Genomic DNA, 56,166 nt, shown 5'->3' with positions numbered 1-56,166 from the left:
CGGATCCGGACGAGCCGCAGGATTTTGCTGGAGTGCGACACCGGATTCCTCAGCGGGCACTTCGAGGCGCGATCCGAAAAGATCGGTCGTTGGCGGCTGCGATGTAGCGTTCGGTGGGAGGTCGGGGAAAGTTCGTTCGGTTGGCATCGTGGTGCCGCTCGGATGATCGGGAGTGTCATCGGTGTCGGCGTCGCGGCCGATAGTCCAGGCGAACACGGCGATGACTATGGCGATGATGCTGGCGAATAGGATGATCGGCGGGCGGATAGATTTCATCAGCGGTGCTCTCTTCTATCGCTGTGCGAGTGCGACCATTTCGGCGGGCGGGAGGTCGACGGCGGTTACCGAACTGGCCATGGGGTCTTCGGGCACTAGGAGTCGCCAGTCGTCGTCTTGCCAGATCACTCGCGTGCTATTGCGGATGACGGAGTCGTCCGGGTGAATGCTGTAGATCTCGACATCTGCGGCGTCGAGGACGTATCGGGTGATTGTGTAGCCCAGGACCTTTGGTGCGCCGGTCGCGATCGGGGCGGTGATCGAGATCTGGGCACGTGCGGTCGCCCACCTATCGCGGCCTCGCCCGGTGGCCAGCATGCGTTGTCCCACCAGCGGCCATTGGCTGTCGGTGGCGATCGACATTCGTACGGTGCTGTGAATCGCCGCCAAGGCAGCACCGGCCGGACCTCGATCGAATCCGGTCGCAACAACACTGTCGATGCGGCCCGGCCCTTCCTGGGCGACAGGCAGGTCCACACCTTGGAATGACTGCCACCGCAGTGCGGTGGGCGCTACAGCCATGGCAGTAGTCGCGGCGCCTTGCGGTTCGGCAGGGTTGTTGCTACCGCAGGCGAGCAGACTGGCCAGCGCGATCGGCCCGGCGTAGGCGAGTACAGCGACGATGCCGAATCTGTCTGTGCGAGAGGGTTTCACGGGTGAGTTCTCCATGGTGGGTTAGGTCCGGAGGACGGCTACGGCGATCGCGCTCGCGGACCCGGCCAACGCTGCGGCGGCGAGGGACCCGATGAGCCCTTCGATGGCTTCTTCGCGGTACAGGCGGATGGCGAGCTGTCCGCCTGCCCAGATGGCGCGGGCGATGCAGATCAGCAGCACGAACCAGGCAAGGTAGCCCAGCAGTTGGGTCAACGGCGAAAGTACTTCCGCGGGAAGCGGTTTAGCGGTCACGAGGCGACACCGTTCTGGCGGTGGGCCCGGTAGGCCACCTCCAGCGCGGCCAGGATCGATTCGCTGGCAGGGCCGGGGTCAACATGCGGGAGAGAGTGTCCAGCGCCGGGGATGGTGTCGTAGTCCGCCCAGATCTGCTCGGCCAGTCGCTGGGATCTGCTCGGCGTGACGACAGGGTCGCGTTGACCAGCCAGTACCCACGTCGGGATGTCACGCAGCACATCAGCGGCTTCGTTGGTCAACACCGCAGGTGGGTATGCCGACAGTTCCGCGAGCGCCGCCTCCGCAGTCGCGCGCAGACGCTGGACGGCGCTGGGGTCGGCGGAGCGCTTCCGCGCAGGCAACCAGCGTTCGCTGGGAGGTGCCGTATAGAGGAGGCTGCTCAGTTCCTCGATTGCGGAGTACCTTCCGCGCCGCTCTAACAGGCCAGGCAGAATCTCGTGGGAAGTCACTGGTGTGTAAGGGAATTCGGCACAGGCGTTGAACAACACGATCCCGGATAGGGCACGGGCGCGTGCAGGATTACGTCCTGCCCATTCTTGGACCAGCAGCGCCGCGACCGAGTGCGCCGCCAGCACGACAGCTCCATCGACGTGGTCGAGGACCGCGGCCAGGTCCCCTGCCATTACCTCCAGGTTCAATGGCGTTTCCCGAGTGGCACAGTCGGAGCTGCCATGGCCACGTTGGTCGTAGCAGATCTGGGCGATCCCACCCTCGAGGCGGTGATGCAGGTGCTCGACCAAAGGCTTCCAATAGCTGGCGTCGGTGAACATGCCGTGGACATAGACCACACTCGCCGGAGCCGAGGCCGAGCCGATGCGCACCGCCGACAGCCGTGCGCCGTCGGGAGCGACTACGGGAAATGGGCAGGCGTCCTGATGGTCAATCATGTGGGTACCTCGTGAGCATTCGGTGACCGAACGATGGGTTGTGGCATCGTGTTCGGCATGACCGCCGAACGCGGTGATGCGGGGTTGTGGCTGAATCTGTAAGGCGCGCATGGTGTTATCCGCCTCCGGTGATGACGGCATTCATGATCGGTCCAGCGCTGGTGGCGATGATGCCGCCGAACAGCGCGCCGAGGATGATCTTGGGTGATTCGACGGCGCCGCCGTGCCAGCGTTCCCAGCCGAATTTGCCGCCCCCGTAGATCACTGCCGCGATTCCGGCGAGGGACACGAACCACGCCAGGTAGTTGACCAAGTTGACAAACTTGTCCATTTGCGGCGGGTTGACCGGTGTGATCGTGATTTCTTGGGCAAGGACGATGAGCGCCTCGCTGACCGCATACGCGGTACTCATGGCTGGTCCTCCGATTCCTGTTGTGCTGAGGTGTGACTGGCCGCCAGTCGGCTGAGGATGTTTGCTCCGGCCTGGTACACGTCGTGGGGTACCGACTCGGTGAGCCGAGACCTGCGGTGTCGCTGCGGGGTGGGGTCGCGGGGGTTGTATCGAGCGAGCTCGCTGCGTTCGAGCGCGACGAGTTCGTCGTGCCAGCCGATGTCGTAGATGTCGTCGACCAGCTCGGCGACGACGCTGCGATAGCGGCGCACGGCCGAGGGGACTGAGCCGGGGCGCGCGGCGGTCAGTGTCAGTCCGATCACGGTGATCCCGTCTGGGGCGTATCCGCCGTGCCATTCCCGTAAGCGTTCCGCGGCCGCGGTGAGGCCGGTCATGCATAGCCGGGCGGCGATGAGGACACGTTGGGTGGTTCGCGGTGACGCGGGCCAGGCCAAGCCGGTGTCGGCGGCCGGTGCCCACCACTGCGCCAGCGTTGACGCACCCGCGCCGCCGTGTGCACCGAGCACCGCGAACAGCGGTGGATGTGCACCAGTAATCGGCAACGGCGCGTGACGCACCGGTGCCATCCGGTCGGGTGCGGGCCCGACGACCGTGCCCGGATCCAGCCGCCCCTGCGGTGGGTAGTTTCGGTGCAGTTGCAGTGGGGTGCTCATGGTTTCAGCCCCGCTTCTGGATGTTGGTGATCACAGTGCGGTGTTCATCGGTCCGGACGTTGATCACTTGCAGGTAGTCGATCCGCGCACCGTTGGGGTGGCGTTCGACCAGGTGCACCTCGGCAGCGGTGCTGTCGGCGATCGGGTTGATGGCGACGCAGTGGGTAGTGCCGAGTGGGATCGAGGCGATCCCGGCCGCGAGCGCTTCGCCGACTAGTCCGGCTTCCGGGGCGACCAGCGCGAGCGCGGACTCGGCGCTGCGTTGCACGTAGTAGGCGTATTCCCACGCCGCGATCACGCCGACCGTGCTGTGGGTGTCGCCGGCGCTATCGGTGACTATCTCCCCGGACAATCCGGTGCAGGCGCTACCACTTGGCGTGCCCCTGGAGGTCGGTGGTGCGGCGGTTTCGGTGGGCAGCGCTTCGGGTGTGTCCTGGTCTCCGGAGGTGACAAGAATCCCAATGCCGACGATGGTCGTGGTCAGCGCCACGGCGAACCCGGTCCATAGCCACCGGTACCCAGAACGCTTCGGCAATTCGATCGGCATCGGCCGCTGGCTGGTATCGGCGGTGATCCATTGCCATTCCGAGCCAGGGACGTCTTCGCCGTCGGCAACCCCCGGTGAGAGTGGTTGCACGGTCGCGGGTTCTGTTGGGTTCAGCCATCCCCAGCCGTGGTCGAGGGTATTGTCCGGTGGAATTCGGATGTCGGGCATGCTGTTCACCTCCTTTGCTGGCGGGTGTCGGGTGAAGTTGAGGGCCCCTTCGGGCGCGGTGCCGGGGAGAGAATCAGTGGACGGCTGTGTCTAGGTGGGTACGTCGACTGATCCGGTTGCGCCCGAAGGGGTTTAACGACCACCACCGGTCGTGGATGGTGCTGGCGCGGTGGTGGTGCTGGTCGTGAGCGCCGGAGGGGCCGGAGTTGATCTAGTGGGTCCGAGGTCGTGTGCGAGAGCGCTGAACCAGTCGGCTACTGCGGCCAACGGCGAGCGCCCGGTCGTGGTGGCGGGCACGGTTTGGTAGGCGCCGTGACGGCCGGTGGTGTCGCTGTACTGGGCGGAGCTGGCCAGGGTGTAGAGCTCACGTTGGTCGGTGATGGTGCTGGTGATCGCATCGAAGGCTTGGTTGATCCAGCGACTGGCGGTCTGAGGCGGCACGAGTTCGACGACGGCGGTGCCGACTTTGGCGCCGATCGCTGCGACGGCCGCCCACGGGTTGGCCATGCCGACGACCGCTAGTTCGGCGATGGTCTGGGGTGTGAATACTTTTTGCGCGACCGTGATCACCGCGTTCAGGCCGATGGTGCCGATTTTGAACAGCGCTGCCAATGCTTCGTTCGGGCCGGGTGCCGGGGGGTTGGGGGCGGATGCTTCGGCGAGGCGCTGGCCGAGGGGTTTGGCGGGTTCGTAGGACAGTTGATCGAGGCTGGTGCCGTGGAGGTCTTCGTTGACGACATCGACTGCGGTGGTGTAGACCGTCGCCGACATTGCTTGGGCCACGGTGGATATCGCGGCGATCGGATCGCGCAGGTTGGATCTGGACGCGATGTTGGCGACGGTGGTGGCCAGGGGCGCGCCGGTGGGGGTATCGCAGGTGGCGTCGCCTGGCACGCACAGCTCTGCGATGCGCCCGGTCAACGCGCCGTAGCTGGTCGGCGGTGAGGTGGTGATCCCGGCGCCGGACAGGGGCGGGTTGCTCAGCGATATTGTCGCGACGTTCTTTCCCGATGTTCCGGGCGCGGCCTCGGGGCTGCTGGCCTGTGGGCGTCCAGGTATCGCCGGGGTGTTCTCTGCTCGGGTGGGGTTGGCCAGCAACGCGATTCCGGCGACGTGCTCAGGTGTGACCGGGCTGGAACCGTTACCGACGCGTTGGGCGAACGTCGATACCGCTGGTGCGCCGTGGGCATAGCCGGCGGCTGCGAGTTTGGTCACTGGGCATCGCCGGAGGATCTGGGCGGCGGAGTCCTCGAGGCGTTGCGCTGCTGCGGTGACCGCGTCCTGGTAGGGAACCGCTGTGCCGTTGTCGTCATGGCCGAACGGGACGTAGGAGCGTTGCACCAGCTCCCCCGCCTTCGCCGCGAGCGGACCGAACATCTGGCCGAGCGCCCCGGAGTCACTGGTGGGCGGGGCATCCGGGCTCGATTCATCGCCGCCCTGGATTCCCAGTACGTACAAGCTGGGACACCTCGGGCCGATCGGCACGCTGCTGTCAGGTGCGGCGCAGACGATGGGGACGCCAACGGCGGCGAACAGGCTGACGCCTAGTGCTGTCACGGTGAAGCGCACCTGCATTGAATTGGTGAGCGCCGGGGTTTGGTTGCGGTGCACGGTGTTTCACCTCCTTGAATGGTGGTCAGGGGCCTGCCCGCACCCCCAGCGAGGGGTCCGGTTCGGTGCGGGCAGGCGATTCAGGTGGTCGGCGGTGGTGTCGGCTGGGCCGGGGTGGGGCGCCGTTGCAGGTAGCTGACGAGTCGTGAGATTGCTTCGTTGGCACCGTCGGCCGCGGCGCCGAGGTGGCTGGTGTGGTACTCGCGCCAGCTCAGATCGACCCCGAGTGCGCGGTAGGCGGCGAAGAGCTTTCGGCCCATCGCAACCGGCACGAGCGCGTCGGATGTCCCGTGGTAGAGGTGCACCGGGACCTGGGGTGTCGCGCGGGCGCTGTGTTCATTGACCAGGACGTATCGCCACATCGCGTCGTTCCACGGGTCTGCTCGTTCGCACCACTGCGCCAGCGGCTGATGCCGGAACTCTGTCAGCAGTGCTGCGGCGTTCAGAGTTGCCGCATGTTCGACGACCCGGTGGCCTTCCGCGAGTAGGAGGTGGTGGATCGGCAGGTGCCGGTAGGCCCGACCCAGCCCGATCAATCCGGCCAGTGCCAGCCCCGACCACGGGCCGCCGTCGATCTCGGGAATCAGGGCTCCTGGGTCGTCGACCACGGCTCCGGCGGCGACGCCGCGCAGATCCAACTCCGGGGCGTACTCGGGGTGAGTCTCCGCGGCCCAGATCGCGGCCCGGCCGCCATCGGCGAATCCCCATATCGCACAGGGGTGCTCGGCGATGTCCAGCTCGGGCAGCTCGCGCACCGCACGGGCGAGGTCGAGCACCGTGTGTGCTGCTGCACGCCCGGCCAAGAACTGGAACGGCCCGAGTCCGACCATTCCCAGCCCGAGTCCGTCGGGGATCGCAACGGTCCATCCACGCTGGAGAGCCGCGCTGATGAAACCGGCTTCGGGTTCTTGCCCGTTCGCCAACAGCTGTGACGGAGCGCAGCCGCCGAGGCCGTGGAATCGTGGGCAGTACAGCAGGGTTGGGCCGGTGCCGACGACGTCGACGGTGGCCGGGGCGATCACGATTCCTGAGGCCGGGATCGGAGCGCTGAAGCTGGTGCGGGTGGCGTAGACGATCTGCCATGCCCGGCCACCGCCATCCAGGCTCGACAGATCCACCGCTCTGCGGCGCAAGATCGTTCCGGGTTTGTATTCGAATCCGATTCTGCCAACATAGAACTCATCACGAGTGTCCGGTCCGCTCATCATCGGCTCCCGGCAATGTCAACGGCGAGGGCGACCATCCAGGCGATACCTGAGTTCAGTTGGCCGCTGGCGGCGTATCCGGTGTGGCGGGCGACGGTGTCGGCGTAGCGCAGCCAGACTCCCGGATTCACCAGATCTGCGTTGTCGGCAACGAGTTGTCCCCAGGCTGTGGATAGTTGGGCGGCGAGTTTGGGTAGCAACGGGATCGGGTTGGCCGCGACGGTCGCGATGATCTCGTCCCACCGCGCCGCGGCGGCACCGAGTTCGGTCGGGGCCGAGTGTCGCGGGTCGGCGGCTTCGATCAACCGGTCTGACAGGGCCAGCTGCGGGGCATAGTCGACGTTGCCGCCGCGGACCTGAAAATCGTTGAGCACGATCGCGGTCCAGGCATCACCGAGTGCTGCGGAGAAAACCCCCCGCAGCGATCCGAGCGCGGTGCAGGGGTCGCGCAGGTCTGCTTGGGCTGCGATCTCCGCGCCGACCCGCAGGAGGGCGGCCCGATTCGGTGCCGAGCACGCTAGGTCGCCGTCGGTACAGATGTCGGCAACGCGTCCGGTCAGCGCGCCGTAGCCGGTGTGGCCGTCGGCGATTCCTCCGCCTGCGGCGGGCGGATTGGTGATCTGCACGCTCGAGACAGCACCACCGCGGGTGCCGGGCGCCGGGTCCGGTGTGATCTGGCCAGGACGCCCGGGAAAGGTCGGGGCGTCCGGTGCGCGGTCGGGGTGGGCATACAGGGCGATGCCCGCGATCCGGTCCGGTCCGATCGGCCCCGCTCCTGCGCCGACGTCGCTGGCGAACGCCGACATTGCTTGTGCGCCTTGGGAGTATCCGATTCCCGCGATCATGGTGGCCGGGCACGTGTCGGCGATCTGGACCACCGCCGCGTCGAGCTGGCGGCGGGCATCGGCGACCGATACCGCGTAAGGGGCGGACCCGCCACCGGGAACGGCACCGCCGAAGCCGGCGGGATAGCCGATATAGCTGCGCTGCACCAGATCTGGGACAGCGGCCAGCACCGGCGCGATGAGCGCGCCGACCATCCCGCTGTCGGCCAGTGGGTCTGCACCCGGTGACGACTGCCCGGTCCCCTGGACTCCCAGCAGATACATGCCGGGACAGCCCGGCCCGATCGGTACCGCAGCGGCACTACCCGTGGCCGTTATCGCGGCGACCACACCGGCAACGGTCATGGCCGCCACCGCGGTTGCGGCACTTCGCTTTCTCATCGCGGTGGCGATCACGGTTGCCCCACCCCCACACCAGCACCGAAACCCGCGCCGACGGTTCCTCCGGCGATCGCACCCACCGCTGCGGCCGGTATACCCACCACCGCGGCCCCGGCAGCGGCACCGGCGGCGGCGCCGAGCGCTGTACCGGCTACTCCGGAGGTGACGGTGCCGATGACCGGTACAGGGATGACAGTGCCCAGCGCGGCTCCGGCGATTCCACCGATCGTTCCGCCGATCAGGCCGCCGACGACCGCTCCGGCCGCCGCCACCGGCGCTCCCGCGATCACCGCGCCTGCCGCGCCGCCGATGCCCGCACCCGCCAACGTTGCGCCGCCGACACGGTCCGAACGCCCGGCCTCAATGCCAATCGAGTCCAGTGCTGTCGCGAGCTGCGCCTCAGCGCCCGCGGCAGCGTCGTTGATCGTGTCCGCGCATTCCGGGGGCAGCCAGTCCGGGCGTGGAGCGTGCCATTGCCCGATGCGGATCATGTTCTCCGGAGCCTCGATCGGTGCGACCGGCGCGACAGGTTCGGGGAGGTGCAGATCTTCGAACCGAATAGGTTCCACCGGCTCGTGCGGCGGCGGGGCCGGACGTGAGGAGGGCCCGTTGCGCACCTCGGGCGGCTGCCGGTAGTAGACCCGTGGAGGTAGCGACTCCGGCGCCGCAGCTGGAGGTTCAGGCGCCGGCGGAGGTGGAGGTGGCGCGGTGGTGCCGGGTTGGGACGGACTAGTGACACCTGGCTGATCGGCGATGACCACCGCTGAATCCGCAGCGGATGCCGGGCCAGCCGCAGCGAGGGCCATAGCAAGCGGGACGGCACCCGCAAGGAACACCTTGCTCCCACGAATGGCGTTGCTACTCAAGCGGTTCCGGTCGACTTGCGTGTCGCGCCTTGGCGTGACGCCACAGCGGTGGCAGAGCAAGGATTTCCTGAATGGGGACATGCCGAACGACCCTTCGTCCTGAAGGTGAAATGAGGATTGGCTTTACGAATGCCGCGGAGTGCTCACTCCGCGTACCTCCCAGCCGCTTATGCGCTTCTGGGAGGCCGCTTCTCAGGGGCGTCTCGTCAGATGAAGGGCAAGATCAACGCCAGCGCCTGGTAGGCCACGGACAATCCGTTGCTCAGCAAGCTCAATCCGGCGTTAACCCACCCGAGAATCACGAAGGGATCCAATGTAGCTTCCTCTCAATCAGTTTGGACAAGCACGTCTATCCAAACTCCGGAAGCACCTGCCTGGCTAGGGTTCCGACTCTCCTAGATTTCGTTAACGGCCCGAGTGTCAAATCGCGATAGCGCGGTCGTACAGGGCGTTTACCGCACAATTCACACCCTGGCCGTGAAACTCGGATTCTCTCAAATGCCGTATACGACAAGGCGGTCCATGACACCGGAACGGCCATCAGATTCCCCGGCCAGCTACTTGTCTGCGAGCTTCTGGATGGAAGATCTTGCCGGGGTGGTACCCAATCTGGTAAGAACGAAACATCATCTCAGGGGGAAACCAGTCATCGTATCTCGGCCCGCCTCATGGCGGAAGACACCAAAATAGGGGGACTCCACATGAGTCGGAATCACAACCGTCCACCGAAGGACCCTCGACGCCGGCCCCACATCCCGACGTTGGGAACGACTTGTCGCCAGCTCCGCGATCATCGGGGCCTATCTCGGGCCCAGGCGTGCCGCAGCAGCGGTCTCAGCGCTTCGTATCTGTTCAGTATCGAAGAGTGCGACCAGATGCCCAGCTCTGAGGTCCTCGACCAGATCATCGCCGCCTACCATCTCGACCCCAAGCAAGCACGCCACCTCCGCGAACTGCGGGCCCCGGCGGAGAATCTCGAGCCGACACACGTGCTTCGCCAACGCGTGACCGGCAACACCCGGCGGATGGCCCATCTCCACGACCTCGCATCGCGGGACGTTCTGGCCGCCTACGTCGATCCAGTCTGGAATGTGCTGGCCAGCAACAACTTGTTCCGCACAGCGCTCCGCGGCATCGACGAGATCGGGTCAGTACCCGTGTGGCTGTTCAGCACCATGGCGGAGGATGTTGTCGTCGACCTGCCGCACGAGGCCGATCATGTGGTGGCAATCTGCAAAGCCATCCTGGGTCGCTATCGCGCCTCCCAGCAAGCCGCCGACTTGCTTCGACGTCTGGGGACCAACAAACAGTTCCAGGAGCGATGGGCCGCGAGCATCCGCATCGCGTACGGCCGCGACACCAGCGATCCATTGCGCCTCCGTGACCCCGTCAGCGGAGTGGTCACTGCTTACACCCTCAGCGTCTCCGATGAGACCAACAACGTCCTACTCCTCACGGGCCTCGCCAAACCCCACTCCTTGCCAGAGTTTTCGTAAGCGGCTGCAGTTGTCGATGACACGCGGCGCGACACGCCGAGCTTCGACCCGAGTTGATCTCTGGAGGATCGCTTCATCTCCGCCTTGACCCACCGCTGTGCGCCTCGTGACTCATACTCCCCCGCCGCTTCGCATCGAGCACAGCTATCGTGCAGCAGCTCACGCGTACACTTTCACGGTCACCCGCATGTGTTGATGAGCAACCAAATTCGCGCTGCGCGGAAATACTACTCCAGCAGCGGTGTGATCTGGTTAAAATGAGGCTGGGAGAATCAGCGGGCACCGAGCGAATTGAGCTGAAGGTCAGAGACCGCCGTGTCGCACGACACCTTGGCCTGAATATTCGACTCACCCGCCACTGCAAATCGCATGTGTCGCTGGGACTTCACCCTGCTCGGCCCCCACCGTCACTCCCACCGATGTGCCAAACAATCTGAGCCGCAGGAATAACCTGTCCGCCGAACAACGACGCTACACAGTCGAATCCATACTTACAGAACGAGGCCATACCGGCGACTAGTTGTCCGATATCGGTTGGCGCTCAAACCCGGACGACCACTCGACCACGGGGCGGGCCGTATGCGCCACCACAGCCGGCGAATCGCCGAAGCCATAGCAATGACGCGACGGCCAGGCCACGGCCAAGCGAGGATCCAGACTCCTCCGCAGACCAGCAAGTTGCTCATCGTCGAACCAAGGCGCAAGCCAACTCGACGTCGACGGTCCGTGCCACAACGGCATCGCAATGCTCGCTACGGATAGGACCTAGCATTCGGCTGGTCAGGCCAGCTGACGGGAGGTCCGCTCGAAGGGCACGATCGGGCGCCGCTCCGTCGCGCATCGGGGCGCGCACTGTGCCAAGGGAGTTCACTAATGTTTCCGGAGCGCAGTCATCAGCAGCACGTCGGTGGTATCGGGCACCTCGGAGACCATCAGGCTGTAAGCCATCAGTTCACCCGTGCCGACATGGCGCAACCGTACCGGTTTGCTACTGTCGCACGCATAAGAAACTTCCAGGGTCGACGTCCAACGTCTCCGAAAGTCGTTGTTATCCCCGAGCTTTCGTAGAATATCGAATGATTGCTCCGCGTTGCGATAGCGACCGAGTACCCCCCTCAGCGTCGCCACGGCGAGGGCGGCGTCACGGTCCCGGTCGACTGCCGCAGTATCAGCGTGTGGGCCGAACACCCATGCGAGCAGGGACCTTACGTCATCGAGGCCAGGCAAGGTGGAGCGAAGCAGACCATTGTTTACTAAAACGTTCCAGACCGGACTCATGTAGGCGGCAAGAACGCCTCGCTCCTTTAGGTCCTGGATGTGCGCCATTAGGCCACTGTCCGCAGTCACGCGCAGCCGTAACTCCTCCGTCGATACGAGCTCGACCGAGGGCGCGCGTAGATCACGCAGGTGACGCGCCAGCGACGCGTCGACGGCATAGCCAGCAATGATCTGCTCGAGCATGTCCAGACTAGGCTTGTACTCCCCGCGCTCAAGATCGAACAAGTACGACGGGCTGACACCATGGCAGCCGTACGCTCTCGCTCGAGACAGCTTTCGCTGTTCTCGAATCCGCCGCAATGTGTCCGGAAGATTCGGGACAGAAACAGGCGGGCCTGATTCGGAGTTGCCGCGCGAACGACCAGTTTGGGTCTGCCTCATACCGAATCCCTCCTTGCAGCCGTCCGCCACAGCGCACTCGAGTCTGGGCCCGCCGCTACAGCAGGCCGGTCGGCCTCAGTTGCTGCCACTGCCGAGATGGACGATATGGAGAGGACGGCTAGGTCCCAGCTCGCGGCAGCGAAGATCCTTTCCCCGTCCTCTGGGTGTGGGGTGTAGGCGCGGGCGACGTTGGTGGCCCGTCTCGGCTCCATCGTCGCTACGAACGTCCACCCCGGAATTACTCTCATGACGTAGCCCTTGTTTCCACAGATCGCGAACAATCGTTTAACACCGACAAGATCGCCAGTGGTGAACGCCAGCACGACTCACGTTCATCGACATCCATCCGGCTACCGTGTGAGCTCCTGCTTGGTGGATCCGAACATCGCTGCCGGACTGAGTATCTGGCCGAACGGACGTCTCCCCCCGAGTTCAGACTCGCCACGAAATCGGCGCTACGGTGGGTTGCGAAAAAGGATGTGCGCACCTTTGCGGCCTCGCTAGCGTGTGCCCAAGTCAGGCAACGAAACACTGTCGAGCGCGGGTGGGCGCCCCTCCGGGGGCTACCACAACCTCACGGGTGCGAGGTACGCCAGGGCAGGCACCTCGAGGACGGCCAGTAGGGACGAGCTCACGTCGACGCCTGTACCCCGCGATAGTACTCGATCACGTCGAATGATTCACGAAAAGTGTTCAAAGTTATCGCATCTGGAGGGCGCGTCACCGGATCGGCGCGCGCGGACGCTGTATAGCCTTTAGCCTCGCGGGATGGAACTTGTTGGGGGACAACCTTCCCGTGTCATCCGCACAGCGCGGATATCGAATTCGATCGCGTTCGGCGCGAAGGGTTACATCTTCGCTGTCTTGCTCGCCGGACTACCGCAGTTGCGGGATCGACATAGCCTTTCTCACAGTTCAATCGTCGCAGCGATCTTCATGATCTCTCTGCTGGCCGCGGTCGGCAGTCGGATGGCCGGGGGACTAGCGCGCCGGTGGTCGAGCAGAACGGGCCTGCGAATCGGGCTTGCCATCACAGCTGTTAGTACCGCCGCGATCGCGCTCGCCCCGAACACTACTGCCCTGTTCATCGGCCTCGGCGGCTATGGGATCACTACCGGCATAGTCAACGCCAGCACGATCATGCAACACGCGCTCATCGAGCACAGATACGGGGCGTTCGTGATGGCATCGTTCTATGCCGCTTGGGCCGTCGGATCCGTCCTTGGTGCCTTGTTCATCGCGGCATCGGTCAAAGTCGATGTCGCACTGCGAGAATCGATGCTCGCCGCATCGGTGGTGATACTGGTCGTTTGCCTGGTGACAGGCCCCCTGTTACTGCGACCCCAGCGGGCAGAAACCAGCCCCGCCGAGGCGAAATCCGCCGCGGCCAAGCCAGCCGTCACCACGCCACTGCGCGCCTACCTTCCGTTCGGTATCGCATTGGTGATGGCGTTCGCCATCGATTTGGGTATCAACAACTGGTCGGCGCTGTATCTGACCGACGAACTGGCGTCTTCCACGTCGACCGCGGCCCTGCCGATTGCCGCCTTTCAGTTCACCTCGCTGGCCGGTCTACTGACTGGTGACTGGTGGGTCCGTCGGTTCGGACCGCGCACCGTGATGCGGAGTGCAGCAGGCATGGCAGTCGTCGGGATGCTCATGGCTGTCAGCGCGCCTAACCCGGCCGTCGCCATCGTCGGGTTCGGCGTATGCGGTATTGGACTGCCCTTGATTACGCCGCTGTGCTTCAGCGAGGCAGCCACTTTGGCCAGCGGTCGGGCGCGAGACGCACTCATCGCCCGGCTCAACGTCTTTCCCTACGCGGGCACTCTCGCAGGCGGCACGATTGTTGGCTTGATCGCAACCCAGGGCTCACTGCGGTTCGGCATCGCCAGCCTGCTCGCGTTCGCGCTGGTACTCAGTGTCTTCGGACGAGCATTCCGTACCCGCACCCTCAGCGAATCGGGACTCGCCAAAATTCCAGTCGCAGATGACGCACCCGAGCCCGCGGCGGGTTTGGAACGCGTTCAGCACAGGAACCCCGAATAGCCTGTACAGCCGAAATAGCTGCACAGCAGCTATTTCGTCCTACGAACGCGCACATGCCAAGTCGGAGGCGAATCGCTGGTCGACGAGCACAGCCGTGTAAACCGCCGATAATCCCGCCTGCCCTCCTTACACGTCGGCGGATGGAGGCTGCAAGCGGGTTCGGCCTACGCCTCAGTCGTTGGCCCTTCCTCCAGCACGGCGACGTAGACGTGGAATGCGCGCTCAGACTCTCCGAGTCGCCGGTCCTCGCACACTTTGAACCCTGCCCCTTCGATGAGGGCGATGACCTCTGCCGGTGGCCGATTGATCAGGCCGTCCCGCCAGGGAGCCGCTTCGATGAAAGACGGATCCGCTGCGCCGACCACAAGGCGGCCGCCCGGTCTCAGCGCTCGTGCGACGTCTAGTAATGACGTTCCTAGTTCTTCGTCGTCGATGTAGTAGATCGTGTTGACGGTCACGACGCGATCGAGAGACGCGTCGTCGACTGACAGCTTCCGCATCGGTGCTTCAACCAGATGTAAGCGCTCTTTAGTGATGAAGTCTCCGAACCGCTTCCGTGCCTGGGCGATCATGGTGGGCGAGACATCGAAGCCGTAGACGCGTCCATTCGGTCCTACCTGATCGAGCAAGATCGCGAGTCCGTGTCCACCGCCGAAGCCGATGTCAGCGACGGTCTCACCCGCAGCGGCCTCGAGAGCCGCGACCGAGCCCTCCATGACCCGCCTGTTAAAGATGTTGAGGCCGTTGGTGATCCGACGTCCCCACCATCCGGACGGGTATCCCAGCTGGCGAGCGAGCGGACCCATGAACGGAAGCCAAATGCGCACGGCTGCCAGCATTCCACAGTCCATGAGGGCGGGCGCAGTATGTGTAGAAGCATCATTCACCAACTGGGCATTTGTTATTTTGACGTGTACGAAACTCCGAACGTGCTGAAGGGCCGCCCGTGGAGCACTCACAGAACGAGGTGCTGATCGAGACGATCGGGTCCGATCCACGGGTGGTGTGGGCGGCGAGCCGGACCCGCGACGCTCGGATAGCCAACGTGTTCCGCGGAGCCGAGCGCATGCTCGTAGAGCGTCTGGTCAAGGACGTGGTGAACTCAGGGGTTAGCGCTGTGCGCGCCGGACGAGAAGGCACCGCAACCGGTCAGGTGTACGCCGCCTATCCCGTGGTCGGCCCCGACAACGCGGTCAGTGGTGTGCAGATCGTGTACGGCCCAGAACCGGGCACCCCGACCGCGCCGACTGCCGCCTATCAATGGGAACTCGACGCCAACGACGGGCCACCGCGTCTGCACACCACGCGCGAATTGCTCGACATCTTGGAAGTGCCTGAGCGCCAGCGTGATCGCCCCCCGAAATGCCTATGGGCCGTTGGACTTCTTCACCCGCGTCGAACGGCTTCCCGATCTGGTGCGGATCTGGGACGCGATCCTGACTGCCCAACCCGGCTACGCCGCCACCGGCACCGTGATCATCCGCACCACCACGAGCCGGCCAGGTCTGCTCCTCTACGTCCAGCGCTACGTCGAAACCGAGGCAGGTCCACGGCTACGAGTCGTCTGCCGAGACATCACCGCCACGGTCGATCCGAAACAGCTACGCATCGACACGCTCGACATGAGCATCGCTAAGGCAGCGGTCAGCGCACAAGGAATGTACGGCTTTGTGCTTGAAGCACGGTGGCCGAGCACGTGCATTCTCAAGTGGCTAAGCCCGTTCGCTCCCGGGTTCGGGCATGGCGTATCGACAGGGGCAACCGCTGGCGTACATCCCGACGATCAACTGCGGGTACCCGGAATGGTGAAGACCGCACTTGAGACCGGCAGCGTGCAAGACAGCCTTCGGATCCGGCCGGGGTTCGGCGCCGACGACTGGATCGGTGAGGGCGGCTGGCTGACCGTACGCTTCAACTCCCGACTGATCGACCCCCACGTGTCGCAGACCCTCGCGCTCAGCTTGATCTACCCGGACACCAAAAACAACCCGACAGCTAGGTTCCCATGAACATCGACTGTCCTCGAGGTTTGTTGATGTCAGTAGGCTAGCTACTCAGGAGATTTCGCCGTGCCGATCACCACCCTCGTCGCCACCCCTTCCCACGTTGATGCCTGCGCAGGTGTTCTTGCCGAAGCCTTCGCCGACGATCCGGTGATGGCGTCCATCTGGCCTGACCACAACAGACGCCATCGTGCATTGCCGCGCTACTTCGCCGCGTCCCTGCGGGTCTTCCATCTACCGGGCGGTGGTGTACAGATCGCGACCGACCAGCACGACCACCTCGGCGGTGTCGCAGTGTGGGATCCACCCGGACAGTGGGATCAACCGGCCTCGCACACTGCGCGCACTACCGCAGCTTCTAGCCGCCTTTCGCACCAGGACAGCCGCTGCGATCGCCATTCGTCGCACACTGGACGAACATCACCCACTCACGCCACTGCATTGGTACCTGGCCAACCTCGCGACACCCGACAGCCGCCGCGGGCACGGCTACGCCGCTCAACTCATCACCGACCGCCTCGCAACTGCGCCGGACACGGCAGCCTACCTTGTATGCACACGCGAAAAGAACATCCGCTTCTACGAACGATTCGGGTTCACGGTAAGCGCCACCTTCAACCTGCCCCTCGGAGCGAAACCCCTTATGTGGGCGATGGTTCGAAAGCCCTAGCTTCATTCTCCCAACGGCAGCAACGCCACTGCGCTCGCTGCGCGCCGTGAGTTTCTTCTGGTCGTGATGGCGCCGATCCCGAAGATCGGCTTTGATGGAGGAGGACGAGAATCAAGGGCAGGGCCAGGAGCCGATGCCCGATGCCTACGATTCATAGACAGTCCGCAACTCTGACGGTTGCGCTCTCGATCCTGAATGATCGCGGGCGGATCGCCGCACAGCGCGTCTTCGACACGATGGGCTGGCCTCCGGCATGACGATCGAGTACGTCTTCCTTGGGCCGACGACTTCTTGGTACCCGCCTCCCGGATCCCCCGCGAGGAGCCACAACCGCCTTTGGACACCATCCTGGATCGCGCATGTGGCTCGAGAACAACGGTCACCAGGACTGATCCCCACCCCTCCACGCTACGCACATCCCGTCCAAAAATTGTCTCAGCGTGTATGGAACGGAGCGGCCCCGTGTCTCATGACTGCGACGGATTATTCTCTGTCCCTGCTCTTTTCGATGATGGTTCAATGCCCTGTGCTGGTCCTACAGCATGGGTGTCGAGAGCACCGCGGGTATCGTCCGGACATTGCTGGAGCCGGGATTCGAACCGCCGGAGCTCTGTCGAATCTGATCGTGATGGTCGCTCAGACCGGCGAAGAGTGGACAAGCACCTGCGATCTCGTCACTACTGGGCAACACGGCTGTCGGAAGTTGCGGAATGCTGAGTCGATGCGGCATTCAGCTGTCCGGCGACAGTGAATCTGGGCTATTGCCACCGAATCTGAGCCAGGTAGGTCAGCCTGGGTACACGGTGAGCTGCACGTGCTGCGGGGCCCGTGATGACCGACTCGAGACCGGCGTAAACGACATCGACGCACCGTATCCGGCCCTAGAGTAGGCAGGCGTGTACCCGCTGTCGGCGCCGCGAGAGTTCTCCCCCTACGGCCTGTCGCACTGGATTGTGCTGGCCGTTTTCGTGGCGGGTGCGGTGCTGGTCGTCCGCCTCGGACGTGCGCACCGAAATGCTCGCACCGCGCCCCTCTTCAGCCGCATCTTCGGGCTCTCGACGCTCGTGCTGTACGTGGGGGTCTACCTCGCCACGGCGATACCCCCGACCGTCGACCGCTCTGTTCCGTTGCGCTTGACCGATCTCGCCACCCTGGTCGCCGCGTACGCCTTGTGGTCGCACCGCCACTGGGCGTACGCGCTGACCTACTACTGGTGCCTCACGCTGAGCACGCAGGCGCTCATCTCACCGGCACTCGAGAGCCCGGACTTCCCGCATCACCACTTCCTGGCCTTCTGGGCAATTCACCTGATCGTGGTCTGGGCGCCGATCTACCTCACCTGGGGCACCGGCATGCATCCGGATTGGCGCAGCTATCGGATCGCCGTGGCGACCACCGCGGCATGGGCAGCGGTCACGTTCACCTTCAACTCCCTCACTCACACCAACTACGGATTCGTCAACGGAAAACCCGAGACTCCGTCGCTGCTCGATGTGCTCGGACCCTGGCCCTGGTATCTGGTCACCGTCGCGTTTCTGCTGATCACCGTATGGGCTTTAATGACCTGGCCCTGGGCCCGCGCGACGACGCCTACTTGAGCACGGACCGACCGCCGAGGAGTGCCTGGTCGGTGTCTCCGTGGAAAGCCCGCCGCGCGAAGCGGAACACCGCCGGTGCGTAGGTCCGGAACGACTCGTCGAACCGGCGCTCTTCGGACGGAGCTTCGGGGATGCCGTTTATCTGGCTCGGATCTCTCGTGGCGCCGCGAGCTCGGGTAGCCGCCGAGGCCCGTCGCCGACCTCGACGAAAGGAGTCGACACCGCGTTGCCGCGGCGGACGACGCTCTTGGCCACGGTGCCGACCGGCGCCTCGCGCGCGATCATCCGAGTCAGCAAGTGCCGCAGCCAGTTTCGCACACAGTCGAACAGCCGGTACAGCATCAGCGAGCACAGCGGGCCCCGCGAATGCAGCCGCCGGAGCCCAACTCGCCACGGTTGCGCCATCGCACACCGAGAACAGCATCATGACCAGTACTCGTCACGCGGGCGCACATTCTTGAGACCGCAACGCTCGGTGTCGAGAATTGATCGATTGCGACGTTGTTGGATGCGAACGAGGCGTCACCGACGTCGCGGTCCGCATTGCCGGGGTGTACGCGATGGCTGGCGTCGCCGACGAATCCCACCGGCCGGCCACCGCCAGCAATGCATCGATGTGCTGTGCGGCGACCTGCGCCTGCCCTACGACACCAGCCACGGCGCCAGCGGACACACGAAGCTCGTGGTCAAAGCACCTCGCATCGACCACGGAGGAGTCCGCGGAGAGACCGAAGAACACATCGAGTACCGGCAAAACGACCGCGAAGTCCGGCAGACCATTGATTCGGGTTCGATTCGGTCAGCGATTGTGAACAGGTTCGGCCAGCCGGTCCAGCAGTGATCCCGAGATGGTCTGCTAGTGCTGGTTCTGCGAAAAACTACGACGACGAGTTCAGGCCACGAATCGAGGCGAGCATCGTCGTCTTGCCCGCCGAGAGCGTGATCGGCAAGACCATCGGACACGTCGGCATCGAGCGTGCCATCAGGCGGAACGTTCAGCGGGCATGCCACAAAGATAACTGGAGTGTTGCCGAGCGATTTACGTTTCCGGCGTGTCGCAGCCGACACGCCGAAGAAGTACCGGGACGGTCCGTCATCACGTGGGCTGCAAACCGCGTGCCTCGCGGGCGTCCCCCCGCGGCACGGACCACATGCCGATCGCTCGGGTCGCTGCTCCACAGCATTTGGTCGAATCTCACCGAAATCTCACATTTTTGACGAAAATCGTCCGGAACCAATGCGATTCATTCAGTACGGCACCGATCGGAAGATACGAGATAACCAGCATTAATAGGCGCTGATGCGGCCTACGTGGGCCACCTGAACCTGGGTCAGGTGGTCGCAGGTTCAAATCCTGTCAGCCCGACAGTAGAAAACCCCTCCTGACCTCGGTCGGAAGGGGTTTGCTGTTTTCAGACGACCCGCAGTTGGGGACCATTTGGGGACCGCTGGGGTGCTCGTAGGTGGATCGAGAGCAGTTGGCCGTCGTTCTGGAGTGCCTCGATGTCCGGATGAAGGTATCGCTGGGTGATCCGGGGGTCGGTGTGACCGGCGATCTGCTGAAGGCGGTGCAGCGGCACGCCCGCGTCAGCGAACCAGGTGAGTCCGGTGGGCCGCAGGTCGTGCCGACGCAGATGTTCGAAGCCGAGCTTCGCAACGACCTCGTGCCAGTGCGTCGCCTTCCGCAGCACACCGGTCTGGATTCGGCCACCCCGCGGGCCAACGAACAGCCGCGCGTCCGGCCGACGGTTGGCGGCTTGGATCCGATTGAGCACCAACGGGCGAATATCCTCAATGATCGGAATCCGGCGGGAGCGTTTACCTTTCGTGCCTTTGTCCTTCAGCCCACCCGGACCGGGTGACGTTTGCCGACGCAACCGCCAGACCCATTCCGTCGTGTCGATGTCACCGACCCGGCACCCGGACACTTCCCCGATTCGCACCGCGGTGCACGCCGCGAAGATCACGACATCACCCCATCCCTGGTAGGCGTCGGCCGACGCGGCGACCAACGCGTCAGCGAGATTGGTCAGCGTCAGCCAATCCGGGAGCGCGAGCGAGCGCGGGTCGTCGAGTTCGTCCGAGCAGCGGCGGCGATTTCCTCGGCGCGGCGATACAGCTGCCGCTCGGAGATCCAGCGCTGCGGGTCGGAACCGACCAGCATGATGCGGGCCTGAGCGACCGCGCGGTCGTGGTTGGCGTACATCAGCGACGGCGCCCAGTCCTTGGGTCGCCACCCCAGGTACCGCTGCGGGATTGGCGGTTTCGGATATGCCCACGCCTTGCCCTGCTGAACGCGCGTGAGTGGATACAGCGATCCGTTCCTGACAAGGACCCGCACGATGTCGTAGGCGGTGCTCAGTTCGACATCGAGGAAGTCCGCGATTAGATCGACCTGCATGCCGCGCATTTCGGAGGTCACGGCGAGAACCTGGTTTTGTCGCTGGGTGATCGTGGTACTGCCCGCAGTCGACAGCAAACGTCCCACCGACCCACGAGGGACACCGATCACATCGGCGATTTCGGCCTTGGTAAACCCCTGCGCACGGAGGGCGGCGGCTTCACCGAGGCACGTCTCGACCTTGCTCAGCGATACACCAAGCGTACGAGCGATTCGCCCGTAATCCAGGCCGGTATCGCGCAGGCCACCGATGATCTGGACTCGGTGCTGCAACTCCAGCGCGCTGTAGCGCTCATTTCGTTTGTGGTGCTGGCTCATCGGGTTCGCTCCCTTCCCTGACCCCGTATGGCGGTCCGGCGGCGAGCGGCCAGATCGGCGTGGGTCTGCTCGATAACCGCGCGCATATCGCTGGCATCGATCCCCCGGCGCTCGCATGCGGCCACCGATCGTGTCCAGCGCGCCAGCTGCAACGCCGCCAACTGCGCCTCAGACGACTCGCGCTTGGGCACCGCCTTCTCGGCGTTGTAGAGGCGCGCCACCATCGGTGGCCGCCCACGTCGGCTGCGCATCACCTGTGCTTGCGGTTCACGCTCGCCCGGTCGCCGATCCTGCTGCGCCAGTTGCCGTTTAGTGCGCAAATGCTGCGGCGCCATCCGCCACGGCCACGTCGGAATCCCGTACTCGCGGCCCTCCGGATCCAGAAACCCGCTCACCGCGTCCGCCCGATCCGCCGCGCCTTGATCCGCCTGTCCAGCTCGTCGCGCAGTGCGACCGCTCGTTCGGCGGCCTGGGCACGCATCTGATCAGCGACCTTACGGCCGTACGTGAGGACCAGCATTCGGTCGCATGCGTCGGCTTGCTCTTCCTGCACCGACGCCTGGAACGCGTCGCAATGGGCATGTTTGGCGTCCTCGTTCGTATAGTCGCGGGAATCCCTGGCCCGCACGGCATCCGAAGCGGCCATCGACATGTCGTAAAGGACCTCATGCACGGTCGAGATCCGCTCGTACTCCGCCTTCGCCAACGCCAGCTCGGACTGCTCGCGCTTCCTGGCGTTCATCACCGCACCCCCGAAACCTCGGACGCAGGAACGCACGATCCTCCCCGCTCGGGTGGCACACCGGAGTTCACGGACCGGCAGACGTTCGGTGACGGCGTGTACTGCTTGTAGTCGATCCACGCCGTCGTACATCCGACCATCGCAATCAGAATCAGCACCGCCAGCGCACCGAGCCGGAGCTTCGGAGGCAACACACCGAGCGGCGCGTACATGGCGCCGATCCCGGTGAACTCGGGCCCGGCCATCGAATGCAGCGCGTTGTGACTACCGCGGTCCCGGTCGACATACGTGACCGCGTATACCCGCGGAGTCGAGTCCGCCCGCCGTGGCGCGGTCACCGCCGCCACCCTCTCCGCCTACTGGACCGCCACATCGCGAACGCACCGAGCAGCATCACCGTGAACCCGACAACCTCGGGAGCCGTGATCACAAGGAATCCGATCGAGATCACTGCGACGGCCAGCACAAACGTCCGGCCGCGCATCATGCGCTCCCGTCGGCTGAGACGGCCATTGCAACAACTTCTCTTGTCATCATGTTCTCTATAGGAGTCATGATTTGAGAGTGAGTGACACGACTGGAGGTTGTCAAGACCTCATGAGGACATAAGATGAACCCGTCATCCTCAAGAGGAAGGGATTACATTGCCCGCAAAGTACGAGCTAATCGCCAACGAGATCAGGCGCCGGATCAGTGCGGGTGAGCTACAGGCAGGCGACCGCGTCCCCGGAGAGACAGTTCTAACTGAGGAGTTCAGGGTCAGTGTGCCGACAGTCCGGCAGGCGCTTGCAGTATTGCGTCATGAGGGTCTGATCGAGGCTAAGCACGGTGTTGGGACTTACGTTCGAACCCCGCGCATCAAGATCCGACGAACCGATGAGCGGTACCAGTGGGAGAAGAACCGCGTGCGAGAGCCTGAGTCGGTCCGTCGCTCAACGGGTGCGACCGAGCACGACACCGGCCTCAAGATGCCAGAACTCGCGTTCAGTGCTCACTACAGCACAACCGAAGCAACTGACGAACTAGCTGATGCTTTCGCAGTTCCCGTAGGCACGAAGCTGTTGCAGCGCGACTACCGTACCCAGTACCGCAGCGAGAGTTGGCCATTCGGCCTCGTTCGCTCATATCTCGTATACGAGATCGCCGAGGCAAACCCGGAGCTCCTTGACGATGCGAACGAGCCGTGGCCTGGCGGCACGCAGCATCAGCTGTCCACTATTGGGATAGAGCTGGCATGCATCAGGGAAGAAGTCCAGGCACGAACGCCCACTGTTCGCGAGTCCGAGGAGCTTGGGCTTCCCACGACGGGTGTGGCAGTCTTCGACCTACGAAAGTTCTCGATCGACACGACGGGTCGCGTCGTCGAGGTGTCCGACGTCGTCCTCCCGGGCGACCGTACAGAGTTGGTGTACACGACCAAACTAAGCCGATGGAGCTGACGTGGATCGACTTATTTCAGTCATAACACCGGTTCATAACCCCGATCCGGAGCATCTCAAGGCGGCCTGTGACTCTGTCACTACGCAGGACCTGCCGGCCGGATGGTCGCTTGAGTGGGTAATTCAAGAGGACGGCGACAGTGGCATCGCTGAAGAGATCCTCCGAGGTGTCGACGACCGAATCGTGTTCCGGACCGGCCGCAAGGGCGGCGTCGCGCTAACCAGAAATCTCGCACTAGCCAACTCTCGTGGCGAACTGGTCAAGAATCTGGACGCTGACGACGTCCTGACTCCCGGCGTTCTGGTCCGGGATATCACGAACCTACTCTCTCCGGAGAACAGCGAGGTCGGCTGGACCACTTCCCGCCTGCTTGACCTGCTGCCCGACGGAACGACCGTCGGGTTCGACAATGATCCACCGCACGGAAAGCTCGTCCCCGGTGCAGTCCTCGACCACTGGCGTACACATAACTTCCGGCTACCCGTTCACCCGACCACGATCTGCATTCGCCGCCCATTGGTGACCGCGCTCGGCGGCTGGATGGGCGTACCGGGTTCCGACGACACCGGAGTCCTGATAGCAGCGAGCATCGTGTCGGCCGGATTTTTCGATAGCGAAGTCGGGTTGTTGTACCGGAAATGGCCAGGACAAGAGACTGCTAAGGCGGATCACAAACACCCCGACGAGTGGCGTGCGCGAATGAGTCTCATCGACGAACGAGCGAACGCCCTACTGCAACTGCGCCAGAGCTTTCCACTGCGTTTCGGTCCTGGTCAGGACTTCGCGAATCCCAGCGCGCGCCCCCACTAATCCCGATGGTCAGCTTCCCGCAGAAGACCTGGTGGGAGAAGCAGATCTCGTTCGGGGTGGCCTTCACCTGTCACGGCACCCTGGACTCCGAGATCTTTTCGGGCTGCGTCATGGAAGTCGTTGATCGCCCGGAAGACAGCACGGGACCGATCAAGGTAGTCCTGCCGACCGCCGGGAACCTGCCCATCAGCGATCCAAACGATATGGCTTGCAGCGGCATTCAGTTCGTGTGCAGCCTCGACAACGTCATCGCCGCCGAGCAGCATCACGCGCTCGAATGCTCGATCGCGTGTCCGGATTGCCTCCTCCATCTCTGAGTGGAGCCCGTCCCCGGCCTCGCCGACCAGGCCACGCCCCTCTACGCGGTGTGCGTACAACCGTCCCGCGGCAAAGATCGTCGCCCGAATTTTGTCGACGAAACCCTCGTACGCCTCGAGCTTCTTCCCATCCCATCGAGTGAGTAGTTCATGCCGATTCCGCTGCCGCGACATCATGTAGGTGGTCAGATGCGACATCAACGCACCCAACAGCACAGCGGCGATTGTGACTAGCTGCTCCATCAAGTTCTACTCCCCCAAGACTCCACCCGCCCGTTCCCGACCTGACTACACACCCACAAGCCCACTTGCGCGTTCGCCTGGTCGCAAACGCGCAGTGCTGCAAGACGATTAAGTGGAAAGGCTACTTGCCCGAACGATAGGCCGTGGCCTTTCCGCTCCGATCGCGGCCATCGGCTGCCCTGTACTCGTCGGAGCAAGCAGCCCGATTCCTTCGTTGTGGTTCCCAGACCCTTTGGGCACCATCGCGGTTCGCGCTGCATGCTTAATGACCGCTGGAACGTGCGCGCTTACAACCACCACTGTCTCACCCGACTTGCCTCCCGTACTGAGCGCGCCCGGCCGCGCGAACACGTCACCGTAGGTGGCGCAGCTTTAGACGTAACTGACCCACCTGGCGCAACCCCGCTCGAAACCCTCCTTTGTGGTCGCTTGTCGAACCGGGGCGTTCGCACGTGACCTCGACCACGGCACTGAGCGCGTCCTAACGCGCGAACACGCCGCCGTAGGCGGCGCACCCAACGCGCCCAGCTCTCCCGACGCACACGTCCGCACCTAAGCCGCCCTTGTGGTCTCCCCCTCTGTGGTCTCTCTCCTCTTCTCCACTGCTTCCTGGTACTCCTCGCTCCCAACTGTCTTGATGATGGCTTCTGCTCGTCTGGCCCCAACTCTCTGCTGCGAAGCGGTAGAGAGTTGGGGCCAGACGAGCAGAAGCCATCCGCCGAAGGCGCAGGTCAGAGCGTCGGTTGATGCGATTCTGATGCGACTGGGAATCGCATCAGGACCGCGTCAACGCGGCTACCTTCAGGCGTGCGCCGATAGCGTGTCTCGTTGGCTCGGGCCTCTATCCCCGGACAATTGGGCACAGACGTTGACCGAATGCGTTGTCGAGTAAGGTTTGTCGAAGGGGCCGAAACGAATCCCCTCCGCTGTGTCGACGTTGTCTACGGGCTCACACATCGACAGTGATGTCGGAGGTTAGGTCTACCGTGCGGGCATGGAATTCATCTCTCACACAGAGGCCGCCGAGAAGCTGGCCGACGAGGCGTACGCGGCGCTGCGGGCGGCTCAAGCTGCGGCATCCGGGCCGAAGAACGCATTTGCCAGCATGGGAGGCGATGCGAACGTAGCCGAGGTGGTGCGTTGGGCGAAGGTGCGCGCGCTGCAAGCCCAGGCTCAGATCCACGCCACGCTTGCGATCAAAGACCACATGCCCGATAGCCTCTAGCTGATCGGCTTCTCTGGGGTTTGCCGTCCAGGCATCGGGCCTGTGATTCGCGGCGGTCGTTGATATTGCGCAAACAGCGCTCGTCACGGATCCCGCAGTGGGAGACTCGAACGTATGGTGTTCGCTGCGCATGTGCTGAAGGTGATGATCTCTTCGCCTGGCGACACCGCCGATGAGGTTCAGGCGGTGATAGCTGCCCTGCACGGATGGAACAGTTCGCGAGCCGAAAGTGCTGAAACCGTTTTGTTGCCTCGGTTTTGGAAGGCCGATGCGGTACCGCAGCTAGGGACTTCCAGCGGACAGGGCGTAATCAATTCCCAGTTGTTGGATGAGGCCGATATCGTCATCGCATTATTCGACGCTCGGCTCGGCCAAGAGACCGACAGCGCAGTGTCGGGTACAGCCGAAGAGATTGAGCGCGCTTCAGCTGCTGGAAAGCCGGTCCACGTATGGTTCTCGGACGAGCCCGTTGACCGCAGAAAGATCGATATCACCGAACTCGGACGACTGCAAAGCTTCCGAGAAGAACTGCAATCCAGAGGGCTGCTCGGCGTCTACACCGACTTATCTGACCTGGCATACCGGGTGCGCGATGCAGTAGAGAGTGACATCAGCCGATTCGGCCTCGGCGCTCCGTCGGTTGTCCGCAAAGGCGAGCACGCACTGCCGCGGCTTCGTGTCGAAAGGGATGTCGATTATCGCGGAAAGTCTCAAGTCTCAGTGATCCTTGAGAACAAGAGCGAGACTGTGACAGCCAAGGACCTGAGTCTGGATCTAGGTCCGTGGGAACATGCGGTGTATCGCGAGAGTCATGACCCATTTGATTTGCCCCCTCTCCAATCACTTCGATGGACCGCGGGGTTTGACATGGGAATGCCAACTCAGATCACTGCAACGATCACCTGGACTGAAGACAGCGCGCCCCAGTCTGTCGACCTACCGGTGACCTCACGTTGACGCGATCTCCAACCCCCAAAGAGCTTCGACCTAACTGACCGCCCGGCTCGTCGTGGCGCTGCAGGCCTCGGTGAAGGACGATACGTCGTTTGAGCCAAAACCCGTTGGCCTACGGCGTCAGGTGAGCAAGGATGAAGAAGTGATCTCCGACTCAAGTTCAACCAGCAGGGCCAGCGGCTCACACGGCCAAAAGGTGGAAATCCGAGTGCGTCACATTGCTGCAATGCTGGGCGTGCCGGAGTTCGTTTATGGCCAACCATTAGTACATAAGGGAGCGGCCGTACGCGAAGTCGGTGACGGCATTCTACTGTGTGGAGTATCAGGCGCAATAATCCAGGTGAAATCGAGGTCAAGAAATGAGGGGAGGATTGATTCGCCAGAACAAGCAAATCGTTGGATACTTAAGCACATTGAACGCGCGGTACGCCAAGGTCGAGGATCCAAGCGGACGATTGAGGCGCACCGTAGAGCTGGCAATCCACTGGCAGTAACTCCTGTCCGCGCTATGACGATTAGCGCTTCTACAAGATTCGACTCAGAAGTACTGCTCACCGAAGACTGCACTCATTGGCCGACCATAGTCGTCGTAGACCATCCCAAGAATCCTCAGGTCAATGTTCCCGAGTATCCGGATGCATTCTGCATATCACTGAACGACTGGCGCAGATTGAATGAACATCTACGCTCCATTAACTTTCTGCTACGGTATATATTGACCGCCCTGAGTGGCCGTCCCGCTAAGGATGTACGGATAGGCTGCGAGGCAGAACGCTACTCTTCATTCATCGCCACCGAGGCAAAGCATCTTTCAGAAGAAATAGGCACCGAGCGGGCGAGCGCATTCGGGATTTTGCCGGATATGAAAGCCGTGTCCATCTACAGAGATCTCATCGAGAGCACGTGGGGTCCTAACGACGAATCTCTTGGACTTCCAATCGGTGATTACACCGATATCTTAGACTTCTTGGACGACGTTCCAGTGGCAGTTCAGTCATATACAGGCTACTGGCTGATCTATCAGCGCGAACAGCTACTGGGACTACGGCGACGCGTTTCAGGACTAACGATCATTGTCAATAGACCTCTGATCTATATGGTCGATTTCTTTGATAACTGTCCAAACAAGAAAGAATGGCTCGCCATGCTATGGGGCCTCACTGCAGTCCGCAGCATGGAGTGGAGGTCGTATAAAAAGGAAGAGTCGAACACTCTTGGCGTAGGCGTTCGCGTCATGAACGACGGTAGCGAAGAGTATTCTTTTATTCTGATACGCCCTGGAATATCATTGCCTGACAGTTTAGTGCGACAAACTCAATGGATATTCGGCGAGATGGATGCCAGGCTCCTTCAAGCTCGACAACCCAGAGTTGGACGAAACGAGCGCTGCCCGTGCGGATCGCAGAAGAAGTTCAAGCGATGTCATGGCGCTATCAGGTGAGGCGCCAACTGGATACCAGGGCAAACGATGACACCCCGGGTCATGCACTCAAGAACATGCAATGCGCGCATTGTACGCGACGTGCGGAAATGATCATGCCCCAGCTTGGGGGTCAGCTCGAACAATCAACCCACACAATCACCCAAAGCTGCAGCTTCCAGCCCGCCTTGCCTCACTCGTATTCCAGCGAGAATCCGGCTGTCCCTGCCCGCACTTGTTCATCCCACCACCGGAAACGTTCGACTAAAAACGCGCGACGGTCCGCGCTGAAATGCGGACTCCGCAGGACTGCCTCATCCTTGCGAAGTACGGAACCCCACATTTTGGCCAGATCGGCATTGATTCTGACCGTGGGCGGGATGGAGACCGCTACAAAATTCCCCTCTTCACCTTTTACGCAGATCGAATTTCGGGCAGATTCTAAAGGCCGCAGCCGATCGAATGACATTGCTATTACGTCGCCAGTTACACCCGCTGCTCGACGCGCTGACCCCCGAGAGCTTCGCATAGCATCTTGCCTGCGCCCATAGATGAGACACCACACAAATTCCAGTGGCCTGAATGCGCCGACATGTTTCCGAATGAATTCCGACTTGTTCCGCGGATCTTGAAAGTGCGCTTTCCAGTCCTCTATTTGTCCCCTAGCTTGGGTGTATTTTGCAGTCTGTTGTCCACTCTGGGTGAACCAAGGCTTCGCCGGACTCTCGATCTCAATCAGAACCACCCATTGCGTCTGGCTGTCCGTAGGCAACCACATGAAGTCGGGTATATAGTACCCGCTTCGCCCAGATCCAATTCGGGGTTTTGTGAATAGAGCCTCGCGGATGGGACCGGGCTCGCCATTTATCCAGTTAGCTCCACGAAAGGCATCGTGACCGGGGACCAAACACGGGTGATCCTCCAGAAATTTGTGAATCGTTTCCTCTGCACAGTCCGTAGCATTCAAAATGCTCTGCCACTCTAGTCCTACAATGTCGGCGTATTCGTCCCACCCCATTGCTTGCGGCCATGAGTCGTGTTCGGGGTCCAAGATCTCTCCGTCGTATGAGAATTCGAAATCAGCCCTGCCGCTGCACATCGAAGCCAGCGAGAAGTTCTGGGGCTTGGCCTAGCAAGTATCGCATCTAAATCACGCCATCGAACAGCGTTTGGGCAACTAACCGCAACTTTGTCGTGGTGTTCGCCGCCGATCGGTTGACCACGGAGGTCGACAACCACGTAACATCTCGCACGGCGCTGCATGCGGCGCTCGTCACTTAGCGGCTAACCTGCGAATCATTGCTAGTCCAGGTTCCATTCGAACTAGGCAGCAGCGCTGACTTCGGCCGGAGCTTCCGGTGTCGTGTTGAGGATCGGCAACCAGGGACCGGCGGGACCGTACCGCATTAACGAGGGATGAAGTTTCATCCTGCCAGGAGACGCCGTCGCATTGCGCGTCGGAATCGTCGGCTGTGCCGACGGGGTGGTGTAGCAGTAGAAGATTGGCCGCAGCATCGCTGTGTCGATCTGCCATGGCTGGTGGGCGATGACGGTTCCCCCGGACGCTATTGCCTGGCGCGGAGGGACCTGGTAGGTGTACTGAACCACTTCTAAGTCCTCGTCCGCCGGAGTCCAAGAGTCGAGAACGTACAGTTCCCCTCCCGTGCAGAGAACACCATCTTCCGTTGCGGTGACTTCAATACCGTGCACGATTGCCAGCACCGAGCCGCCGAACGAGCTAGCGTGTTTGACCTCTTCGCGGGTCAGGAACACCTGACATCCCGATGATGCCGTTCCCTTCACCTCGACGTGAAGCTCAAGGTCGTCCGACAGCCGACGGCACAGCAGATCGTATGGGCGATAACGACTTACGTCCTGCACATGCCACTCAGATCGGGGCAAGCTACCCGCGACGAACTCCATCGAGTAGTCCTCGATCGCCCTTCGGATCCTGCTGTCCTGCACGCGACGTTGCCAACCACGCGCAGCGGCTGGGACCAGAGCGCTTCCGATCGAATCCACCAACGCGCCCGCACGCAACTCTTCTGCTGATTCGTACACGCGAGATAGCAGTAGCACCATGCGCTCAAGGTCCGAGAGTAGGACCTCGTCCGGCGGGATCGCATCGCGCTGGTATCGGATCGCGTGTACGTTGCCGATCTCGTAGTTCCGAGCACGCTTTCGGGACTCGACTCCGACACGCATCGATTCCACATGTAGAGCGATGTCAGCTTCCAGCGAACCCACCAGCTCTCGGTCCCATGCAACGAACAGTCGGCGTGCGGACGCTGCCCGTTCCCGGATTACGCGTTCGTCAAGAATTGGACGCATGTCTCCGGCTCGAAACTCGCTGGTTCCCTGGTCAGGCTCAGGTACACCTCGGCGCCATCACCGGAGAACAGGTACACCAGGTAGTAGCCCTCCGTAGTCTTCGGCGAGTGGGTTCGGGAGAAGATCCGGACCCAGGCCACCGGCGCGAAGTTCGACTGTAGGCCGCCCGGTTGAACTTCCAGACGCCATGGGTAGTCGGCTGACGCCGATAACCACCCCTTGAGCGTCCACGCGGCCGATCGCAACGCCCTTGAACGCGCCTCCATCTCCGGCGGGGGCTGGTGTCGAAGTGCGCAGCCGCGGCAAGAACGGCGTTCAGGTCCTCGGAGAGGGTCACGAGATCTAGGTATCACATGCCCCCGACAACAACGCACGAAACGGTCGCACCTGGCAGCATGACCACTCCGACGCCGCCACCCAGCGGTTCCGGTCCATCTCGGTGGCGCATTGGGAGGACTCCGCCTCCTCTCAATGCCGAATTGTCTCCCTCCACTCGGCCGCGTCAAGGACTACCTCCGGTGTCCGCTACGCGGTGGCTTAGGGCAAAGTCGTGCTCTACATAGGGGGTAGTCCAACCATTTCAGACCTCCGAACTGGCCTGCCGCCCGAACTTGCCTCCCGCACTTAGCGCGCACAGTCGCGCGAACACGTCACCCTAGGCGACGCAGCTCAGGACGCAAATGACCCCGCCTGACCCCCGCGCGCCCAACCGTCTTCCTCCAGATCCAGCGAAGGCTCCGATGGGAACCCTTCGTCCCAGAACACGTGATGCGCAAGCCACCAAGTCATGTGTCGGTTAGGCGACAAGTCTGGGCAGCCATGACGCAGCGCGTTATAGTTGGTAGGTGATCCAGTCGTTCAAGGACGGGGAGGCACAGAAGCTCTGGACCGAGCGATCAGCACCGAAGCTAGGCCAGCTACAGACGGTTGCGCTTAGGAAGCTGACGATGCTCGATGCCGCCGCGCAGTTGAACGATTTGCGGGCGCCGCCTGCCAATAGGCTGGAAAAGCTCAGAGGTGATCGCGAGGGTCAGCACAGCATTCGCATCAACGACAAATGGCGGATCTGCTTCGCATGGGAAGCAGCCGGACCGCGCGACGTAGAGATCGTCGACTATCACTGAAGGGAGAGACCATGGCCCCCACGACACCACTGCCCCCGACCTCTCCTGGCGAAATTCTCTTGGAAGAGTTCATGAAGCCACTGGGGATCAGCCAGAACGCGCTTGCACGGGCGTTGGGCGTGTCGCCACGGCGGATCAACCAGATAGTGAATGGCAAGAGGGCCATCACTACGGGGACCGCGCTGCGGCTGGCCCGGTACTTCAGCACCACACCCGAGTTCTGGATCAACCTCCAGACGCGCTACGACTTGGTACTTGAGCGCGAAAACCTCGGAGACAAACTCAGCCGGATTGTGCCTCGCGAGCGAGTGAACTGTTAGCTGACTTCCTGTCAGTCGTCAAACAGCCCCACTGCCAGCCGCCGGAAGTGGACCATAAGGTCTTGTTTGCTTCCAGCGGAAGCGCATGAAACCGCTTGGTCTCCTAACTGCTGTTAGCGGCGGCGTCGTCCAACGTAAGCGGCAGCTGTTGCGGGGTACGCCGGCGACGGTTCAACCACGAATCAGTTCATCGGCACGACGGCCATAGTCGATAGACATGATCCGAAGGCTACGTGGGGCCACTGACAACTACAGATACGCTGTCCAACAGTCGATGTGACGCCATGTGCGCTGGTGATATCCGGGGCGGATCGCGGAGGTGTGACGGTAGGGCTTGGGGACCATCTGGGGACCACACGTCTCGCATGCCAGTGAACAGCACGAGGTCACGTAATTCCGAGGCGCGGTGCGAACCGTGCGTGAGGTGCGCAAATGCGTGGTTTCGAGTCCTGGGGGTCAGGTGGTCGCAGGTTCAAATCCTGTCAGCCCGACAGTAGAAACCCCTTCTGACCTCGGTCGGAGGGGTTTCGTCATTCTCACACCACCCGCAGAGCGGGACCAGAGCGGGACCGCAGGTGCTTGGACAGCTTGTCCCGGGCGTCGGTCAGCTCTCGATGATCGGGATGCAGATACTTCTCCGTCGTCCGACTGTCCGCGTGCCCGGCGATCTTCTGCAGCACGTGCAAGGGAACGCCCGCGTCGGCATCCATGTCAGCCCGGTATGGCGAAGGTCGTGCCGACGCAGGTACCCATAACCGAGTGCGCTCACGACCTCATCCCCGTGCGTCGCGTCACGGAGCACTCCCGTCGCGATCCGGCCACCACGCGGACCGCGGAACAGGCGCGCGTCCAGGTTGTCGCGTCCGATCATGTCGAGCCGCTTCAGCACGCACCAACGGCCGGACTTCCTCGATCAACGGCACGTACCGGACGCGGTTGCCCTTGTCCGCCAACCCGCCCGGCATCCGGACACTTCCCCGATCCGTGCGGCGGTGCACGCGGCGAAAGTCACCACGTCACCCCAGCCCTGATAATGATCTGCCGAACGTTGGACCAGCGCATCGGTCAACACCATCAACGCCGTCCAATTGGGCAGTGCCAGCGATCGAGGGTCTTCGAGCTCGTCCTCGATCTGCACGTACAGCTTCTGAACCGCGCACGTCGATCGGGTTCCTGTCGATCACCTCATCGCGCACGGCCTGTTTCATCACCCTCCCCCAAGCGGCAAGCGCATTCTGACCAGCGACTTGCTGTTTCCGTTCGTAACCCATTGCGCGACAGCACGATCAGCGACGCCCCCGGTGACCATGGTCAGCGGAAGATGCCCGACAACCGGCACAACCCGCAGACGCCAACCAGCGTCGTACAGGTCCAAGGTCTTGGGTTCAAGAGCGGCAGGGGCCCTACGGGCCGCCGCCGCGCTACGAACGCACCACGGCAATGGGGCTCCGCTGCGCTCCGCCCAACCGGAGCGTCGGCGCGTCGGCAACGGCCCGCACGGCCGAATCCCGCACTCATCCCCTTCGCTCACCTCGGCCAGCACCCGGATAGTCCAGTGCGGAGGCTTTCTCCACTACTCGGGAGAGATATGCAGGCCGTCTCGCTTCGCCCTCACGGTCACACCCGGCACCGGCTGCCCGCGATCAACAAACGATGCGGCCCAACCATCCGGGCCATCCAGCCAATGCAGCAACCAGGTCCCCGGATCCCTCGTATCCGCGACGACACCCGGCGAGCGCTGCGCGTCATGAAACGTGTAGCCCGGAAACGCCGCCCACACCGCCTGCAACACCTCGCCCGCCTGGTCCGCGGTCACCCGCCGATCCAAACTTGCGAGGAATGCGGCCTGCGCAACATTCATGTGCTGCGCCGACCTCCGCATCTCCTTCCACACCGCAATCACATGATCCGGATCCAAGTCTGGCCATGCCGAACCAATCGCCGCCACAAACGTGTCCCCCGCCGTCCGCAGCGCCTGCTCCGCCGCCTCATACACGCGGGCTGACAGCACGGCGTGTTCGATCCAACGATGTTGCTCACCCATGGCGGCAAACCTAGACGATCGGGGTGACACAGCGCTGTCGCGAGCCTCGGGCATCACCCAGCTCCGCACCAACCAAACCCGGCCTGGCCGCGGCTGCAGTCCATCGACTCCGAACGCTGTGCCCGCCAAGAACTCTGGGCAGCCGACACACCAGTAGCGAGCAGCAGCACGTCATCGACGTCGGCCAGCATTCGGGTAGCACTTTCGCCATGGGTGCGCCAGGCGAGGCTGTCGACGTAGAAGGCAGTCAACGCAGCGGCTCGGCCTCGCATGTCGGGAAGGCCCGCAGCCAGGTGAAGCGGTTCGGGTCGTCTTCATCGTAGAACTGACCGATGACGTGCTGCCGACGGCGTCCTGGCTGTCGACGAACTCGCGGTCGAACAAGGCGATGAAGTCCGCACGCCGGCCGGGCTCGGTGCGGTACTGCCGGAATTCGATCAACGAGTGTTCGTCCATCTTGTGCTGCGTAGGTCAACGAAAGTGGTTGTGTTCGAACAGATTCGAGAAGGCGAGCGCGCGGGCGTCGACCGTTCATGGTTGCTGGTCGGCGGCGTCGACGGCCCATTGCATACATCGGCGCAGGATGGTCCGGTACTCGGGAACCCGCCAGCTGCCTCGGTCGACTCGGCCCAGGTCGGCCACGCCGAGATCCTGTAGATCGAATCGGCCCCGGCAGTGCCCGAGCGTGAAGTAGCAGACCGTGCCTGCGCCGTGCTCTTTGAGATACAGCACGGGACGCGGTTCGTCGGCGCGGGCGTGCCCTTCTTCGAATCCTGGTGACTCGCCGACGAAGCGGGTGTGGGCGAGCACCCGCAGCGGCGGGTGCAGTTCGCTGATGTAGAGCTCGTCGGTGACCTCGAACGCCTCGATGCCGCGAAGGAACGGGTGGTCGGGTTCGGTCAACTCCACCCGGTAGGGTTCGATCGGCGGGTGGCCGAGAAACTGGCTGCCGAGCAGCTGCGGCAGTTCACCCAGAATGCGTGGTGTGGCAAACAGATTCGGCCCGATCGTCTCGATCGCAGCGTTGGTGCCGTGCAACGCCAGCCATCGGCCGCCGCGAGTGACGAACGCGCTCAGTGCCTTTCGCTGGCCTGGGGTGGGGATCGTGTTGCAGGTGTAGGTGATCAGAGTATGGGCGCTCGCGAGCGCCTCGATACACTCGTAGTCCTCGAATACCTGGGTTCGCACGCGGTCATGCTCGGCCAGTTCGGTGAGCAATCGTAATCGCGCGTAATCGAAGTCGTGCCAGTAGCCGCCGCACACCAGCACAACCTCGATACGGCCCGTAGGTTCGGACATGAGGTTCTTTCTCGTGAACTCACGCATCACCCCGTGCAGACGGCGCTGCGCGGCAGCTCAATAGTCGAAGCGGTGGGTGAATCCGCCGTCGATCACCAGGTTCGTGCCGGTGATATGCCCGGCTGCGGGTGAAGCCAGGTACGCGACGGCGCTGGCGACGTCCTCGGCGCTGGCCAGTTTGCCCAGAGCGGTGGCACCGATCGCGCCTTCGAACAGTGCCGGGATACCGGTGCGGATGTTGTCCCACACGCCGCCATCGAAGAACACCGGCCCGGGCGAGACGGCGTTGAGCCGGATCCGTTTCGGCCCCAGTTGCCGCGCCTGTGCGGACACATGTTGAAGCATGGCGGCCTTGACCGCGCCGAAGCTGTTGGCGGTGGGCAGGATTCCGGCTTCCAGCGCCGAGGTACTGGCGATGGCGACCACGGCGGCCGACTCGCTGCGTTCCAGGTGCGGGGTGGCGACTTCGATGAGGGTGACCAAGCTCATCAGGTCGGTGTGGAAGTTGTTCAGCCACGCGTCGGTGCCGTCACCGACCGAAGCCGAGGCGTTGGCGACAATGATGTCCAGCCCATCCAGCGCGGCAGCGGTGTCGTTGACGAAGGCGGTCAGCGCGGCGGTGTCGGCGACGTCGAGCGTCCGGTGGAAGACCGGCCCGCCCTGTTCGCCCAACTGACCGGCCACTTCGGCGAGAGCTTCGGCGCCGCGGGCGCAGATGCCCACCGCGGCGCCTTCGGCCGACAGGGTCCGTGCGATGGCCAGCCCGATGCCGCGGCTGGCGCCGGTGATGAGCGCGCGTTTGCCTTTGAGATTCAGGTCCATTGGTTCGCTCCCAGGTATTTGCGGTGCCAGCACACCGCTGTCCGAAGTGGGGTACTCAAGACTCGAGCACGCCGAGTGTGGTGCCAACGGGGTAATCGATGTCGGCCTCCGCGGCGCCGTAGCGCAGCACACCGTCACGGGGGGCCGGAATCTCGGTTTCGACCTTGTCGGTGCCCACCGAGTAGAGCGGTTCGCCCGCCGCAACGGCGCTTCCGTCCGGGACGAGCCACCCCATGAAGGTGCCCGCGGTCATCGAGACGTCGAGCTTGGGCATTTTGATGTCCAATTCGTTTCCTTTACTGGCTGTTTCGGGTGACGAGGCGCAGCGCCCGAGTGGGGCAGCCGGCCACTGCGGTCGCCGCCGCGGCGGCCAGTTCGGCCGGAATCTCGGTGCGCAAGATCTGCACGGTGCCGTCGTCGCCGACGGCGAAAAGATCCGCGGCGATCGATTCGCACACGCCGTGCCCCACACATAATTCGCGGTCAACGGCAACTTCCACGCTGTTCCTTTCGATCACCGGGTCAGGATGGTGCAGCCGCTCAGGCCGGGTGCTCCGTAGACGTGGGAGAAGGCGACCAGCGGGCGGACGGGCAGCTGACGTACGCCCGCGGTCCCGCGCAGTTGCAGCACGTTCTCGTGGATCTGGCGTAGTCCGGACGCGCCGATCGGTTCTCCGTTGGCCAGGCAGCCGCCGTCGGTGTTGACCGGCAGCGCTCCCTCGATCTCGGTGGCGCCGCGCTCGATCAGTTCGGTTTGCTCTCCGTGGGCGCATAACCCGGTCTCGGCCAGGTGAATCAGCTCCGCTCCGGCGTCGGTGTCCTGCAGTTGGGCCAGCTCCACTTCGTGCGGGCCGATTCCGGCCTGTTCGAACGCGGCGCGGGCCGCGTCGACTGAGGGGCTGTTTCCCCGGTCGATCGACAGCGACGGACTCAGCACCTCGAACGACCCGGGTCGCCGGGTGCGCACCGCCGTGGCAGCGATGTAGACCGGGTCGGGCCGCAATGACTTCGCCCGCTCGCCAGCGCAGAGTACGAGTGCGCAGGCCCCATCTCCTGGCGAGCACAGCATGTATTGGCGCAGTGGGTCGCTGAGCATCGGGGATCGGTCTATGTCGGCTTCGGACAGCGGTTTACGCCGCCATGCGTTCGGATTCTGTGCGCCATTGCGGAATGCTTTGGCGGCCACGGAGCTCAGCAGGCGCGTCGGCAGCGCGTGTTCATGCAGATACCGCTGGATCTTCAGGGCGAAGAACTGTGCGGTGACCGCTAGTCCGGTGCTGCCGTACCACTGGCCAAGGCCCAGCTGCTCGGGCTGGATCGCGAATGCGCCCCGCGGATGCGAATCGAATCCGACCACCAGCGCGAGTTCGGCGGCACCGGAGGTGATGGCGTGTACCGCCGCGCTGAGCGAACTGCTGCCGGTTGCGCATCCGTTGAACACGTTGAGGAACGGCACGCCGGTGAAGCCGAGTTCGGCGACCAGGGTGTCCGCGGAACCGCCGGACATGCTGCCGCCCACCGCGTACTCGATATCGGCCCAGGACACCTGGGCGTCGGCGAGTGCGCGCTGGATCGCGCGGACGGCTTCGCGGCGAACCGTGGTGTCCTGATATCGGCCGAACGGCGTGCAGCCGATGCCGATGATCGCAACCTCGTTCGGCATCAGCGTTCTCCCTCGATCACTGGGGCGAAGGCGAATGTTGCTGCCTGCGCGCCACAGTGGGTCGGCACTTCGAGGACCGTCAGCCGCATCGGCATACCGATTCGCAGGGCGGTCGCGTCCGCCTCGGTCAGCAAAGTTTCCACGATAACTTCTCCGGGCAGTTCGACGTAGCCGATCCCGAACGGCTCGAACGGCTCGGCTTGTGGCACATATGGCGGACTGGGCGGTGCGAAGCGCTGTATTGTCCAGCTCCACAGCGTGCCGTGTTCGGCCAGCGGCACCACGGCGACCTCGGCTCCGCCGCAGCGTCGGCACGAATCCTGAGCGGGGAAGTTGGTCTCGGCACAGGTTCGGCATCGGCAGCCGAGCAGCCGGGGCCTGCCCTCGTGCCATTCCATGATGTGTGGGTCGATCGGCTCGACGGTCATGGCAGGTCACCTCCTTCGGTGTTGTTGCGCGTTGCGGGGCGGACCCCGCGCTTGTGCACCACGACATCGCCGTGCACTACCGCCTGACAGGCCAGCCGGACCTGTCCGGCCCGCCGCCCCAGGGTGTTGGTGATCTCCCGAATAGCCTGCGCCTCAGCGGGTTCGGGCTCCGATAGGTGCTCGGGATTTTCGAGCACCTCGATGAAGCAGACGCGGCAGTCGCCCTTGCCGCCGCAGATGGTTGGCCATCGGTATCCCGCGGCGACCCCGGCCGACATGATGGCCTGGCCCGCACCGGCGGGGAATCTCGCGCCGGATGGTCGCACGGTTACCGTCGGCGGTTGGGCTGGCGTCGAGGCGTCCACAGTCGAATCCCGCTCAGCCACGCCGCAGTTCGCGCCAGGGTCGGCCTCGGTCGGGGTCGGGTTCGCGCTCGAGGCCGAGCACGCGATGGGCGATGATGCCGCGCTGAATTTCCGAGGTGCCACCCGCTATGGTGAGGCGGCGGCTATCGAGTAGACCGTAGGCGGCATCCCCGATCGGTTCGGCTCCAGCCTCGGTGACCAGTCCGGGTTCGCCCTCGTCCCAGTACGCCGCCTGCGGACCGGCCAGTTCGAACCGGATCTCGGCAATGCGCTGCGACAGCTCTGATTGCACCAGTTTGGTGATCGAGCCCGCCGCGCTGGTGCCGGAACGCGGTGCCGCCGCGCGATTTCGGAGGTTGGTCAGGGCGAGGGCGCGTTCGGTGGCGATGAGCGCGACCAGCCGGTCGCGCTCCGACTCCACCTGCCACCGGCCACGGCGGCGGGCGAGTTCGATGACCGGCCCGAGGGCGACGCCACCGGCGTCCGAGCCACCGGACAGTCCGGACCGCTCCGCATTGAGCGCCGACAACGCCACTCGCCAGCCCTCGTGTACCGGGCCGAGGCGGGCACTGTCGGGCACCGCTACCTGATCGAGGAACACCTCGCAGAAGTGCTCGCCGCCGGTAATCTGGCGCAAGGGCCGCACCGCGACACCGGGCGAGCTCATATCGAGCAAAAAGCAGGTGATTCCCGCGTTCTTGGGCCGATCCGGATCGGTGCGGGCCAAGAGCAGACCGTACCGTGAGCGGTCGGCGAACGAGCTCCAGACCTTCTGCCCGTGCACAATCCAGTGCCCGTCATCGGTGGCGATCGCCCGAGTGGCCAGCGCGGCGAGGTCCGAACCCGCGCCCGGTTCGCTGAACAACTGGCACCACATGTCGGTTCCGGAGACGATGCCGGGGAGGTAGCGGCGCCGCTGTTCGTCGGTGCCCCAGGCAATGATGCCCGGCCCGACCAGGGTGATGGGCACGAAATGCTGTACCGGTAGATCGGCGCGGTACTGCGCCAGGACGGTTCGCACCACGTCGCTGTGCTCAGCGTCCAAGCCCGCGCCGCCGTGCTCGCGCGGCCACTGTGGCGCGGTCCAGCCGCGCTCGGTCAACGCGACGAACCATGGTGCGGCCGCCGTCGGGTCGGCGAGCGCCAAATCGGTTTCGACAGAACCCGATTCGATCACCGCCAACCACCGCTGCGGCAGCGTGGCGCGGACCCATTCGGTGACTTCCCGCCGGAAGTCCGCAAGTTCCTCAGTATTGTTCGTCATGGCCGTCCCTGCGATCGATCAGTGCGGCGAGGTGTGTGCGGTAGTGCCGAGCACCGCCGGTCAGCGCGGCGAGGGTGTTGGCGCGGCGCAGGTAGCGATGCGCCCAGTGCTCCCAGGTGATGGCGATACCGCCATGCAGCTGCACCGCGGACTTGGCGACGGTGACGGCGGTGTCACCGGCCAGTGCGGCGGCCACCGCGAGGTCGATCTCGGTGTCGAGCGCGTCCGGCTCGGCAGTCAGTGCCCACGCCGCGCCGTACACCGCCGAGCGGGCCAGCTCGACCGACGCCGCCAGGTCCGCCAGTCGATGCGCGACCGCTTGGAACGATCCGATCGTCCGGCCGAATTGCACTCGCCGCCCGGCGTATCCGACGGTCTCGTCCAGCACGTGTTGCGCGATGCCAAGCGATTCGGTGGCCAATACCAGCCGCGCGCGCGACCGCATAGCCGCGACCGCGTGCCGCGCCGGTTCGCCGTCCAGGATGAACTCCGGCTGCGCGGCAGCGCATTCGACTCGGCCCAGCGGCCGGGACAGATCGAGTCCGGCAAGTTCCGTGACGGCGACTTCGGCCGAAGCGGTGGACAACATCGCAAGCGCAGGCGGATTGGTGGTGTCATTCATGACCGGGCACAGGATCAGTGCGGCTCCGGTGATGTCCCACACCGGCTCGATTCGGCCCGACACGCACGCGGAGCCCGTCTCGCGGATTGCGGAGGTGGCGTCGGGACCATCCAACAGCGCGTTGGCCACCGCGATCGTCGAGGATCCGGTGCGCAACCGGGCAATCGCGGGCCATTCCTCGTCGCGCGCCGCTATAGCCAGCGCGCCCGCGACGGCGCTCGACAGCAGTGGGCCGCCGTACAGTGCCGCACCGGATTCCTCCGCCAGCACGGCCACATCGATGGCGGTACCAGCCGGTTCGCCCGCCTCGCCACCGAACAGCAACTCGCCGATCCCGGCATCGGCGCACAGGCTTTCCCACCCGAGCGCCGATTCGCTGCGGTCCGCGGTGGCCAGCCACTGCCGCAGCATCGCGCGCAGCGCGGCGTGTTCGGCGGTGAACTCGAACAGCGGCGGAATATCGACCTCGGCGATACTCACACCGCACCCCCCGCGGCGACGGAATCGCGTGCCGACAGATACCACGCACGCAGCCTGCGTTTGTCGAGCTTGCCCATCGCCGTCCGCAGATCGGTATCGACGAATTCGAACAACGACGGACATTTGTAGTGCGCCAACCGGTCTCGGCACCACTGGGCGAGATCGGCCGACGACGGCGGGTCGGCATCGGCCAGCACGAGCGCGCACAGCTGCTCACCGAGGTCGGCGTGCGGGATGCCGATCACGGCGACATCGAGCACGCCGGGATGGGTACGCAATACGGCCTCGGACTCGGCCGGGTAAATGTTCACCCCACCGCTGACGACCATGTCCGACGCGCGATCGGTCAAGTACAGGTACCCCTCGGCGTCGAGGTAGCCGATCTCGCCGACCGCGAACACCTCGTCGGCGACGTAGCCGCGGCGCGTCTTGTCCGGATCGTTGTGGTATTCCGGGTGCGCGCCGATCGTGGACCGTACACACACCAGTCCGCTCTGCCCCGGCCCAAGTACCTTTCCCTGTTCATCGCGGATGCTGAGCTCGTAGCCCGGCAGCGCTTTGCCCACCGATCCCGGGTGTGCCAGCCACTGCTCGGAGTCGATGAAGGTGACAGTGCCGACCTCGGTCGAACCGTAGGCCTCCCGCAGCACGGGCCCGAACCAGTCGATCATTGCCCGCTTGACGTGCACGGGGCACGCCGCGCCGGTGTGCACTATTGTGCGAATACTGCTGACATCGAACCGATTCCGGATGTCCGCGGGCAGGTTCAGCAGCCGGGAGAAATGCGTGGGCACCATCATCGTGGTCTCGATACGGTGCTCGTGGATCAGCCGCAGCACCGTCTCTGCGTCGAACTTGCGCAGTACGACGAGTGGCACGCCGACGCAGAGCCCGCGCACCCCACCGATCGGGCCCGTATGGTGCATCGGCCCGACGATGAGGTGCTTACCCGTTGGCCGCACCGGGGACTGCTCGATGCGCCGGACATGCTCGACCATCGAATCCCCGCCGGGAAACATCTGCTCGGGCAGCCGCACCCCTTTCGGTACCCCGGTGGTGCCGGAGGTGTAGTACAACGGCGCGGCCGGTGCGATCCGATCGGAGATCTCGGTCTCGGGCATCGTCGCGAGGATCTGCTCCAAGGCCCAGACGCCATCGGATTCCTCAGCACCCCAGGCGATCACGCGAACCGTCGATGAGGCCGCCCGCGCGACCGGTGCCGTCCGGGCACTGCACAGCACCGTATGCACAGCGCCGTCGGCGAGGATGTGGCGCACCTCCGCGGCGGTGAGCTGGAAGTTGATCGGCACCACCGACTTGCCCGCGAAGGTGACGGCCAGGTGCGCCAGCGCCGTGTGCGCGCTGTTCTCGGCCATCACCGCAACCCGTTGCCCCTCGCCGATCCCGGCTGACAGCAACCAGTTCGCGAGCCGGTTGACCATCGAATTCAATTGCGGCCACGTCCATTCGGTCACCTCATCGGTGACGGCCACCGCAGCGGGTGCCCGAGCCGCCAGTGCGGCGAGTCCGTATGCCACGACGCTCCTCACCGCACGACGCGGCTGCGTGAGCGCGCCAACGTCGTCCGCACCGCGCTGATGATCCGGTCGGGATTGGGCAGAAACGCGTCCTCGAGCGGTTTGGCGTAGGCGATCGGAGTGTTCGCCCCCGTCACGCGTGCGACCGGCGCACCAAGCTCGTCGAACAGGGCTTCACTGATCAATGCGGCGAGTTCGGCACCGAAACCGTTGCGGCGCACCGCTTCGTGCACGACCACCGCATGGCGGGTGCGGGCCACCGACTCCAGCACGGTCCGCTCGTCCAGCGGGACCAGCGAGCGCAGATCGATCACCTCCGCCTCGATGCCATCGGCGGCCAGCGCCTCGGCCGCGGCAATCGCGTCGTGCACCTGTCGCCCGTAGGAGATCAGGGTGAGGTCGCGGCCGGGCCGCGGCGTCGCCGCCACCCCGAGGTCGACCACATGGTGTCCCACCGGAACCGGTTGCGGTGGCGCGAAATACAGCAGGCTCTGCTCCACCACGACACAGGGATCCGGGTCGAAGATGCACGCGGTCAGCAGGCCCTTGGCATCGGCCGGATTGCTTGGCACGACCACCTTCAGCCCTGGAATGTGGGTCAGCCACGCCTCGAGCATCTCCGAATGCTGTGCGCCGAACTGCATTCCGGCGCCGGCCGCGCAGCGCACGGTCAGCGGCACGCCGGTCTGCCCGCCGGACATATAGCGCAATTTCGCCGCGTGATTGGACAACTGGTCCAGGCACACGGCCAGGAAGTCCATCAGCATGATCTCGGCCACCGGCCGCATACCGGCCACCGCCGCGCCCACCGCCGCGCCCATGATCGCCTGCTCGCTGATCGGTGTGGCGCGAACGCGGTGCGTGCCGTACTTGGTGGATAGCCCGGCGCTGACCTTGAATACTCCACCGCTCGGATCGGCGATATCCTCACCCAGCAGGAAGACCGACGGATCACGGCCAAGTGCATCGTCGAGGGCACTGCCCAACGCCTGGAATCCCAACATCGGTTGTGTCTCGACCACTGGATCACTCATGCCAGTGCCTCCTCATAGACATCGGTGGGCGCCTCGGCGAGATCGGCCACCGGGGATTCGCTCGCGAACCGGTACGCCTGCTCGACCTCGGCGGCGATCTCGGCCTCGATGCCGGTGAGCTGGGCCTCGGTGCCGATGCCGGTGACGAGGAGCCACGCCCGCAACCGCGGGACCGGGTCAGCCGCCCGCGCGGCGTCCAGCTCACCGGGGACCATGTACTCGTTCTGATCCGACATCTGATGGCCGTAGAACCGGAACGTCATCGCCTCGATCAGGGTCGGACCATCCCCCGCGCGGGCGCGTTCGACCGCCGCTTTCGCGGCCCGGTACATCTGGGCCGGGTCGTTCCCGTCCACGCGCACACCGGGGAAGTTGTACGAGGCCGCTCGGTCGGCGATGCGTTCCACGCTGGTCCCGTCCGCGTAGGAGGTGTGCTCGGCGTAGAGATTGTTGTGGCAGCAGAACACGATCGGCAGCTTCCACAGGCCCGCCAAGTTGCACGCCTCGTGGAAAGCGCCGATATTGCTGGCGCCGTCGCCGAAGTTCACCACCGTGACCTGGTCGGTGCCGCGCAGCTGTGCGGCCAGGGCCAGGCCGGCGCCGATCGGTAGTCCGCTGCCGACGATGCCGGTGGTCACCATGAGGCCGGATGCGGGATGGGTGATGTGCATCGGGCCACCCTTGCCCTTGCACACACCGGTCGCCTTGCCGAAGAACTCCGCCCAGAGTTCACGCAGCGGAACACCTTTGGCGATCTGGTCGTGCAGGCCACGGTAGGTGGTCACCACGTAGTCCGCCCGCCGCAGCACGCTCGCCACCGAGGCGGACACGATCTCCTGCCCGCGCGGCGAGTAATACTGCGCGCTCACCTGACCGGCCAGCACCAGGGAGCGAAACTTCTCATCGCACACCTTGATCCGGGTGGCGAGGGTGTAGATGTCGATGAAGGTCTCGGGGCCGATATCGGCAGGAGCGGTGGCGTCGTCCACAGCCGTCCTCACTATTAGTTATTCCATCAATTGATATGTAGCGCGCGTCAACGCGCATTCCGGTCAGGAGTCGAGCTGGGCGTCGAGGTCGCGATGAAACTGCCTGATCCGCACTTCCTGGTAATCGGCCAGCGTCACACCCGGTTTCGTCATCGCCTTCAGCCCGCGCTGGACTCGCGGCAGGTTCGACAGATCCTGGTTGTAGACCGCGGCCAGCGCACCGAGTTCCGGTGCGGCGCTGAAATCCTCGTCCGGCCCCAGCCAGTGGATTGGCTCGGCTTTCGGCTTCGGCACGCCCGCGGGTAGCGGATACAACATCATGATGTCGAACACGCAGCGGTCCGGGTCGTTGCCGTAGGGCCGGAACCGATACGTCAGCGGCGCCCCGACGCCCGCCCACGGCACGAAGTTGGGGAAGACGAAATATTCGATGGCATCGACGATTTCGGCATCGCTTGTGCCGCTCAGATCCGCCCCCGTGGCCTGCTGTAAGCGGTCGCGCAACGCCGCGGCGACCGTGGGCCGTGCCGACTCGCCCTCCGGCACCTGGAAACTGCCGATGCCCTCGGGATAGAAGTCGCGGAACATGGCTTCGAGCACATCCTGCGGTTCCAACGGTTCGCCGAGGTTCGGGCTGCTCGTCGCCTGCGGCGTGATCATCCGGTTGAAGCCGGGCAGCCCGTCGTCCCGGGTGTAGATGTCGTACTGGGTGTTGCTGTCGCCCAAGTAGTCCAACAGCTGTGGATGGGTGGCGATCACGTGGTAGGACTCGATGAACGCCTCCAGCGCCACCTTCCAGTTGCAGTCCACCACCTTGGCCACGTGCACCGCCTTGAAGCGGTCTTGCAGTTGGTAGGGCGAAAGATGTTTGTCGACCTCGCCGAGGTAGGTCTGCAGCGGCACCGCGTCGCGATCGGGGTTGACGAAGACATAGCCCGCCCATACCCCGGTCAGCGCCTCGGGCAGGGCGAACTTTTCGTCGCTCACGTGCGGGAAGTCCCAGCGGCCGGGCACGTCGGTGAGCGCACCGTTCAGATTCCAGGTGAATCCATGAAAGGGGCAACGCAATTGGGCCGCGTGACCGGTGTCGTCGCACAATCTGGTACCGCGGTGCAGGCACGCGTTGTGGTAGGCCCGGATCGAGCTGTCATCGGCGCGAACCACGATGAGTGAGATATCGGCGATGTCGTAGACGATGTAATCGCCGGGCGTGGGGATGTCCTCTTCCCGACAGGCCATCTGCCACACCTTCTTCCACACCTTGTCCACCTCGCGGCGATGGAAATCGTGGCTGAGGTACCGATCGGCGTCGATGTCGGTGGATCCGAGATATTCGTAGGACTCCTCCAGCAGCGGCGGCGGCACGTCGCGGGTGTCGCCGGCGAGCAGGCTCTGCACCGTCGGCCCCGACGAGCGCGCCGCACCCGGGGCGACCTCGGGCGGCGTCTCGATATCGGTCATGGTTTTCTCCTTATGGGGTAGCCGCCGCGATCTGTTCGGCATAACGCCGCGCTGCCATCGCGATGAACGCCGAACCGTTGATCGACCAACCGCCGTCGACGAACAGCGTCTGCCCGGTCACATAACTCGCTCCCGGCGAAGCCAGGAACGCCACCACCGAGGCGATGTCTTCGGGCGTGCCCTGCCGGCCGAGCGGCATGGCGGAACCGATCACCCCCTGCAGGCCGGGATCGCCGAACTCAGCCTGCGTGCCCTCGGTCAGTACCAGCCCGGGTCCCACCGCGTTGACCCGAACGCCGCGGGGTGCGTATTCGGTGGCCATCTGCTTGGTCAGTGCGACGATGGCGGCCTTCGATGCCGGGTACGCGCCCCTGCCCGCGCCCCCCGTTTCGGCCAGGACCGAGGTGAGGTTCACGATGGCGCCACCCTGCTCGGGGAACTTTGTGATGAGCGCGCGGGTGATCATCCAGCTACCGATCACGTTGGTGCACAACACCTCGACCATCTCGGCCGCGGTGCTCTCATCGAGCGTGTGGGAACGCCAGATACCCGCATTGTTGATCACGACGTCGACCGAATCGACCGCCGCCGCGAGCCCGTCCACCGACTCCTGTTCGGCCACATCGCATTCCACCGCGATGCCGCCGATCTCGCGCGCCGTCCGCGCCGCGGCCTCGGCATCGATATCGACGGCGATCACCTGCGCACCTTCGGTCGCGAGTCGGCGCGCGATCGCCCGCCCGATACCACTGCCGGCACCTGTCACCACGGCTTTCACGCCAGCCCTCCGATCCCTGGTCAGATGCCAGGCTCTTGCGTATGACCCCTATCACTATTATATTGGCTGACTAATTAGTCAAGCATCAGCCGATCGGCTCCTCGTCTCGAATCAGTCGGGATCCCAACGTCTTTGGAGGCCGCCTTGACCGCGACCCCGTCATCTACCGTCGACGAATTCGACCCACTCGACCCGCAAACTCTGCAGTGCCCCCACCATTGGCATCGCAGATTGCGCACCGAGGCGCCCGTGCACTTCGCGGCCGAGCGCGGTATGTGGTTCGTCACCGCACGCGACCTCGTCGCCGAGGCGCTCAACGACCACGCCACCTTCTCCTCGGCGTTCGGTCTACCGCAGCTGCCGATCCCGGATTCGATCAAGGACGAGGTAGCCGAGATCCAGGCCGAGGGATGGCCGCCGGTTCCGACGCTGCTCACCGCGGACCCGCCGGAGCATCACTACTACCGGCGCATGCTCGCCAAAGCGTTCACTCCCCGCTTCATCGCCCGGCTCGAGCCTGATATCCGTGCTATCGCACGAGAATTGGTGCAAGCACTGCCCAACGGCACGGCGACCGAATTCGTCCGCGGCTTCGCCGCACCACTGCCGTTGCGGGTGATCGCCAAGGTGCTCAATGTACCCGGCGATCGCATCGACGACTTCAAACGCTGGTCGGATCAGTTCACCGCCACCGTCGGCGGTCAGCTCGACGACGCCGGATTGCTCGAGCAGGCCCGCAATATGGTGGAGTTCCAGAAGTACTTCGCCGCCCAGCTCGACGACCGACGCGCCGATCCGCAGGACGATCTGCTCACCGGATTGGTCACCGCGCACAATATCGACAACGACGAACCACTGGGCACCGGCGCGATTCTCAACATTATCGTGCAATTGCTCGTTGCCGGTAACGAGACCTCCACCAAACTCATCGCGGGCGTACTGCACGAGCTGGCCCGCGAACCCGAGCACTGGGACAGGCTGCGCGCGCAGCCGAGCGAGCACTCCGGCAACCTGATCGAAGAGGGACTGCGCTTGCTCAGCCCCGTGCAGTCGATGTTCCGGATCACCAAAACCGAAGCCGAGCTCGGCGGATACACCATTCCCTCCGGTCAGCTGGTGGTGCTGGTCTTCGGTTCCGCCAACCGCGACGAGCAATGGTTCGACAACCCCGACGATTTCGATCCCGATCGCGCCAATGCCAAGGCGCACTTGGCTTTCGGCGCGGGCATCCACGCCTGTCTCGGCGCCCCGCTGGCCCGGCTGGAAAGCCGCGTCGCAGTCGAGGAACTCGCCGCGCGCTTCGCGTCGGTACGGCTGGACGAGGACAACGACTTCGCCTACGAGCCCAGCTTCATGCTGCGCGGATTCCGCCGCCTGTCCTTGGTGTTCACGGAGGGCCGCGACACGTGACAACATCGGGCCCCACCCCGTCGCCGCTGCCCAGTCCCGCCGCTGCCGAGGTGATCCAGTGGTCGCGCGGGTATGCCGATCGGCATCCCCTGGCGGCGCTGCGCACCCTCGGCGGGCAGGTCGTGCTGGCGGTGCGCGCCTTCCACTACTTGGCTACCGATATTGCGCGGCGCCGCTTCCCGTTCGGCGAATTCGTCGAGCAGGCGACGTTCATGGCGCGGACGGCGGTGGTGCCGACCTTGTTCGTGACGGTGCCGATCAGTGTCACGCTGTCGATCCAATTCGGTTTACTCGCCGGCCAATTGGGCGCGACGTCGATGGCGGGGGCGGCCAATGGCCTGGCCACCATTCGCCAGGGCGCACCGCTGGTCGCCGCGATCCTGATGGCCGCGGCAGTGGGCTCGGCGATCAGCGCCGATCTGGGCTCGCGCACTATCCGGGAGGAGACCGCGGCCATGGAGGTGATGGGTGTGTCGGTGATCCGGCGGCTCGTGGTGCCCCGCCTGGCCGCCGCGATCGTGGTTGCCGTCGCACTGACGGGTTTCACCTGCTTCATCGGCTTCCTCGCCGGATACGCGTTCACGGTGATTCTGCAGGGCGGCACACCGGGCAGCTACACCACGACCTTCTCCTCCTTCGCCACCGTGAACGATCTGGTGCTCACCCTGATGAAAGCGGTGGTGTTCGGCATGATCGTGGCCATCGTGGCCTGCCACAAGGGCCTGGATACTCGGCACGGCGCGGCGGGAGTAGCGAACGCGGTCAATGCCGCAGTCGTGCAATCGATTCTGCTGCTGATGGTGGTGAACGTGCTGTTCACCCAGATGTATCTGATCCTGTTTCCCACCGCGAGCTTCTGACATGGCCGCCACCTATACCGCCGCGGCGCTGCGCCCGATCCTCGCCGTGACCGGCCCGGCGATCCGCCAGCTGTCGAAGGTGGGCCACATTGTGGCGTTCTTCTTTCGCGCCCTTGGCGGCATCGGGGTGGTTTTCACCCGTTACCGCCGCGAATTCCAGCAGCTGCTCTCCGATGTGACCTGGGGCAACGGCTCGGTCGTCGTCGGCGGCGGCACCGCGGGGGTGGTGCTGATCGTGGGCGCGGCGGCCGGCGCCGTGGTCGGTCTCGAGGGTTACAACGCCCTGAGCCTGCTCGGCCTCGGGCCGGCCACCGGTCTCATCACCGCGCTGGCCGCGGTCCGTGAACTGGCCCCGCTGATGGCGGCGCTGGCGTTCGGGATCCAGGCGGGCTGCCGCTTCACCGCGCAACTCGGTGCGATGCGCATCGCCGAGGAGATCGACGCCCTCGAGTCGGTCGCGATACGGCCGATCCCCTATCTCGTCACCACCCGGGTGCTGGCCTCGGTGCTGGCGGTGGTGCCGCTGTTCGTGGTCTGCCTTGCGCTGAACTTCCTTGTCTGCCAGGCGGTTGTGGCCTTCTCCAGCGGGCAGCCGTCGGGCAGCTACCTGCATTACTTCTCCCTGATGCTCAGCGGACGCGACATGATCCTCGCGGTCGTGAAGGTGACCGTCTTCGTGGCGATCATGGCGACCATCCAGTGTTACTACGGCTTCTACGCCGCAGGCGGGCCGCGCGGTGTCGGTATCGCGGCCGGGCGGGCGATACGCGCGAGCATCACCATCATGACCATCCTCAACATGTTGTTGACCATGGCCTTCTGGGGGATCGACGCAGGCGGAAGGCTCGGTGGTTGACCGTGGCCAACGAATTCGAACTCGACGGACGCGGGCTGTCCACCCCCGCACTGCTGATACTCGGTACCGCCTTCCTCACGGTCTGCGCACTACTGGCGTGGCTGCTGGTCGCCGAATCGAACGGCAAGCTGGACGAACGAATCCGGGTCACCGCGGCGCTGACCTCCGTCGGTGATGGCCTGCCCAAGAAATCCGATGTCAAATTCCGCGGACTGCTCGTCGGCATGGTGCGCGAGGTCACCCCGGCCCGGCACGGGGCACCCAATGTCGTCCATATCGATCTGAAACCCGGCCACGCGCAGATGATTTCGAGCACCGTCACGGCACGGATCGTGCCAAGCAACGCCTTCGCGGTATCGTCGGTGCAACTGGTCGACAACGGCGCGGGCCCGCCCTTGCGCAGCGGCGACCGGATCGCCGAAGACAACACCCTGCCCACCCAGCTGTTCCAGACCACCCTGGCCAAGGTCCGTGAGCTGATTGCCGCGGTGGCGCGCCCGGGTTCGGCACAGACGCTCGGGCTGATCCGCGCTCTCTCCGACGCCACCACCGGCCGCGGGCCGATGCTGACCGCGGCCGTCGACGGCCTCAATCGGGTCACCGCGCAGATGAACCTGCTCAGCGTCGACGACAGCGGTCCCGCGACGCTGCGAACCTGGGAGTCGGCCATCACCGCGCTGCGTGCCAGCGCACCCGAACTGGTCGACGCCCTGCATTCGACCGTCGCACCCATGCGCACCGTCGCCGAAAAGCACACGCAGCTGGTCGATTTGCTCACCGGCGCACACCACACTCTCGACACGGTCGGGTCCGCACTGGACAACAACATCGACCAGCTGGTCGGCATCACCACCAACCTCACCCCGGTCATCGGGGTCTTGGCCGACAATTCGGCCAAGTACCCGGCGATGATGGTGCGACTGAACAACACCGTCGACAAGTTCTTCCAGGAACTGTGGACCCGCACCGGCAGCAAACTGGTCTTCGCGTTCAAGTTGGTCATCTCACTGACCCCGTTGCGGCTCTACGTCCGTGCCGACTGCCCCACGTATGGCGAACTGCGCGGCCCCAGCTGCGAAACGGCACCGGAGACCACGCCGGTACCGCCGACGACCGGAATCCCGGACATGCGCAACTACGTGCCGCCGCCCGGCACGCTGGCCGCGCCGGCGCTGCCGCCGGTCGCCAACACTGCCGAGGAAATCCTGCTCGGGCCGCTCCGGATACCCGCGCTGCCACCGCTTTTCGCGCCACTGCCTGCCCCGCCCGCACTACCGGAGGGGCCGCCATGACCGCTCACCGCCGTCAGTTGCTCTGGCTGGTCGTCTTTCTCGTCGTCTGCCTCGCCCTGACCTGGACGATCCTGGTGACGCTGCGCCGCGACGTCGCGGGCCCCACCAGCACCTACACCGCCGTGTTCACCGATGTCTCGGGATTGAAGAGCGGTTCGGACGTGCGGATGGCCGGTGTCCGGGTGGGACGGGTGGATGCGATCGATCTGGACGGCACCCTCGCCAGGGTGCGGTTCCGGGTGCAGCGCGACCAACCCGTCTACGGCGACACCAAAGCCACGGTTGTCTACCAGAACATGGTCGGGCAGCGCTATTTGGGGTTGTCGCCAGCCGACTTCGGACGCCCCGAGCGGTTGCCCGACAACGGTGAGATACCCCTCGAGCACACCGAGCCGTCCTTCGACGTGACGGCGTTGCTCAACGGCTTCGAACCACTGTTCACCCTGCTCGATCCCGGCAACCGCGGCAATCTCTCCACCGCGCTGATCACAGCGCTGCAGGGCGACACCGCCGCGCTGGCCACCTTGATCACCGAAACCTCCCGGCTGGCACAGACTCTCGCGGGTCCGGACGAATTGCTCGGCCGGATCATCACCAACCTCAACGATGTCACCCAGACCCTGGCCGCGCAGGGCACCGCCCTCGAGACCACCCTCATCCAGGTTCGGGCCGTGGTGACCGGGCTCGACGAGCGTCGCGACGAACTGCTGTCCTCGGTTGGCTCGATCTCCACCGTGGTGGGGCGGCTCTCGGCCATCTTGACCGAGGTCTCCCCCGACCTCAACGCCATGCTCGCGCGCGAACCCGGCTTCCTCGCCACCCTCATGGCCGATCCGGACGCGATAGCCACCCTCGGCGCCAACATTCCGGCGGTGTTCAAGGGGCTGGCCCGGGTGACCGGCGACAGCACCGCGATGAGCGCGCAGGCGTGCGACTTCAACATCACCATCGCCGACTTCGTGGCCCCGATCATCCCGGCGGTCGTCGACAACGCCACCCCCGGCGGTCACCGCCAATATTCGCCGATGTGCAGGTGAACCCGCATGACCACAACACTGTTCGACCGCGTACGCAGCCTCGCAGCCATCAACACGGCGTGGCTGGGCGGCCTGTCACTGGCGGTGATCACGGTGCTCGTCGCGGCGACCACCGCCGTCACCCAGCTGCACCTCGGGCAGGTCCGCTACACGGCCGAGTTCGCCCAGGCCGCTGGCATCCGGGCCGGTGACCAGGTCACCGTCGCCGGTATCCCCGTCGGCACCGTGGACGGCGCCGACCTCGCCGGCGACCGCGTACTGGTGGACATCAAGGTCGGCAAGGAGCTCGCTATCGGGCCGGACACCACGGCCGCCATCAAACTCACCTCCGTGCTCGGCGCCCGCGAGGTCGTGCTGCGGCCCGGCGGTGACGGCGCGCTGCCGGGACGGCGAATCGCCTTGGAGCACACCACGGTTCCCTACGATCTGCAGCAGGTGTTGCAGGATTCCACCACCACCTTCGAACAGGTCGATGCCGACCGGTTCGCGGTCGCCATGCAGGCGCTCGCGGGCCAGTTGCACGACGTGCCCTCGGTACTGCCAGGGGCGCTGGCCAATGTGCGCAACCTATCCGCCGTTATTGCCGAGAGGCGCGACCAGATCAGCGCACTGCTGCGCAACACCGCCCACCTCGCTGCCATCCTCGGCAATCAGCGCGGCGATATCGGCGCACTCATCGAGCAGGGCGGTGACCTGATGCGCGAAATCACCTCGCGCCGTGCGGCGGTCGTGCGGTTGCTCGACGCCGCAACCAATTTGATCCAGACAGCCAACGAAGTGCTCACGGTCAACCGAACCGACATCGAGACGATGCTCGCCGATATCCGCCAGCTCACCACCATGCTCGGTGACCATGACGCGTTGCTACGCAACACCTTCCAGGTCATGCCGGTTACGGTGCGCAACATCACCAATGCGTTCGGCTCGGGCCCGTTCCTGGACTTTCTGCTGCCCGGCGGGCTCATGATCGATTCCTGGATGTGCGCGATCAGCCGGCAAGCCGCCGTACAGGACTGGCCCGAACATTTCCAGTACTTCAAGGATTGCCGATGAAGCAGCGCGAACCGATCATCAGCAAACGCCTCGCCCGCGCCGCAGTGGTCCTGGCCGTCGCCGCAGCCGTGGCCGCCGCCTGCCGCGTGTTATCCGTCGGCTCGGAGGCGCCTGCCCGGATCACCGCACAGTTCGACAATGCGATCGGCCTGTACGAGGGCAATACCGTTGCGGTACTCGGCATGCCGGTCGGCAAGGTCGACAAGATCACTCCCCGCGGCGATTACGTCGAGGTCATCCTCGAGGTCGACCGGGAGGTCCAGATTCCAGCCGATGCGCAGGCCGTCACCGTGGGCACCTCGATTCTGACCGACCGGCATGTGGAACTGGCACCCGCCTACACCGGCGGACCGATGCTGCCCGACGGAGCGGTCCTCGGTCTGGACCGCACCCGCACACCCATCGAGTTCGATCGCGTCATCGCCATGGTCGACAAGCTCGGCGCCTCGATGCGCGGCGACGGCCACGGAGGCGGCCCGATGGCCGAGGTACTCACCGCGACCTCCACGGTCGCGCAAACCAGCGGCCAGGAACTACGGTCGGCGCTCGCGGCCCTGGCCGAGGCGCTGCGCACCGGCGATGGCGATGGTGCGGCGACCCAGCAGCACCTCACCACCATCGTGGCGAACCTGAGCGCGCTCACCGACGCCGCGGCCGGTAACCAGCAGATCATCACCGAGTTCGGCAGCGGTGTCGGCCAGCTGAGCGACATCCTCGCCCAGGAGAGCGTCGGCAACGGCGCTACCGGCCGACAGCTGAACACCGTGCTCGGCCAGTTGAACACGCTGCTCGCCGAGCAGGGCGACAACCTCACCGCCACCGTACGCGGCAGCACTACCTTCACCCAGGCGATGGTCGATTACCGGCGCGAACTCGCCGAGGTGTTCGATCTCGCACCGCTCGGCGTCGACAACGTCGTCGCCGCCATCGACCAGCGCAATGGATACCTGCGCGTCGGAGCACATTTCGACAATGTGTTCTTCGACAGCTCCATGACCAAGGAAATCTGCAACATCCTCGGTCTACGCCAATTGGGTTGTGCCACCGGCACTATGCGCGACATGGGCCCCGATTTCGGCGTCACCTCGGTGCTCGAGGCAATGACCAGGATGAACCGATGATCCGCCGACTGCGGCTGCTGCTCGGCGCCGCGCTCACGCTGCCGCTGACCGCGTGCTCGGTCACCCTCGAGGATCTGCCACTGCCCGCGCCCGGGGTGAGCGGCCCGAGCTACCACCTGCAGGCGGTGTTCTCCAACGCGCTCAACCTGCCCGAGCGCGCGAAGGTCCGCGTCGGCGGCGCCGATGTCGGCGAGGTCGAGCGCATGACCGCCCGCGATTACACCGCGGTGGTATCGCTGCGCATCATCGACAGCGTCGAACTACCTGTCGGCACGACCGCCGAATTACGCTCGGCCACACCGCTCGGTGACGTGTTCGTCTCGCTGCGCCCACCGAGTGACACCAGCCGATCATCGACGCTATTGCGCGACGGTGACACCATCGGGTTGTCGGAAACCCGCGCCGCCGCCACTGTCGAAGAGGTCCTCTCCACCGCTGCGCTCCTGGTCAACGGCGGCGTGATCCGCAATCTCACCCAGGTTCTCAACGGAATGGGCACCGCCATGGGCGACGACGGCCATCGCCTCACCGATCTGATCCGGCAATCGCGGGAGCTGCTGACCACGCTGTCCGAGCGGTCCGGTCAACTGCACGGTGTGCTCGCCCAGACCGCCGCTCTCGCAGACGATCTGAGCACCCGCCGCAGCGCGATCGACGATGTCTTCGCCGCTGCCGCCCCCGCCCTGACGGTGATCGCCGGTAACACTGCCCACATCGCGGGACTGGCCGATCAGATCGCGGCGATCACCCGACAGCTGGAGAATTTCCCCGCCATCGCGGGCACCGACACGCGCAGTCTGATCAGTGATCTGAACAGCCTGTCCGCGTCCTTCAACGAACCGGCGACCGATCCGCGCGTAACCACCGCGAATCTGCTCCGCATACTGGCGCCGACGCTGAAGTTCTTCAGCGCCAACGCCGCCCACTCCGACGTCGAGCTCCGGCAGGTGGTGGCCGGACCGATCGACGATCCCGGACACCTCGCCGATCCGGCTTTTCATCCACCGGAACCGGCCGACCTGGCCAACTTCGTCGGGTCGCTGACCTTCGTGCTGACCCAGCTCGGTGCCCGAGTGATGGGGCCCGGGCGATGACGATGATCGAGCTGCCCGCGCGGATGCTGGTACGAGTCATCCGCGTCTGCGTCGCACGCAAATTGCTGCTGTCCGCACTGGCGCAGCTCACACTGGTCGCGGTGGGCGGCTGGTACCTGACCTTCGGCGCGTTGCGCACCGACCCCTTCGCCGCGGAAATGACCGTCCGGGTGCAGTTGCCCGAATCCGGTGGGCTGCTGGCCAACCAGGATGTCACGCTGCGCGGGGTACCCATCGGGCGGGTCCATGAGGTGCGGCTCGGTCAGCGTGGGGTGGAAGCCGTTTTGCGCATCGACGCATCGGCGCGTATCCCCCGCGACACGCCCGTGCGCGTGTCCGGGCTCTCACCGGCGGGCGAACAATACGTCGATTTCCGGCCCACCGGCAGCGCGGGTCCGCTGCTGACCGACGGCAGCGTCATCGATCAGGGCCACACCACCACACCGATCCCGCTGTGGCAGGTGCTCAGCAGTGTGGACGGGGTGCTGGCACAGACGAATCCGGAACAGTTGAAGGCCATCGTCGACGAACTCGGGGTGAGCCCCCAGGGGCCGGAGAAGCTGCGCACCCTGCTGTCGAGCATGCAGCTGCTGTTCTCCACCCTCGACGGCGTCCTGCCCCAGACCAGCACCCTGCTGCGCGCCAGCCGGCCGGTATTCCACCTGATCAGTGACAAGGCAACCGGATTACGCACCACCACGGACAATCTCAGCGCCACCCTCAACGGCATCGGCACGAAAGACGCCGGGTTGCGCACCCTGCTCGACACCGCACCG

Annotated in this window: 62 protein-coding genes and 1 pseudogene (2 of these 63 running past the window's edge); 24 read left to right on the top strand and 39 right to left on the bottom strand. The window is 64.5% G+C overall.

Translation table 11 applies throughout. From position 1 onward, the window contains the following. The 11 genes from KV110_RS16945 to KV110_RS16895 all read right to left on the bottom strand — a co-directional run. Positions 1-276, bottom strand: the beginning of a protein-coding gene (locus KV110_RS16945) for a DUF8175 domain-containg protein (protein WP_218477188.1). 531 nt of this gene lie to the left of the window's left edge; the window shows 276 of its 807 coding nt (coding positions 1-276); its start codon is at positions 274-276; the stop codon falls past the left edge of the window. Positions 277-291: 15 nt separating this feature from the next. Next, complete coding sequence (locus KV110_RS16940; protein ID WP_218477187.1) at positions 292-930, bottom strand: DUF8175 domain-containg protein; 639 nt, start codon at positions 928-930, stop codon at positions 292-294. 21 nt (positions 931-951) lie between these two features. Next, positions 952-1,182 (bottom strand): hypothetical protein, encoded by a 231-nt coding sequence (locus KV110_RS16935; RefSeq protein WP_218477186.1) that lies wholly within the window; start codon positions 1,180-1,182, stop codon positions 952-954. Further along, positions 1,179-2,072, bottom strand: a complete 894-nt coding sequence (locus tag KV110_RS16930; protein WP_218477185.1) for an alpha/beta fold hydrolase — start codon at positions 2,070-2,072, stop codon at positions 1,179-1,181. Before KV110_RS16930 ends, KV110_RS16935 begins: the two co-directional genes overlap by 4 nt. A gap of 115 nt (positions 2,073-2,187) precedes the next feature. Then, the gene (locus KV110_RS16925; protein WP_218477184.1) at positions 2,188-2,484 is read right to left on the bottom strand and encodes a hypothetical protein; all 297 of its coding nucleotides are present in this window, start codon (positions 2,482-2,484) and stop codon (positions 2,188-2,190) included. Then, a complete protein-coding gene (locus KV110_RS16920) occupies positions 2,481-3,137 on the bottom strand; it encodes a hypothetical protein (protein WP_218477183.1) in 657 nt (218 codons plus the stop codon). The genes KV110_RS16925 and KV110_RS16920 overlap by 4 nt, the downstream gene beginning before the upstream one ends. A gap of 4 nt (positions 3,138-3,141) precedes the next feature. Next, positions 3,142-3,852, bottom strand: a complete 711-nt coding sequence (locus tag KV110_RS16915; protein ID WP_218477182.1) for a DUF8176 domain-containing protein — start codon at positions 3,850-3,852, stop codon at positions 3,142-3,144. A gap of 132 nt (positions 3,853-3,984) precedes the next feature. After that, complete coding sequence (locus tag KV110_RS16910) at positions 3,985-5,463, bottom strand: cutinase family protein (RefSeq protein WP_218477181.1); 1,479 nt, start codon at positions 5,461-5,463, stop codon at positions 3,985-3,987. Between the two features lie 80 nt (positions 5,464-5,543). Next, positions 5,544-6,668 carry a lipase family protein gene (locus KV110_RS16905; protein WP_218477180.1) on the bottom strand — a complete coding sequence of 375 codons (1,125 nt, stop codon included), beginning with the start codon at positions 6,666-6,668 and terminating at the stop codon, positions 5,544-5,546. Further along, on the bottom strand, positions 6,668-7,894 hold the full coding sequence (locus KV110_RS16900) for a cutinase family protein (protein WP_246634595.1): 1,227 nt from the start codon (positions 7,892-7,894) through the stop codon (positions 6,668-6,670). Before KV110_RS16900 ends, KV110_RS16905 begins: the two co-directional genes overlap by 1 nt. Before the next feature lie 11 nt (positions 7,895-7,905). Beyond that, positions 7,906-8,463, bottom strand: coding sequence for a hypothetical protein (locus KV110_RS16895; protein WP_218477177.1), 558 nt, complete (start codon positions 8,461-8,463; stop codon positions 7,906-7,908). Between the two features lie 965 nt (positions 8,464-9,428). On the opposite strand from KV110_RS16895, the gene KV110_RS16890 reads away from it, so the two are divergent. Beyond that, the gene (locus tag KV110_RS16890; RefSeq protein WP_343224187.1) at positions 9,429-10,256 is read left to right on the top strand and encodes a helix-turn-helix domain-containing protein; all 828 of its coding nucleotides are present in this window, start codon (positions 9,429-9,431) and stop codon (positions 10,254-10,256) included. An 870-nt stretch (positions 10,257-11,126) separates the two neighbouring features. Here KV110_RS16890 and KV110_RS16885 read toward each other — a convergent pair. Beyond that, entirely contained in the window at positions 11,127-11,915 is a 789-nt protein-coding gene (locus KV110_RS16885) for an MmyB family transcriptional regulator (RefSeq protein ID WP_218477174.1), read from the bottom strand. A 768-nt stretch (positions 11,916-12,683) separates the two neighbouring features. Between KV110_RS16885 and KV110_RS16880 the strand changes: the two genes are divergently transcribed. Further along, the gene (locus tag KV110_RS16880) at positions 12,684-13,964 is read left to right on the top strand and encodes an MFS transporter (protein ID WP_343224186.1); all 1,281 of its coding nucleotides are present in this window, start codon (positions 12,684-12,686) and stop codon (positions 13,962-13,964) included. 164 nt (positions 13,965-14,128) lie between these two features. On the opposite strand, the gene KV110_RS16875 is transcribed toward KV110_RS16880, so the two are convergent. Further along, positions 14,129-14,803, bottom strand: coding sequence for a class I SAM-dependent methyltransferase (locus KV110_RS16875; protein ID WP_218477172.1), 675 nt, complete (start codon positions 14,801-14,803; stop codon positions 14,129-14,131). A 107-nt stretch (positions 14,804-14,910) separates the two neighbouring features. Here KV110_RS16875 and KV110_RS42065 point away from each other — a divergent pair. Both KV110_RS42065 and KV110_RS41500 read left to right on the top strand, forming a co-directional pair. Continuing rightward, positions 14,911-15,186: pseudogene (locus tag KV110_RS42065) on the top strand (GAF domain-containing protein); the annotation flags it as partial. Between the two features lie 154 nt (positions 15,187-15,340). Next, positions 15,341-15,973 (top strand): hypothetical protein, encoded by a 633-nt coding sequence (locus tag KV110_RS41500; protein ID WP_246634593.1) that lies wholly within the window; start codon positions 15,341-15,343, stop codon positions 15,971-15,973. 45 nt (positions 15,974-16,018) lie between these two features. Here the strand turns inward: KV110_RS41500 and KV110_RS16860 are convergent, their stop codons facing one another. Beyond that, positions 16,019-16,201, bottom strand: a complete 183-nt coding sequence (locus KV110_RS16860) for a hypothetical protein (protein WP_218479565.1) — start codon at positions 16,199-16,201, stop codon at positions 16,019-16,021. Between KV110_RS16860 and KV110_RS16855 the strand changes: the two genes are divergently transcribed. Further along, positions 16,158-16,637 carry a GNAT family N-acetyltransferase gene (locus KV110_RS16855; RefSeq protein ID WP_343224185.1) on the top strand — a complete coding sequence of 160 codons (480 nt, stop codon included), beginning with the start codon at positions 16,158-16,160 and terminating at the stop codon, positions 16,635-16,637. The genes KV110_RS16860 and KV110_RS16855 overlap by 44 nt on opposite strands. A 905-nt stretch (positions 16,638-17,542) precedes the next feature. Further along, complete coding sequence (locus tag KV110_RS16850) at positions 17,543-18,235, top strand: YwaF family protein (RefSeq protein ID WP_423710177.1); 693 nt, start codon at positions 17,543-17,545, stop codon at positions 18,233-18,235. A 138-nt stretch (positions 18,236-18,373) separates the two neighbouring features. On the opposite strand, the gene KV110_RS16845 is transcribed toward KV110_RS16850, so the two are convergent. The 6 genes from KV110_RS16845 to KV110_RS16825 all read right to left on the bottom strand — a co-directional run bounded on the left by KV110_RS16845 (position 18,374) and on the right by KV110_RS16825 (position 22,034). Next, a complete protein-coding gene (locus KV110_RS16845; RefSeq protein ID WP_218477168.1) occupies positions 18,374-18,640 on the bottom strand; it encodes a hypothetical protein in 267 nt (88 codons plus the stop codon). A 1,007-nt stretch (positions 18,641-19,647) separates the two neighbouring features. Further along, on the bottom strand, positions 19,648-20,247 hold the full coding sequence (locus KV110_RS16840) for a tyrosine-type recombinase/integrase (protein WP_246634592.1): 600 nt from the start codon (positions 20,245-20,247) through the stop codon (positions 19,648-19,650). A gap of 23 nt (positions 20,248-20,270) precedes the next feature. Then, entirely contained in the window at positions 20,271-20,954 is a 684-nt protein-coding gene (locus KV110_RS41495) for a hypothetical protein (protein WP_246634591.1), read from the bottom strand. Further along, positions 20,951-21,349, bottom strand: coding sequence for an RRQRL motif-containing zinc-binding protein (locus KV110_RS16835; RefSeq protein ID WP_218477167.1), 399 nt, complete (start codon positions 21,347-21,349; stop codon positions 20,951-20,953). The genes KV110_RS41495 and KV110_RS16835 overlap by 4 nt, the downstream gene beginning before the upstream one ends. Beyond that, positions 21,346-21,696, bottom strand: coding sequence for a hypothetical protein (locus KV110_RS16830; RefSeq protein WP_218477166.1), 351 nt, complete (start codon positions 21,694-21,696; stop codon positions 21,346-21,348). The genes KV110_RS16835 and KV110_RS16830 overlap by 4 nt, the downstream gene beginning before the upstream one ends. Next, positions 21,696-22,034: a hypothetical protein gene (locus tag KV110_RS16825; RefSeq protein WP_218477164.1), complete on the bottom strand. Its 339-nt coding sequence runs from the start codon at positions 22,032-22,034 to the stop codon at positions 21,696-21,698. Before KV110_RS16825 ends, KV110_RS16830 begins: the two co-directional genes overlap by 1 nt. Before the next feature lie 306 nt (positions 22,035-22,340). Here KV110_RS16825 and KV110_RS16820 point away from each other — a divergent pair, with 306 nt between their 5' ends. The 6 genes from KV110_RS16820 to KV110_RS16795 all read left to right on the top strand — a co-directional run bounded on the left by KV110_RS16820 (position 22,341) and on the right by KV110_RS16795 (position 28,126). Further along, positions 22,341-23,135, top strand: coding sequence for a GntR family transcriptional regulator (locus tag KV110_RS16820; RefSeq protein WP_218477161.1), 795 nt, complete (start codon positions 22,341-22,343; stop codon positions 23,133-23,135). A 1-nt stretch (position 23,136) separates the two neighbouring features. Beyond that, on the top strand, positions 23,137-23,946 hold the full coding sequence (locus tag KV110_RS16815; protein WP_218477159.1) for a glycosyltransferase: 810 nt from the start codon (positions 23,137-23,139) through the stop codon (positions 23,944-23,946). A gap of 5 nt (positions 23,947-23,951) precedes the next feature. Then, on the top strand, positions 23,952-24,263 hold the full coding sequence (locus KV110_RS16810) for a hypothetical protein (protein ID WP_218477157.1): 312 nt from the start codon (positions 23,952-23,954) through the stop codon (positions 24,261-24,263). 1,237 nt (positions 24,264-25,500) lie between these two features. Continuing rightward, on the top strand, positions 25,501-25,731 hold the full coding sequence (locus tag KV110_RS16805; protein ID WP_218477156.1) for a hypothetical protein: 231 nt from the start codon (positions 25,501-25,503) through the stop codon (positions 25,729-25,731). Positions 25,732-25,845: 114 nt separating this feature from the next. Next, positions 25,846-26,688, top strand: coding sequence for a hypothetical protein (locus KV110_RS16800; RefSeq protein WP_218477155.1), 843 nt, complete (start codon positions 25,846-25,848; stop codon positions 26,686-26,688). A 52-nt stretch (positions 26,689-26,740) separates the two neighbouring features. Continuing rightward, positions 26,741-28,126 carry a YecA family protein gene (locus KV110_RS16795; RefSeq protein WP_218477154.1) on the top strand — a complete coding sequence of 462 codons (1,386 nt, stop codon included), beginning with the start codon at positions 26,741-26,743 and terminating at the stop codon, positions 28,124-28,126. Between the two features lie 172 nt (positions 28,127-28,298). On the opposite strand, the gene KV110_RS42060 is transcribed toward KV110_RS16795, so the two are convergent. The 3 genes from KV110_RS42060 to KV110_RS41795 form a co-directional block, all read right to left on the bottom strand. Then, positions 28,299-29,123: a Shedu anti-phage system protein SduA domain-containing protein gene (locus KV110_RS42060; RefSeq protein ID WP_357941899.1), complete on the bottom strand. Its 825-nt coding sequence runs from the start codon at positions 29,121-29,123 to the stop codon at positions 28,299-28,301. Between the two features lie 305 nt (positions 29,124-29,428). Next, a complete protein-coding gene (locus KV110_RS16785) occupies positions 29,429-30,352 on the bottom strand; it encodes a protein NO VEIN domain-containing protein (RefSeq protein WP_218477152.1) in 924 nt (307 codons plus the stop codon). A gap of 56 nt (positions 30,353-30,408) precedes the next feature. Then, positions 30,409-30,702 (bottom strand): MrcB family domain-containing protein, encoded by a 294-nt coding sequence (locus KV110_RS41795; protein WP_281427769.1) that lies wholly within the window; start codon positions 30,700-30,702, stop codon positions 30,409-30,411. Positions 30,703-31,281: 579 nt separating this feature from the next. Between KV110_RS41795 and KV110_RS16775 the strand changes: the two genes are divergently transcribed. Both KV110_RS16775 and KV110_RS16770 read left to right on the top strand, forming a co-directional pair. Further along, positions 31,282-31,560 (top strand): type II toxin-antitoxin system RelE/ParE family toxin, encoded by a 279-nt coding sequence (locus KV110_RS16775; protein WP_218477149.1) that lies wholly within the window; start codon positions 31,282-31,284, stop codon positions 31,558-31,560. Between the two features lie 11 nt (positions 31,561-31,571). After that, entirely contained in the window at positions 31,572-31,880 is a 309-nt protein-coding gene (locus KV110_RS16770; protein ID WP_246634590.1) for a HigA family addiction module antitoxin, read from the top strand. Between the two features lie 536 nt (positions 31,881-32,416). On the opposite strand, the gene KV110_RS16765 is transcribed toward KV110_RS16770, so the two are convergent. Continuing rightward, positions 32,417-32,590: a site-specific integrase gene (locus KV110_RS16765; RefSeq protein ID WP_218477147.1), complete on the bottom strand. Its 174-nt coding sequence runs from the start codon at positions 32,588-32,590 to the stop codon at positions 32,417-32,419. Between the two features lie 159 nt (positions 32,591-32,749). Here KV110_RS16765 and KV110_RS16760 point away from each other — a divergent pair, with 159 nt between their 5' ends. Next, positions 32,750-32,911, top strand: a complete 162-nt coding sequence (locus tag KV110_RS16760) for a hypothetical protein (protein ID WP_218477145.1) — start codon at positions 32,750-32,752, stop codon at positions 32,909-32,911. Between the two features lie 542 nt (positions 32,912-33,453). On the opposite strand, the gene KV110_RS16755 is transcribed toward KV110_RS16760, so the two are convergent. From KV110_RS16755 to KV110_RS16685, 15 genes are all read right to left on the bottom strand, one after another. After that, on the bottom strand, positions 33,454-33,924 hold the full coding sequence (locus KV110_RS16755; protein WP_218477142.1) for a hypothetical protein: 471 nt from the start codon (positions 33,922-33,924) through the stop codon (positions 33,454-33,456). Between the two features lie 531 nt (positions 33,925-34,455). Beyond that, positions 34,456-35,223, bottom strand: a complete 768-nt coding sequence (locus KV110_RS16750; RefSeq protein ID WP_218477140.1) for a ThuA domain-containing protein — start codon at positions 35,221-35,223, stop codon at positions 34,456-34,458. 57 nt (positions 35,224-35,280) lie between these two features. Continuing rightward, positions 35,281-36,045 carry an SDR family NAD(P)-dependent oxidoreductase gene (locus KV110_RS16745; protein WP_218477139.1) on the bottom strand — a complete coding sequence of 255 codons (765 nt, stop codon included), beginning with the start codon at positions 36,043-36,045 and terminating at the stop codon, positions 35,281-35,283. A 55-nt stretch (positions 36,046-36,100) separates the two neighbouring features. Next, positions 36,101-36,331 carry a biotin/lipoyl-containing protein gene (locus KV110_RS16740; protein ID WP_218477138.1) on the bottom strand — a complete coding sequence of 77 codons (231 nt, stop codon included), beginning with the start codon at positions 36,329-36,331 and terminating at the stop codon, positions 36,101-36,103. A gap of 10 nt (positions 36,332-36,341) precedes the next feature. After that, positions 36,342-36,545: a ferredoxin gene (locus KV110_RS16735; protein WP_218477137.1), complete on the bottom strand. Its 204-nt coding sequence runs from the start codon at positions 36,543-36,545 to the stop codon at positions 36,342-36,344. Positions 36,546-36,559: 14 nt separating this feature from the next. Beyond that, positions 36,560-37,708, bottom strand: a complete 1,149-nt coding sequence (locus KV110_RS16730; RefSeq protein WP_218477136.1) for a thiolase family protein — start codon at positions 37,706-37,708, stop codon at positions 36,560-36,562. Next, complete coding sequence (locus tag KV110_RS16725; RefSeq protein ID WP_218477135.1) at positions 37,708-38,136, bottom strand: Zn-ribbon domain-containing OB-fold protein; 429 nt, start codon at positions 38,134-38,136, stop codon at positions 37,708-37,710. Before KV110_RS16725 ends, KV110_RS16730 begins: the two co-directional genes overlap by 1 nt. Next, a complete protein-coding gene (locus KV110_RS16720; protein ID WP_218477134.1) occupies positions 38,133-38,501 on the bottom strand; it encodes a 2Fe-2S iron-sulfur cluster-binding protein in 369 nt (122 codons plus the stop codon). The genes KV110_RS16725 and KV110_RS16720 overlap by 4 nt, the downstream gene beginning before the upstream one ends. A gap of 13 nt (positions 38,502-38,514) precedes the next feature. Next, entirely contained in the window at positions 38,515-39,765 is a 1,251-nt protein-coding gene (locus tag KV110_RS16715; protein ID WP_218477133.1) for an acyl-CoA dehydrogenase family protein, read from the bottom strand. Continuing rightward, positions 39,749-40,867 carry an acyl-CoA dehydrogenase family protein gene (locus KV110_RS41490; protein ID WP_246634589.1) on the bottom strand — a complete coding sequence of 373 codons (1,119 nt, stop codon included), beginning with the start codon at positions 40,865-40,867 and terminating at the stop codon, positions 39,749-39,751. Before KV110_RS41490 ends, KV110_RS16715 begins: the two co-directional genes overlap by 17 nt. Then, complete coding sequence (locus KV110_RS16705; protein ID WP_218477131.1) at positions 40,864-42,405, bottom strand: AMP-binding protein; 1,542 nt, start codon at positions 42,403-42,405, stop codon at positions 40,864-40,866. The genes KV110_RS41490 and KV110_RS16705 overlap by 4 nt, the downstream gene beginning before the upstream one ends. Before the next feature lie 8 nt (positions 42,406-42,413). Next, a complete protein-coding gene (locus KV110_RS16700; RefSeq protein ID WP_246634588.1) occupies positions 42,414-43,439 on the bottom strand; it encodes an alpha-ketoacid dehydrogenase subunit beta in 1,026 nt (341 codons plus the stop codon). Next, entirely contained in the window at positions 43,436-44,440 is a 1,005-nt protein-coding gene (locus KV110_RS16695) for a thiamine pyrophosphate-dependent dehydrogenase E1 component subunit alpha (protein WP_246634587.1), read from the bottom strand. Before KV110_RS16695 ends, KV110_RS16700 begins: the two co-directional genes overlap by 4 nt. 51 nt (positions 44,441-44,491) lie before the next feature. Continuing rightward, positions 44,492-45,889: an aromatic ring-hydroxylating oxygenase subunit alpha gene (locus tag KV110_RS16690; protein WP_218477129.1), complete on the bottom strand. Its 1,398-nt coding sequence runs from the start codon at positions 45,887-45,889 to the stop codon at positions 44,492-44,494. Positions 45,890-45,899: 10 nt separating this feature from the next. Then, entirely contained in the window at positions 45,900-46,658 is a 759-nt protein-coding gene (locus KV110_RS16685; RefSeq protein ID WP_246634586.1) for an SDR family NAD(P)-dependent oxidoreductase, read from the bottom strand. Between the two features lie 153 nt (positions 46,659-46,811). On the opposite strand from KV110_RS16685, the gene KV110_RS16680 reads away from it, so the two are divergent. The 9 genes in view from KV110_RS16680 to KV110_RS16640 are tightly spaced (at most 6 nt apart) and all read left to right on the top strand, a layout consistent with a single transcriptional unit that may run on beyond the window. Then, positions 46,812-48,077 (top strand): cytochrome P450, encoded by a 1,266-nt coding sequence (locus KV110_RS16680; RefSeq protein ID WP_218477125.1) that lies wholly within the window; start codon positions 46,812-46,814, stop codon positions 48,075-48,077. Beyond that, a complete protein-coding gene (locus KV110_RS16675; protein WP_246634585.1) occupies positions 48,074-48,937 on the top strand; it encodes an MlaE family ABC transporter permease in 864 nt (287 codons plus the stop codon). The genes KV110_RS16680 and KV110_RS16675 overlap by 4 nt, the downstream gene beginning before the upstream one ends. A gap of 1 nt (position 48,938) precedes the next feature. Then, entirely contained in the window at positions 48,939-49,793 is an 855-nt protein-coding gene (locus tag KV110_RS16670) for an ABC transporter permease (RefSeq protein ID WP_218477123.1), read from the top strand. A gap of 2 nt (positions 49,794-49,795) precedes the next feature. Next, complete coding sequence (locus KV110_RS16665; RefSeq protein WP_246634740.1) at positions 49,796-51,085, top strand: MlaD family protein; 1,290 nt, start codon at positions 49,796-49,798, stop codon at positions 51,083-51,085. Beyond that, complete coding sequence (locus KV110_RS16660; RefSeq protein WP_218477120.1) at positions 51,082-52,122, top strand: MCE family protein; 1,041 nt, start codon at positions 51,082-51,084, stop codon at positions 52,120-52,122. Before KV110_RS16665 ends, KV110_RS16660 begins: the two co-directional genes overlap by 4 nt. A gap of 6 nt (positions 52,123-52,128) precedes the next feature. Beyond that, entirely contained in the window at positions 52,129-53,175 is a 1,047-nt protein-coding gene (locus KV110_RS16655) for an MCE family protein (RefSeq protein ID WP_218477118.1), read from the top strand. Then, a complete protein-coding gene (locus KV110_RS16650; RefSeq protein WP_218477116.1) occupies positions 53,172-54,296 on the top strand; it encodes an MCE family protein in 1,125 nt (374 codons plus the stop codon). The genes KV110_RS16655 and KV110_RS16650 overlap by 4 nt, the downstream gene beginning before the upstream one ends. Next, positions 54,293-55,390, top strand: coding sequence for an MlaD family protein (locus KV110_RS16645; protein ID WP_218477115.1), 1,098 nt, complete (start codon positions 54,293-54,295; stop codon positions 55,388-55,390). The genes KV110_RS16650 and KV110_RS16645 overlap by 4 nt, the downstream gene beginning before the upstream one ends. Before the next feature lie 2 nt (positions 55,391-55,392). Further along, positions 55,393-56,166, top strand: the 5' portion of a protein-coding gene (locus KV110_RS16640; RefSeq protein WP_218478527.1) for an MlaD family protein. 492 nt of this gene lie beyond the right edge of the window; the window shows 774 of its 1,266 coding nt (coding positions 1-774); it begins with the start codon at positions 55,393-55,395; its stop codon lies off the right edge, out of view.

Source organism: Nocardia iowensis, from assembly GCF_019222765.1.
In the GTDB taxonomy this organism is placed as follows: Bacteria; Actinomycetota; Actinomycetes; order Mycobacteriales; family Mycobacteriaceae; genus Nocardia; species Nocardia iowensis.
The sequence above is the reverse complement of the archived record's forward strand: the minus strand, read 5'-3'. Positions and strand labels throughout refer to the sequence as shown.

Excerpts from the sequence above, each read along its gene's own strand:
- KV110_RS16700 (WP_246634588.1), bottom strand. The coding sequence starts at position 43,439 with ATGAGTGATCCAGTGGTCGAGACACAACCGATGTTGGGATTCCAGGCG.
- KV110_RS16890 (WP_343224187.1), top strand. The coding sequence starts at position 9,429 with ATGGCGGAAGACACCAAAATAGGGGGACTCCACATGAGTCGGAATCAC.
- KV110_RS16925 (WP_218477184.1), bottom strand. The coding sequence starts at position 2,484 with ATGAGTACCGCGTATGCGGTCAGCGAGGCGCTCATCGTCCTTGCCCAA.
- KV110_RS16845 (WP_218477168.1), bottom strand. The coding sequence starts at position 18,640 with ATGGCGCAACCGTGGCGAGTTGGGCTCCGGCGGCTGCATTCGCGGGGC.
- KV110_RS16920 (WP_218477183.1), bottom strand. The coding sequence starts at position 3,137 with ATGAGCACCCCACTGCAACTGCACCGAAACTACCCACCGCAGGGGCGG.
- KV110_RS16800 (WP_218477155.1), top strand. The coding sequence starts at position 25,846 with ATGGTGTTCGCTGCGCATGTGCTGAAGGTGATGATCTCTTCGCCTGGC.
- KV110_RS16770 (WP_246634590.1), top strand. The coding sequence starts at position 31,572 with ATGGCCCCCACGACACCACTGCCCCCGACCTCTCCTGGCGAAATTCTC.
- KV110_RS41495 (WP_246634591.1), bottom strand. The coding sequence starts at position 20,954 with ATGAGCCAGCACCACAAACGAAATGAGCGCTACAGCGCGCTGGAGTTG.
- KV110_RS16715 (WP_218477133.1), bottom strand. The coding sequence starts at position 39,765 with ATGACGAACAATACTGAGGAACTTGCGGACTTCCGGCGGGAAGTCACC.
- KV110_RS16905 (WP_218477180.1), bottom strand. The coding sequence starts at position 6,668 with ATGAGCGGACCGGACACTCGTGATGAGTTCTATGTTGGCAGAATCGGA.
- KV110_RS16660 (WP_218477120.1), top strand. The coding sequence starts at position 51,082 with ATGACCGCTCACCGCCGTCAGTTGCTCTGGCTGGTCGTCTTTCTCGTC.
- KV110_RS16885 (WP_218477174.1), bottom strand. The coding sequence starts at position 11,915 with ATGAGGCAGACCCAAACTGGTCGTTCGCGCGGCAACTCCGAATCAGGC.
- KV110_RS16915 (WP_218477182.1), bottom strand. The coding sequence starts at position 3,852 with ATGCCCGACATCCGAATTCCACCGGACAATACCCTCGACCACGGCTGG.
- KV110_RS16880 (WP_343224186.1), top strand. The coding sequence starts at position 12,684 with ATGGAACTTGTTGGGGGACAACCTTCCCGTGTCATCCGCACAGCGCGG.
- KV110_RS16930 (WP_218477185.1), bottom strand. The coding sequence starts at position 2,072 with ATGATTGACCATCAGGACGCCTGCCCATTTCCCGTAGTCGCTCCCGAC.
- KV110_RS16805 (WP_218477156.1), top strand. The coding sequence starts at position 25,501 with ATGGAATTCATCTCTCACACAGAGGCCGCCGAGAAGCTGGCCGACGAG.
- KV110_RS16860 (WP_218479565.1), bottom strand. The coding sequence starts at position 16,201 with ATGGAAGACCCGCAGGGACGCGGCGAAGTAGCGCGGCAATGCACGATG.
- KV110_RS16645 (WP_218477115.1), top strand. The coding sequence starts at position 54,293 with ATGATCCGCCGACTGCGGCTGCTGCTCGGCGCCGCGCTCACGCTGCCG.
- KV110_RS16655 (WP_218477118.1), top strand. The coding sequence starts at position 52,129 with ATGACCACAACACTGTTCGACCGCGTACGCAGCCTCGCAGCCATCAAC.
- KV110_RS16810 (WP_218477157.1), top strand. The coding sequence starts at position 23,952 with ATGGTCAGCTTCCCGCAGAAGACCTGGTGGGAGAAGCAGATCTCGTTC.
- KV110_RS16760 (WP_218477145.1), top strand. The coding sequence starts at position 32,750 with ATGTCGAGCCGCTTCAGCACGCACCAACGGCCGGACTTCCTCGATCAA.
- KV110_RS16670 (WP_218477123.1), top strand. The coding sequence starts at position 48,939 with ATGGCCGCCACCTATACCGCCGCGGCGCTGCGCCCGATCCTCGCCGTG.
- KV110_RS16690 (WP_218477129.1), bottom strand. The coding sequence starts at position 45,889 with ATGACCGATATCGAGACGCCGCCCGAGGTCGCCCCGGGTGCGGCGCGC.
- KV110_RS16755 (WP_218477142.1), bottom strand. The coding sequence starts at position 33,924 with ATGGGTGAGCAACATCGTTGGATCGAACACGCCGTGCTGTCAGCCCGC.
- KV110_RS16750 (WP_218477140.1), bottom strand. The coding sequence starts at position 35,223 with ATGTCCGAACCTACGGGCCGTATCGAGGTTGTGCTGGTGTGCGGCGGC.
- KV110_RS42060 (WP_357941899.1), bottom strand. The coding sequence starts at position 29,123 with ATGGGGTGGGACGAATACGCCGACATTGTAGGACTAGAGTGGCAGAGC.
- KV110_RS16875 (WP_218477172.1), bottom strand. The coding sequence starts at position 14,803 with ATGCTGGCAGCCGTGCGCATTTGGCTTCCGTTCATGGGTCCGCTCGCT.
- KV110_RS16745 (WP_218477139.1), bottom strand. The coding sequence starts at position 36,045 with ATGGACCTGAATCTCAAAGGCAAACGCGCGCTCATCACCGGCGCCAGC.
- KV110_RS16650 (WP_218477116.1), top strand. The coding sequence starts at position 53,172 with ATGAAGCAGCGCGAACCGATCATCAGCAAACGCCTCGCCCGCGCCGCA.
- KV110_RS16725 (WP_218477135.1), bottom strand. The coding sequence starts at position 38,136 with ATGACCGTCGAGCCGATCGACCCACACATCATGGAATGGCACGAGGGC.
- KV110_RS41795 (WP_281427769.1), bottom strand. The coding sequence starts at position 30,702 with ATGGAGGCGCGTTCAAGGGCGTTGCGATCGGCCGCGTGGACGCTCAAG.
- KV110_RS16900 (WP_246634595.1), bottom strand. The coding sequence starts at position 7,894 with ATGAGAAAGCGAAGTGCCGCAACCGCGGTGGCGGCCATGACCGTTGCC.
- KV110_RS16830 (WP_218477166.1), bottom strand. The coding sequence starts at position 21,696 with ATGAACGCCAGGAAGCGCGAGCAGTCCGAGCTGGCGTTGGCGAAGGCG.
- KV110_RS16765 (WP_218477147.1), bottom strand. The coding sequence starts at position 32,590 with ATGGATGCCGACGCGGGCGTTCCCTTGCACGTGCTGCAGAAGATCGCC.
- KV110_RS16730 (WP_218477136.1), bottom strand. The coding sequence starts at position 37,708 with ATGCCGAACGAGGTTGCGATCATCGGCATCGGCTGCACGCCGTTCGGC.